Genomic DNA, 57,671 nt, shown 5'->3' on the forward strand with positions numbered 1-57,671 from the left:
GCAGGAGATCGGCAGTTCGAAATCGCAGACTCGAAATGCTGATGCTGTAGAGAACCATCTCAACTTTTGCATGATGGCGACAACGCTGACATGGGTTTATGCGGCTCGACTGCAAAAGGCGCCCGATCGCAAATATAAAGTTCGCGGCCGTTCCGGATTTGCATTTTCAGATGTCCGAAGAATTATAGCCGAGGCCGCATTGAGTGAGGATTTTCAATCGATTTGCCCGTTACCGAGGCAAAAGACGCAAAAATCTTTTGTCAGAACACTGCTACGCATGGTCGCGTAGGGGAACCGGGATCGGCGATGTGATAATTTCCAGGAAACTTTAGTCTTGTGATATATTACCGTTTATGTGACGTTCTGATTCCACCACAGCAATAGTGTTAAGCTGAGGCCATTCTTTATTGAATCGGGAAGTGACAAATATGAGACATGCCAAGAGGAATGTCTCACAAAGTGTGATTTGCGAGATCGAGGTGCAGGAGGTTTAGAGTATGATTTTCGTTTTCCCGACAAAATGCTGCATATGACTGAATGTACAGGCATATTTAGACTCTATCCGGAATTTCGCACGAATCCAGGTGTCAATCTTGAGGCTGTTCTGTTCGATCACAGTATTGAGGCGAATCCAATATTTATAGTCACTCGGTTTTTCGAGTATCAGGGCAATCCCGGCTTTCTTGCCGGTCTGAACACTGTAATATAAGGATTGTCCAATGGCCTCTGCCCATTTTGAGCCGAACTCGGATCTTTTGATTCATCTAACCCAATTTTCAACCTGGAGCTTCGGAACTCTCTGGAAATGTTTGTCGTTGTTAGTGACAAGGATCATATTTTGGCTTCTGGCGTGGGCGGCAATCATCATGTCCATTGAACCGATAACTTCCCCTTTGGTTTGGAGGTATGCCCTGATTTTGCCGTAATGCTCCGCAGATTCTTTGGTCCATGGGATTATGGTTAAGTGTCGGACAAAATCGTCAATCACCGCTCTGTTTACCTTTTTTGATGAAGAATGCTCAACTCCATAAACAAGCTCGGCGTAGGTCACAACAGAGATGCAAAGCTGTTCCATTTCAACTTGTCTGAAGTGTTCAAGAACCTGTAACGGACGTTCTCTAATGATATAGCTACAAATATCAGTATCGAGCATGTAACGAATCATTTGAAAATGTCCCTTTCTTCTGCTTCGGGTTGTTCCCGATCCTGCATGAAATCAGGAGTAGGTTTGTTGCCGGAAAGAAAAAAATCATCCCACGAATCAGGCTTTTCAGACAAAATAACCTTTGATCCTTCTCGATGAATGAAGACCTCTTTACCTTTGAATCTAAACTCTTTCGGCAACCTTACCGCTTGGCTTCGGCCATTCTGAAAAATCTTTGCTGTTTCCATCAGGTCCTCCATTGATTCAGTGTTAACTTGATAAAGAAAATATAATATATATCAAGATATATATCAAGTTATCATGATAGAATTTTCCATGCTGGAGTTTTCGGGGACAAGAACAAGTTGCATAGCGTCATGTTTTGATTCACTATTTTGTATTTTTTGAGAAACATTATCTTTTTTCCTCTGCCAGGACCGACCAAGTTTAAGCAAACTTGATCATTACGTTAAATTCGGTCCACATTCTTTCAATAATACTGCTCTCTCTGTTCTCTGTTACTGATTTTTCTATCCGCTTATCTTTGCTTTCATCATGGAAGAGATAGTAGACATAATGAAAATCATCAGTCATCGTATGGATAATCGATTGCCCAATACCCTGTTTGACTGTGGAGCCATTCGGGCTTTGTTTATATTCAATGGCAACCAGGTATGGGTCTGTTATGATGAAATCTGGATAATTCCTAGAACCAAATGTCATCTTTCGCTGTTTCCCGAATTTCCCTTCCTGTCCTTCCCAATAAAAGGATTTATGCGCTTTCCCTATGTAATCCTTGTAACCTTCTGTCTGGAACCAATACTCAAGATAATTCAAGATGAGTGGTCGAATTTCTGTTTGTATTTGGACCTCGCTCTTTCCAGTTGTCCTTTTTCTGAACTGCGGATGCTTCACAATATAATTGTGAAGACCATTTAGGAACCTGGTTACCTTAACTGTCTTTTTTCGCATGAGTCTTACCTTGGTTCAAGGTGCAGGATGTCAAGACGTTTTTACCGTTACCGATGGTCAAGTTGTGCCCATAGACGGCAAAACTGTTCGTCGTTCTTACAAAAAGTCGATTGGCAAAAAAGCTGTTCATATGGTTAGCGCTTGGGCGGCAAAAAACAGTTTGGTGCTTGAAGTCCTGACCACTGAAGCATTATTTCCAGCAAGACAAACCAGACGCTGCATCAACCAAATCTTATCGGGACAGGGTCAAAGACTGATTGTATGTTTTGCAAATGGTGCGTGTGACGCACCCTACCTGTCCCTGGTCGCACTTGGCCCATTTGGTTCTTCCATGAAAAATGAAATGAGGTTCATTGCAATATACTTCGGTGGTACTCCGGATGGTAGGGTGCGTCACACACACCACGCCATGTCATATCAATAGCCTGCTCTTCATTGAATAATGGTAATTACCAGGTAGGCGGAGTACCCCACATAAGAAGCCAGAAGTATTGCGCCTTCGAAACGGTTAATACGTCCGGGTCCGCGAAAACCATATCCAAAGAGAAACAGCGACAGGGTCAAAACGGCCATTACCAGCATATCACGGCTGAAAACCTCAGGCTCGACAGCGGTTGGATGAATTGCACCGGCAATACCTACCACAGCCAGCGTATTGAACAGATTGGAGCCAAGCACATTCCCCAATGCCAAGTCATGCTCTCCTTTTCTGGTGGCAATGATAGACGATGCCAGTTCAGGCAAAGAAGTACCAATTGCAACAATGGTCAAGCCAATGATGAGGTCGCTGACACCATATCCATGGGCGATTTCCACAGCTCCCCAAACCAGGAGGCGGGAGCTGAAAATCAGGCACACCATCCCGACCAGCAGCCAGAAAATGGCACGATTGAGCGGTATGGATCGGATTTCCAACTCCTGTTCCATTTCACTCTGTAATGCATCCGGTTTGTTTTGCATGCCCTGCCAGATAGTCCAAATCATTAATCCGCCAAATAGGACAAGCAGCACCACAGCATCGAACCGTGTAATCCAGCCATCCAGGATCAGCCATGCTTCCAGAGCAGTCACAACTGCAAGGATGGGCAGCTCTTTGCGCAGGACCTGCGAATGCACTGCAATTGGGCTGATGAGTGCAGTGAGGCCAAGGATCAAGGCGATGTTGGTAATATTTGAGCCATAGGCATTGCCAAGCGCAATGCCTGGATTTCCCTGTGAAGCGGCCAGGGCTGACACTACCATTTCCGGTGCAGATGTACCGAAACCGATAATCACCATACCGATTAACAGAGCCGGCATACCAAAATGACGAGCTGTGGATGCAGCTCCTTCGACAAATCGATCAGCACTCCATACCAGCAGCGCCAACCCTATAAATACAGCTAAAAACGGCAAAATCATTTCTCTGCCCCTTGTTGTTTAAAAACTGAATCTCCGATGCGGGCAAACAGGTTGAGGGCCGAAGAAAAAAGACATGATCCAATTATTCCCCACGGCCCTGACTTCTGCGTTCATCCCAAATGCACCGCTTCTGTGGAGAGTAAAAAGCCCATTGCCAGAACGCAGCCGCCTATTCCGCACCAAAAATCTCCCCAACTCCAATGTCCTTTACTCCACACATCAAGAGCTTCTTTGACAATGGTGACCAACAGGCCTGAAAATAACAATGGCTGCCAATACACACCAAACAGCGTCAGCATAAAGCCCCAAAAAAAATGAAGTTGAAGATCCCACCTGAAAAAGTTGACGATCAATTCTCCGTAATACTGATATCTTTCAAGTATTGTCATATAGAATACCATATTCATACTGTAGGCTAGACGCTCAATGGGCTGTTAAAAAAGCCGAGGTCTTTACATGAACAAGATGCATTCCGCAAGGTAAAGGCCAAGGAAAAAATGCATTGTTTTTCCCTCAGTCCTTATTACCTGGCAGCTGCAGATGAAAGAGGTCTCCCTCTCTATGGATAACCACGTACAATCCAGTCACATCTTTCATTTCGGCAAATTGAGTGCGCAGGAGACACCCTCGTTTCCATTCCACACCTTGAGTTACCCAATCGGCAAGAACGTTGCACATGGACCAAACAGGTGTCCCTTGCTTAACATACTGAAATCAGATAATATAGCCATCTTTTTCAAATCACATCCACGGTTGGGCCAACAAACCTGAGCTGATGTGGAACGAATATTTGTAATACATACTATGCATTGTTGTCAGATATTCCTTGTCAAGGCTGAAAAATTTTATCGAAATCATCACACAGGTTAGAATAATGGAACATAGAAATTGGGAATGCCCCAAATGCAACTCAAGGCAGTTTGAGACAGATCAGTTTTCAGCCACAGGCGGATTTTGGACCAAGATTTTTGATATTCAAAGCAAAAAATTTACCACGATCACCTGCTCTCGCTGCACTTACACGGAAATTTATAAAACCAAGAGCAGTGCTCTGAGTAATGTACTGGATTTCTTTACAGGATAATCTTTTCACTCTGCCTTTGGCAGCCGGTTAGCCCCTTCCTGCGATCTGGTCCTCTTTTTTCCAGGACTCCCCCTGGGAATCTCTCCGTGGTCTGGCGCACGTGTGGCTGGTGAGCACAGATAATTGACAGCTGCCCAGCCACACGAATCTCTACCAAGCGATTGCAATAATGCTTTCATTTTTTATTTCTTAACCAGCGGTTTAGTTTTAATCTTGACACAGACAGGCTAAACCAATACTCTTACTTACCGGTTTAATTAGTAATACTTGGTGGTGGGTAAACAGCTCCCCTGTAGAGGGTTCGCTTTTACCGATATTTCAAATGCATAAAAAGGTAACATTCACGTTACAGAAAGGTGAAAAAATGAAAAAACTACTCCTGATCGCAATGATAGGCATGTATATCTTTGCCGGGAATGCCTGGGCAGGTGAACACAGATTAGGGTTTGGTATCAACTATTGGACCACACTGGATGATATTGATGTGGATGATGTGGACGAAGATGGTTTTTCCTATATTCCCAGCTATCAATACTGGTGGAGTGAATATCTTGGCGTTGAAGCAAACCTGGAAATACTGCCTGACTGGTTTGACGAAACAGCCTATGCTCCGCAGGCTTACATTCTCTTTGGCAAAGCCATCTACGTCGGTGCGGGTATAGGTATGGTTTACTACGATGGCGACTTCAACGATGAACCATTTTTCGCTTTACGGGCAGGCCTCAATCTGGAAGTCTTGCCAAACACCTACCTGGATATTTCAGCAAATTATCGTTTCAACGATGATACGGATCTGAAAGACAGCGACAAAGATATCGACACGGATACGGTTTTCCTGGGAGCCGCTGTTCGCTTTGCCTTCTAATCTGTATTACGTCAAATCAGACACCCGGAAGCCCGGCAGATTCTTGCCGGGCTTTTGCATGTTTGCAACGATCTTTTTCCATGTGAATTCAATCACCAGCCTTATAGGCGGCTAAAAACACCTGCACAGCACTCCTGCTGGCCTGCCTGACCTTCTCTGCAGAAAAATCCGGAGCGACACCGATGGGGCCTCCCCAGTTGACTTCAGCCTCGTACAGGGCTAAAAGTTGCTGGGCAGCAGTCCAACAATACTCCACCTGCAAATATCCTGCTTCTGTGGCTGCGGCAAGGTAGTTGTTAATCATTGACACAGCCTGCTTGTTTCCCAACTCCCAGAATTGCCTGGCATCAGCTTCATCATTCATGGTTGCGGCAATCAAGCGTTTAAAGGCACACGCTTCAGGGGAAGCTATCATGCTGATGTAATATTCGCCCAGCTTTGTCAGTACATTCTCAGGGTCATCCCGGGTTTTATTCTCCAATTCCATGAATGCAGGTACCACATCACTACATAATCGATTAATGATAACCTCCACAAGCAACTCGGCTTTTGAAGGAAAATAACCGTACAGTGTTGGTTTGGAACAACCAGCCTGAGTGGAGATTTCACTCATCGACGCCCGTTCATATCCCATCTCTAAAAATATCTGTTCCGCAGTTTCCAATATAGATTTACGCCGCTCTTCGGTGCGTACTCGCAAAAGGGAGTCCTCCTTTCTTTGTTGGTTTGTTCCATCTTGTTCTGTAACTACTCACAGGGAAGACCGATAACCTTGAAAGTTTTTCGTATTTGTAACGGGTTACAGGGAACCTGAGATTTTCGCAAGCAGGCTGGTGCAACGTATTGAATCATACGTAAGCCAAGCTGATCGTGGAAAGATCAGGTGCACTGCGAGCAGTTACCTTGTGTTAACAAATTGCGACATAAATTTTCAAAGAAAAAATACAACCAATCACAGGCTGTATCATCATCCGGCTTCAAAATCTCTGACATGAGGGCTTTTGTTCGAATGCAGGTAAACGAGGAACGAGTGAATACCGGCTAACCAAATACTGACCGTGTTATAGCACGTACCTAACAGCCTGCAGATAAGGTAACGCAGATTGATTCTGATATTCTTTTACAAGAGTGTGCCCAATGCATGCACACAATCCAGCTGCGTTACCCCTTATGACAAAACATTTATCCTTGTTCGACTCCACACCCTCCACTACAAATCAGCATAAGGCTGCGGAAGCTCTGCGCCTCCATCTGAAAAGACAACAGACATGTCCTCCATTCACTGCAGGTGATGTTACTGCTGGTATGGAAAACGAATTGCAGGTTGCAGTGAGCGGTACAAGAAATCATGTGGATCTGCCGATTTCCCTCGAGGCGTCGAACTATTACAACAATCTACTGCTCAGGGCGCAAAGGGGTGAATTACCGGAGCACAACCTGCGGGAAATCAAGGATTTTTTAGATGATCACGAGATACAGGTGTGGGAAAATTCCTGGGTACGATTTCCCAAGGTATTGCTTGGAATCTATACCAGGTCCATTCTCCAACACGATTTTTCAGCTGATAAAAACCACCCTGAAGCAGGCTCCAGGGGAGATCTCCAACGTTTTCTCTTCTTGCACCAGGGAGAAGAGTGGCTGCGAATTCCTGTCAGTTATCTGTTAAAACTTTCCCTTGGCGAAGCTGTCAGTCAGCCGAATCATGATTATCCTTTTTTTCATGCCATCGGCCAACGGCTCATGCGTCATTTTATAAGCGACAACATTTCGCCTGAGATCACCTCCTTCACCCTGAGCCGAGGCACAAAAGATACACTACCGGGAAGCGCCCTTGCCCAGGAAGGCAGCAGAAGATTTTTCTTCATCCAGTTGCTTCTCCAATATGCTGAAAAACGATTCCAGCTTGATCGTTTCGGGCAACAGGTTCATCTGTATTTTGCCCCCAATCCACCAGAGCGGCAGAAACAACTCAATGCCATCATTCCTGATGGTGTGTACCGTGAACTGTTTCTCAATCCCTGCCTGTCAGGTTGGCCCAGGGGAGAAGAAAAACGTGCCTACATGGCCCTCTGTCACCGGACACTTTCCCGAAGTCAACTCAACACCATTGCCAAACTGAAAGAGGCAGGTATACTCTGCAACAACCTTATTATCCTTCCCAATACTTCTTCAACAGCCCTGGCCAACAATGGCAGCCATATTACCCTGGCAAGCAAAAGCCTGACTGCCAGCTATGCCCGGGCAGCTGAATTCCCTCCACAGTGCAGTGAAAAATATTTTGGGGACCTGATCATCAAGCTGGTGGAACACTTTCTGCCTCTTTTTGTCGGCACCTATTCTGCTGCGCCACGTCGCATAGGTTTTGCAGATTTTCATCCTGAAAAAGTACTGGGATTCTTACCCCATGAGCTGGAATCTTCCCATCTGCGCATGATCTGGCGACGGTGGAAGAAAAAGGCTTCCCTCCAGTTCTTTGGTCATAATTTTACTCCCATGGGCCCTCTCTGGCTGGATACCCTGCTGGCACGCTGCTGCAGACTGCAAGGCGATTACCTCCCAGATGTCAGGCTGCTCGATTATCTGGTAGCGCTACAGAGTCAGGAAACAGCGCCAGGCCTGAACGGGGTTATGCATAATCAGGAACTGCTGAAACAGAACCTGGCAGAACTTGGTATTTTTGACCCGCGTATGGCCATGTACCTGCCTTTCCGCATGCGGGATCTCAACGCGTACGGATTTCATGGATTTGAAGGCAGGCATTATTCATTGTTTCCCGATATGCATACTTTCCTGGCCAGAGCTGCCAACATGCAGGCCATAGTTACAGCCATTGCCACCAACCTGGTTCTAGAGGGAAAGGTTACCCACCAGGATATACCGGACGACCCTTTCACAGAAAGCGAACGGCGTCAGATTTTTTTCATAAGCGCCATTGGCGTGCCAACCCTGTATGTACGGGCAAACACTGGCAACAAGGTACTTCAAAACATCCTTATCCACGCAGGATCGCGCACCAGGTCGAGCAGAAGATACAAGGGATATATCCGCGTTCCACTGGATGCCTACCGACGAGCCAGCCTGGCATACCTGCGCCAAAATGGGTCATGGTTTCTTAACCATCAAAAAATTCGTGAAGAATTTTCTTACCTTGAGTCCATTTTCAACGGAAGCGAGCCATCTGCAGCGCAACGCCTGACTGTCTCGATTACCGGCTGCCACAATTTACGTTCGGCACCAATGAAAGAAGAAGCAGCCCTCTTTAACCGATGCGCCGAACAGTACTATAGAGGCGCCTTGTGCAGCCATCACATGCAGGAAGGACTGGAAACGTTTGTTGAAAATGCCAGGCAACTGGAAAATACCGGGAGAAGTGACCTGGTTAAACTCAAAGAAATCATCATTGGCCAGAGCCGAGCAGACCGTTTCATTGCCGCAACAGGTAAACACGTATTGCGCGGCACTGCTTCGGAAAAACAGCTTCATCAGCTCCTGCTTCTGTTTCTGCTCATCATTGAGCAGGATCTGGAACAAGGAGAAGCATAGAACCAGAGGATATCGTGCAAGCCCATCAATATATAATCCGTGAAACCGGGGAAATCGTAACCGAAAATCTCATAGGAGACCGCTCCATTCAACTCCTGTACAGCAACATCCGCGAACATGCGCCTGCAATGTTCAGGGCATTGACTTCAAAACAGATGTCCGGATTTCTCGGCATGATGCATTTTGACCTGCAGAGAACGTTTGCTCAAAACAGAAAACATCAGCTCCTTCACAAGATGCATATTAACCTGGAGGAATGCGTTGCAACAGCGGATGAATTGAATACGCCACGCAAAATATTTGAAAGACAAATCCGCTACTGGGACGTACGCCCAATGGATACTGCCCCTGAAGCCGTTGTATCTTCCGCTGATGCCAAAGTGTTGCTGGGCTCTCTCACGGAGACGCCTGACCTGTTTATCAAGGAAAAATTTTTCAGTGTGGATGAACTACTGGGGTCTCCTTCCTGGTATCAGTACTTTAAAGATGCTGATTTTGCCGTCTTTCGACTGACGCCAGACAAGTACCACTACAACCACGTACCGGTGCGGGGCAAAGTCCTGGATCACTATACCCTTTCGGGAGGTTACCACTCCTGTAATCCGCAGGCCATTATCAGCGTTGCCTCCCTGTACACCAAAAACCGACGTACCGTGACCATCCTGGATACAGACATCCCCGGAGGGGCGAACATCGGCAAGGTAGCCATGATTGAGTTAGTTGCCTTGATGATCGGAGACCTGGTGCAATGTTACAGCGAATATAGGTACGACAATCCACAGCCGGTTGCCAAGGGGATGATTCTAGAAAAAGGTGCACCGAAAAGCTTATACCGTCCAGGCAGCTCAACGGATATCCTCCTTTTCGAATCAGGCAGGATACAATTCAGTGAAGATCTCCTAGCAAACAGCAGACGCACTGATGTGGCAAGCCGGTTTTCTTCCGGGTTCAAGCAGCCCCTGGTGGAAACGGATATCAAGGTACGTTCGACCATAGCGGCAGCCCTATAATACCCGGGATTCTAACGGTTTCTCCGACACACGACCTAATAATCTGAAATTATATACAATACCCTCACATGCAGTACAATATGTACGTGAGAATTCCAGGCTAACCCCGATCATAATAACGGTCTCATCATGAACATGCTTTTTCTCAGTTCCATTTTTTTGCTCTTTGCGCTTTTTATATATCTGGGATGTGCTTATCTCCCTGGAGAACGCTGGCAGATGCTGGCCATTATTCCCTATAAAAAAAGAGAAGATGCATCCTGGGAAGGTATTAACCTTACCTACTACGGCTTCCTGGTAGCCACAGCCTCCATTTTTGCCTTGCTGCTCTCACTGATCCTGCTCAAAGCTGCCGGCGCTTTCCTTCCCGGTGTACTTGCTGTGGTGGGGTTACTGTTTGCCCTGTGTATACCCGCAGCCCGATTTATGGCCCGCATTGTTGAAAAAAAGCAATACACCTTTACCATAGGCGGGGCATTTTTCTGCGGCCTGCTTGCAACTCCGGTCATAGTTATGCTGGTAAATCAGGTCCTGGTAAAAACAGGTCATCCGGCCCTGCACATGTCAGTACTCCTGGCTGCCGTCAGCATCGGTTATATTCTGGGTGAAGGCCTGGGCCGGCTCGGTTGCGTCAGTTTCGGGTGCTGCTATGGTAAACCGTTAAAAACCTGTGCGCCTCTGACTAGAAAAGTATATTCCCATCTATCTTTTATCTTTACCGGTACAACCAAAAAAGCTGTGTATGAAGGCGGCCTTGAAGGGGAAAAACTGATCCCTGTGCAAGCCATTACATGCATCCTGTATACAATAACCGCCCTTATATCCACAGGGTGTTTTTTACATCAGCAATACAGCCTGGCCTTTGTACTGGCTCTTTTTGTATCCCAGATCTGGCGTATCTACTCTGAGACACTCCGGGCAGACTTTCGTGGCTTCGGTAAAATATCAGCGTATCAGAAGATGAGCCTGGCATCCATTCCCATCGCCGTCTGCCTGACATTGCTTCCAGATGCACAAACCAGTGCCCCTGACATAGGCCAGGGAATCGCCATCCTCAAAGAACCTGTCCCCATGATTTTTCTCCAGGTGCTATGGGTCATACTCTTTTTTCGCTTCGGCAAAAGCATGGTAACAAGGTCGACCCTACAGTTCGATATCGTACACAAGCACATTTAATGGTACCAGCAGGTGCGCCATCTTAGGGTCACGGTTCCGCATAAATAGGCTATAACTTGCCGCCCATCTCTTGAAACATGTGAAGCACTGAAAACCGCTTACAATCATGGGGCATGTCAACATTTTCACACATCAGTGAACAGTTACGTAAATCGCCCATGGTGCTTTTCTCAAAAGCATCATGGGCGATTCAGCCGACACTCCACTTTTCTTCTCCTCCAACAACGTATAGGGGGAGTAGCTAAGATTGACAACTTCCCTGTATTTGTAAATGGTTACAGGGTGCCTGAGATTTTCGCAATCAGGCTGGCGCAGCGTATTGGCTCATACGTAAGCCAGGCTGGGCGCGGAACGATCAGGTACACAGCGAGCAGTTACCTTCTCCTTAAAAAACACAAACCAAGTTCCAATCTAAAACAAACACTTCCATGACGTCCCAAAAACACAGGGTTGGTATTCAGTCCATAAGATAAACGAACCCGAATTTTCCACAAACACATTGTGTTGCCTGAACGGATGACAATACACGGGCTCTATCCTTTCCTCTTCTCACCGTAGAATCAACGCGCTGCATGCAAGCGATTACCATGATCGCCGGGGTGACGAGAAAGAAGTTAGGTATTCATTTAAGCAGGCCAGGAAAAAACGTGCTCTAAAAAGGAGAAACCATATGTCTCAGCTCTATTTTCGATCAATCTGGATATCTGATATCCATCTGGGCACAAGAAATCTGCAGAGCAGGCAGTTACTCAATTTTCTACAGCGTACCGAGTCTGAATATCTGTATCTGGTGGGAGATATTGTCGACCTTTTACAGGCCCAGAAAAAATGGCATTGGCCTCAAATCAATGACCGCATTATTCAGGCTGTATTCGAAAAAGCCGCTGGTGGGACAAAAGTCTATTACATACCAGGAAATCATGACCATGTACTCCGTAAATTTAGCGGTAACGTGATCAATCATATTCATATTGAAAACGAAGTTGTCCACGAAACAGCTAACGGCCAGCGTTATCTCATACTCCATGGCGACAAGTTTGATCCGGTTATCCAGAACAGTCCCTGGCTGGCAAACATTGGAGCCACTGCATACAACATGCTCCTGGTTGTCAACCGCTGGCTCAACCTGGGGCGTCGTGCAGTGGGAAAAGATTACAAATCTATCTCAGCCTGGCTGAAGCACCAGGTCAAGATTGTGGTCAATTACATGGGCAAGTATGAAGAGGTCGTAGCCCTGGAAATTGCCAAACATGAAGTAGATGGATTGATCTGCGGACACATTCACAAAGCGGGTATTCGGGAAATTGGCAGTGCCCTGTACAACAACTCCGGTGATTGGGTAGAGAGCTGTACAGCCTTGGCCGAAAATATGGAAGGTCGCCTGGGAATCATTGAATGGCAAAATGAGAATCCTCTCGAAGAGTATATCTTTACGGAAGAATATGAAACTGTGTATCGCAACAGATGCCTGGCATCCTCAAATTAATGGAGTGGTAACGACCCTGACGCAGACCGTGGAAACCCTTCGTGCCTGGGGACACAGTGTGCAGACATTGACACCGGACAAATTTGCAACGGTCCCCTGTCCCACCTATCCGGAGATCCGCCTGAGTCTGGTCCTGAAACGGACCATATATGCCTCCTTGAAACAGTTCCAGCCCAATGCAGTGCATATAGCGACAGAAGGTCCCATTGGCTGGACAACCAGGGCGGCCTGCCGCAAGGCTGGAATCCCGTTCACCACATCATACCACACCAGGTTCCCGGAATATGTCCGTCTGCGGCTCCCGGTTCCGCTTCGTCTCTCGTATTCCCTGATCAAACGTTTCCATGGAGCAGCCCGACAAACCATGGTTGCGCCCACTTTGATTGACGAATTGCACGACAAATCATTCAGGAACCTGGTTCCCTGGTCACGTGGGGTAAATATACAACTGTTCAGACCCAGGGAAAAAAAAATACTCTCAGGAGATGGACCGATTTTTTTGTATGTGGGAAGGGTCGCTGTGGAAAAAAATCTGCCCGCATTTCTTGACCTGGATTTACCGGGAACCAAATATGTCATTGGAGATGGTCCTGCACTGGCAGAGTATCGCAAGAAATACCCTGCAGTATGTTTTACAGGCGCTAAAAAAGGCGAGGATCTGGCCAGGCATGTTGCCGCAGCCAATGTCTTTGTCTTCCCAAGTCTGACTGACACGTTTGGTGTTGTACTGCTGGAAGCCATGGCTTCAGGCGTTCCGGTGGCGGCATTTCCGGTAACCGGCCCCAAATACCTGGTAAAGAACGGCATCAACGGATGGCTCAGCAACGACCTGCAGGAAGCAGCCACCAAAGCCCTGGAAGTTGATGCAACGACCTGTAGAAAAAGTGCGGAAGATTTTTCCTGGGATGCCTGCACCACGCAATTCTATAATAACCTCATCATACAATAACAAGGCTGATCACAGATACTATAGTACGCCGGGCCTTGGATTTCCTGTATTGCCAAAGCCCGGTTCTGGCCCTGAATCCGAATTAGTGAAGTTCTTCAACCAGCTGAATAACTGTTTCCGGTGTCCCTGGAGCACCGTGCACCGCCTCATAGCGGACAAACTGCTTGTCGTTCTGCCGAAACCAGTAAGATGCATGCCAGAATGAGGCGAAGAGACCTTCCTTACGAATTTCCACTTCACATGCAGGTACCGCACCCTGATTAACTTCCACGGTACCGCACTTCTTTTTTTCTGCAGTCAACGAGACGACCTCAAGGGTATCCGGACGGATCATCCAGAATGAAGAGACAGCAGGCTCGCCCTCGGCCACAGCCCGCAAACTGTATGAAAGCGGCTGATACCAGGGGCGTTCATCCAGTGTTTCCGTACTTTCTTCTTTTTGGCCTTTTCCATTGCGCTCTACAATCAGTTTGTCTCCATGTCGGCGAGCAATAACCCTGGAGCCGTCATTCCCTTTGAATTCCCAGCTCAGTGTTGAGCCATCAGGCGCGCAGGTGGTCTGAAAAAATTTTCCAGGTTCCCTGGAGGTTATCACGACCTGATCTCCCAGGTGTTTCAGCTGCCACACATATTCGTGTACAGTATCACCTGTCTGCTCCCGATACACAAAACTGCCTGCCTGGGAAAGCAATCCGGCAAACACTGTTCCAGCTGCCACCATCCCCAGCACGGCTGCGAATAGATACACAGTTGTTTTAATGATTGTTTTCATAACAGTTCACTCGCAAGCATGGAAAGTTCTGATCGCTCTCCTTTTTCCAAATTGACATGGGCGTACAGGGATTGCCCCTGCATTTTTTCAATAAGATAGCTCAATCCGTTGGACTGACTGTCCAGGTATGGGTGATCAATCTGATAAATATCTCCTGTAAACACGATTTTTGCGTTCTCGCCAGCTCTGGTAATAATGGTCTTGACTTCATGGGGCGTCAGGTTTTGGGCTTCATCCACAATCATGAAAATCTTGACCAGGCTCCGCCCACGAATGTATGCCAACGGTTCGATAATCAATTTCTTTTCTTCCAGCATACGATCAAGTCGGTTATTCATGTCAGAATTTTCAGGAAACTGATTACGAATAACCGAGAGATTATCATAGAGCGGCTGCATGTAGGGGTTAAGTTTGGACTGGATATCGCCGGGAAGATACCCGATATCCTTATTGGATAACGGCACAATTGGCCGGGCCAGCATTATTTGCCGATACAGGTTTCGCTGCTCCAGTGCTGCCGCAAGGGCAAGCAAGGTCTTACCGGTGCCTGCTTTTCCTGTGAGCGATGCCAGGGGCACATCCATGCGGTTCAAGGCATGCACGGCAAAACACTGTTCAGCATTCCTTGGAGTTATTCCGTACACGGTATTTTTTTGAACAGTATGCACGCTTCTGTCGTGGCCGTCATAGTATGCCAGGGCTGACTGCCTGCCATTTCGTATAATCATATACTCATTGGCAGTGGGCTGTGGTTCCAATGCAAACTGATCAACGGATACCCCTTCTTCCTGACTGCGATATAACCGCTCAATCAGTTCCGATCCCTGGCCATTCAGGTCAACAATCCTCCTGCCCGAGTACAGATGGTTCACATCTTTCACGTGGTCAGTGGTATAGTCCTCGGCCATCAACCCCACTGCCTTTGCCTTCATGCGCAGGTTGATATCCTTGGTGACCAGAATATACTTTCGTTCAGGGTGCTCTTTGGAAAGATGATAACCGATATTTAAAATCTGATGATCAGGTTTGCTTGCCGCCGGAAAATGATTCTGCAGATCGGGGTGAAGTGGAAACTCTAGCTTTATGGATACACGTCCTTTATTTGCTCCAATCTCGACACCCCCATTGAACAGTTTGTTGGCACTGAGAGAATCAAGTAACCGGGCAAATTCGCGTGCATGATAATTCAGCATCTGGTTTCCCTTTTTGAACTGGTCCAATTCCTCCAGCACAGTTATAGGAATGACGATATCATGTTCTTGAAAGTGCGTAATACAGGATGAATCATGAAGTATGACGTTGGTATCGAGGATAAAAGTTTTCTTTTGTAGCTGGTTCATATGGGGTTTGGTCCTTGACGCCTGTTGATTGGCCGGAGAACGGAAAACGTTCAACACATTGTATGGTTTGATCAGTGCCCACCTCCACGGAGAGGCAGAGTGCATCAATCACAACAGGCGCTGTACAGACAGATGCAAAATGTCGGCTGAGCGCAGAAATGATCACCTCCTTTTCAGCAGTATTCGTTATCCTGTTGGTGAGAAGAATCTGAAATCTGTATTGATGAAACACATAGGGATTACCCCATACTTCAAGATTATGCCTCTCCTCCGGGGTTAAAATAGCTGCTTTCTTCTGAGCATACTCACTGGGACTCAAGGGTGCTGTAAATCGATCTGAAAGGCGCGTTATAGAGGCGGCCAGGGCTATCAACTCAGAAGAATGCGACGTGGGTTCCAGCTGGAATCGGTCATTTCGTACAGAAAGACACAATTCTGGAATCACCAGAGGAGGCTGCCTGCTCACTAACCCCTGGACAAAGGTACGCAACTCTTTTTCGCTTTTTCCCTCTGCAAGCCGAAAAAACGGTTTAACCACAGCCCTGAATCCATATTTTCTCGGCTGCCTGGTGAGTTCCCACAAGCGGGCCTTTTCTATACCCTGTATAACAGGCTGTTCAACTTCTTTCTTACGGACAATATCGTTTCCCAGCCAGAGACACCCCGCATTCCAGAGTTCGGTTTCTGAAGAAGGAGCCAGCATTAAAGAATAACGCATACACGTACCATTGTCAGGTCTGATAATATTTTTTTAGCATTTAGCCCGGGTTTCCCACAACATCTTTTGCAGTGGAGAACAGTGCACTTTGCAGTGAAATCCGACAAGTAACATACCTGCAACCGGTTAAACGGTTCTTGGGGTGACTGATGGAAAATACGGGATGGATATTGCCTGAATACTGCAAATCAACTGAATAAATAATGGCGCAATTCTATTAATGAAACGTTACAGCCGTATTAGAAAATTATCAATATGTTGAATCAATGACTACCCAGCCAATAAAGCGTCAATGCAGCGACTCGCTGAAAAAGCGGACAAAACTGAAATTTTCGAGTATTCGCAACAGATTGCAGGGAGCATGAGCCTTTTTACAGGCAGGCTGAACGTATTGGACCATGCGTAAACCAGACAGATCTCGGAAAGATCAGATACGCTGTGGGCAGTTTCATGTCAATAATTCAAAATATTGACTTATTCCATTGTAAAAACAGTGAGCATGTAATGTCAGGATTATCATGAATCACTCGCTAAAAAAAGTGTAATTGCACTGCCCATCATTATCAAATCATAATCACAGATTAACCCCATCATAATCGGCTATCTGTAGAGTCTCCCCAAACTGGACAACAGAAGTTCTACATACAGTTATCAGGTTTTACCAGTTTTTCCATATCTCGATGAACTGTCACAGAACAACATCATATGCGAGAGTACCCTCGATATACAAGGAGGCAACATGACGAAAGTGGTGTGCGTAGTTATCGACGGATTACGGCAGGAGGCATTGCAATGCGCCCATGCTCACTGCCTGGACAACATGATTTCCAAAGGAACATACGCAAATACGCTATATCATTACGGACCGGATCTAACCTTACCGGCATTTGCCACTCTCTTCACCTCCATGCCTGTTTCCGAGCATGGCATCCTCACCAACAGCAGTGCTGTCGGACTTTCCCCACATACCTCATCCATTACCAGCCTTTCCCGTTACCATAATAAAACGACCTCAATATTTTTCTCCAAAGAGCAGATCCGTTCCCTGTTTCCACAGGATAGCCTGCATACAAGTCTGTTCATAAACTCAGGGGGGATAAAAAACGTCGATAACCAACTGGCTGATCAGGCAGCCCGGCATATTCAGAAAGAGAAGCCCGATGTCTGCTGGCTATATCTTCAGGGAACAGATATTGCAGGTACTCATTTCGGTTACCTTTCTGAACCATATCTGGAAAGTGTCGAGCGAGCAGACCAATCCATAGGTCTGCTCATGGAACAAATGGCAGTGGTTGGCCTGCAAAACGAATACGTGCTCATGGTTTTGGCCAGTCACAGTGGATCCTGGAATCATCAATCCACGTTTATGCCCTCCAATGAACCCCTACCCTGGATCGTCTGCGGTCCCGGCATTGCTGAAGGATGCTGTATTGAGAGAAAGCTTTCTCTCATGGATCTTACCCCTACTCTTGCCCAGATACTTGGTTTTGAATCACATCCCTGCTGGCAGGGAAGAATTGTTCAAGAACTCTTTTCCTCCCAGGATGAAGAGGTTAACCGCCAAGAGAAAAGAGGTCATGTTCACCTGTTTACCCAGCGTAAGATTCCTACTGCCGCCTAAGCTGCAGTCTTACGCAACTATGGAGATTGAAGCCATGATACGAATTGCCACCATACACCATAACTGCTGTACGGAGTCTGGGCAGAATCTTGCCGATATGGCCCGGGATACCAGTCAGCACAGCCCTGACATCCTATGCTTCCAAAACACCGCCTCATCTCCAAATGTGGATCACTATGATGTAATCCGCAAATTTTCCACATCCGTGGCCATGAATTATGCCTTCACCCAGATATCTGTCGAGCCTTCGGACACGACATCGGCAGATTCCGTTCCAATCGGCCTTTGCATCCTGACTGGAGGCGGAACGTGGATGTTAAACAGTGGCAGCCTTTCGGTTACGGAAAACGAGAAAAAAATTCGCCTGGCCCAGTTTGGTGTTATCAGGAAGGATGGTGATTCTGTATTGGTCATCAACGGACATTTCCATGGATCGCTGCCGAACCAGAAGAATCAGCTTCTCTATCTGCTGCGCCTGCCCCTGCTCAGGCAGCAATTTGGAGCCATTGCCCTTTGTACAAATCTGGATACCGATCTTTGTTCAGAGCTTATTCGGGGATCAGCCAATATTCTGAAATTACACAGACACACCATACAAAAGCCATGCAGCCAACATAATGTCCCTGTAATTCTTACCTCAAAGGAACATTCGCCAACAACGGTTGAAGTTGCCACCGAAGAGTCATTGTTCAATCACCGGGGTATGTACCATTACCACACCGCGTCAGCTGGAACCATGACCGCGTTTTCAATGCAAAGAATCACTCAAAAACGCAGACGCTATACCCCCCTCTCCTTTCGGGAAAGGTGGCTCGGTTCACGGGACGGCGACCGTCTGTTTGCCCTGACCTGATTTTTTATCCCTGTACTCCTGACCATTTTCTCTACTGTCGTCACATATGCCAGAATCGGTGACAATGAAGCATCGGTGTCTGCTCTGACACCAAGAGCCGGGCGGATTGACATCAAGGCTGATACACCATAAAAAAAGGCACCCCATGGAATAGGGGTGCCTGAGTTTTTTGCAAGCGTGATTTTTTTGCAGGCAGGCGCAGACTCCGTTAGCCTACCTATGCATGAGTTCGCGATCGTTCTAAAAAAAACTGCCCAGGATTATTCAGAAACGATACATAATCCCGGCGTTTACGCTTAATCCGTCCTGATCGAAGTCTTCTGAATATGTCCCGTAAAAGCCATCATCATACTCAATGGTTCCATTGGTTGCCCGGTACATACCTTCAATAAAACCACGAATGTGCTCACCGCCAAATGACCAGCCGAGCAGCCCGTACAGTCCCCATTCACCATCTATATTGTCAAGTTCGTGATCAAAATCGTAGTAGGAGGCACCTGCACCGACATAAATCTCCGCAGGAAAGGTATAGCGGAAACCAAGATCAAATACATTGGCCTCAATGCCGCCAAAACGAATTTCATCGTCATTGTCCAGGGTGCGAAAATGTACGTCATCTCCTTCACCGTAATAGGTGTACCCCAGATCAAGAGCCCATTGGGAACCAATGCTTCCACGTATCCCCAAACCGTAGGTTGGCCCAGAATCACCTGCATCCCACCAGCTGCCCAGGGCCTGAAGTGATCCATCCAGGGCATAGGCACTACTCAATATCATACAGGAACAGACCACTGCACATGTACTGAACACACAACAACGAAACACTTTTCTCATATTCATCCCCTTATACGTTCAAACTGAATTCAAAATCTCGACACAATATGTAATTGATCAATTATACGTATCTTTACAAGAAAACGCCTGAGTGATCTTCAGAGTTTCCTGCCAGACAAAATATTCATGCCAATCCCGTGCCAATACCTAACGATGCATCCCGTTAAGCATGGATGAATATTACAAAAAGCTCCCTTGAAAAACATCGGTCGCAGGCCCTCAATGCCTGCAAAACACAAAAGCCGGGGAATAGTCCCCGGCTTGATTATCTGAAAATACCTTAATCTGAGAAAAAAGAGCAATTCTTCGCCAGATTACTCGCACTGATTTACAGAGCCGTTTCACCTTTTTCGTGAAGTTTAAAACCAAGCTGGGTCAATCCGCTGCAAAGATCGTGGCAAGCCGCTTCAACAATATCATGCTGTTCCTGCGGGGTACCGCTTGTCATGGTCATCATGATATCAATGGCCGGATATTCACCCAAGGTTGTTGCCAGTGACTTGGTATAAACGTCCGGGTAATCATTAACCACTTTGGTGAGAACCGGTTCCATCAGGGACTCATCATTACAATACACAGTAATGACCTTGGTCGTTGAAGTGCCGTCTCCAAACCACTCCTCAAACTCATCCCGCAAGGATTGACTGACAATGGTGCGCAATTCAGAGGGAACACCGGGAAGGCTTATTATGGTGGTTTCCCCATGCACCAGTTTCACCCCGGGAGCCGTGCCTCCAGCATTGAAAAGCGGTTCAGCGCCCTCAGGCAGCCAGGCCATCTTTTCTCTGGCATCATTAAGACCCGGAATAGATATAATGCCTTTTTCGTAAAAGTAATCATACTGCTGGGCAACCATGTTTTTGGCTTCTTCATGAAGTACCAGCTCCCGACCTGTTCCCTGGGCTACCGCAGCCAGGGTCAGATCATCAGCCGTGGGCCCGAGCCCCCCGGAGGTAAACAGAATGGGAACCTCACGCTCCACTGCCTGTTGTATGGTTTCTGCTATGTCTTCCAGGGTGTCGGGTAATACCGTCACCCGGTTGACTACACCGCCACGCTCATGGATGAGGTTACACAGCCATGAGGTGTTGGTATCCTGTATATCCCCAATCAGTATTTCGTTGCCAACAACAAGTATTTCAACGCTAGAGGGATTTGTCATTTTTTCTCCGTCCGTATCAGGCTATACATAAAGTATTGTTACTTCTCAATCACTGACCAGAATCTTCCAACCACTGAAAATTCCTGATCTCATTTATAGGTTCCACACTGCCAAGGCGACCTTGCCGCACAATGGCGGGACAAAGGTGGACTATTGAGGGAAGGCAGCAGCCCTCAATACAACCATTTATTGTAACGACTCACAGGGGAGACGGACAAGCTTAGACATCCCCCATATTTACAACCGGTCACAGAGCGCCTGAGGTTTTCGTAAGCAGGCTGGTGCAGCGTATTGAGTCATACGTAAGCCAGGCTGATCGCGGAAAGATCAGGTGCGCTGTGAGCAGTTTCCATTTATTTTTTAAACTCAATCACCGATCGACCATTTTTCTCAAAGTTAATACCAGGATCACACAGCAGCAACTTGTCTCCATCAATGGAAAAGTTGTTCACGAGATATTCTTTCACATGTGATGCCCTGGTGTCACCGAGTTCCCGTAACTGCTTTCGAATGATTTCATCCTGCATTGCAGCATATATCTTATCACTTTTCACAGTTCCGTCACCTAACTCCGTCAAGGCGACTCTGGGACAGATACTGTACTCATTATCACCCTGCTTTTCCAGCTTCTTGCCAATTTTGTCTAAAATCTCTTTGTGTGCATCTGTCAACTCTAATTGTTGTGCTTCAAAAGAAAGAGCAGGCAAGTCCGTGTTCAGTAGAGAACTTCCGAACTCTACGCCCATATAGACCAAAGCCCCTGTCGGTCCAAGTACCGTATACGCAAGATACGGCACAACCGCCACAGTAATGGCCTTGCCCACCGCCGTAACCAGGATATCTGTAATGCCGACATTCAAATCTGAAAGGTTGCCGGAAAGAGGAATATCCAGCTCAATGTTATTGTCGCCATCACGTAACAATGTCAAAGCTAAATCCAATGGCACAGGGAGCTGATTGTTCAGTTCCGCAGCCAATTCATCATCCACAGTTCGTGTTTGCAACTCCTTGAGCAGGACGGTGTTATCCAGTCGGATACGATCTCCCTTCAATTTCAAGACAGACTTCAAATCAGCCCTGCCGGTATCAAAATAGGTACCTATGGCCTGCACAACATAAGGGGAGACACTGGGAAGCGGATAGTTACGCAAGGTCAGCGTCTGCTCAACCGACATTGGCACCGCCATGGGCCGGGAAATTCCGTTGACCTTTAATGACGCATGTTTATCAAAAGTTCCTTTTAAAACATACTCCACGGTCTGTTCCGGCGTATTCAAATCAAGCCCTTTCACCTCTGCCATATCTAGTTGAAACAGAGTTTTAAAAGGTATTTTCATAGTTGAATCGGTAAAACTGAAACCCGACTCTCCGTCAACCGTTATCAGATCTATTTTTACAGGTATGCCTGTGCCCGAAGGTTGCTTATCTTCCTCAGAAACTGTTGGAGTCGTTGGTTTTTCCTCTTCGGCCTGCTGAACACCTGCCTGCGCATCGCCCCCATCTTCAGGCAAACGAAGAACCCGGGCATACAGGCTATGAACATTGATCTTCTCACACTCAACGCCCTTCTCCCCTGACCAATGCACCGGGCTGGTTGTAATATTTCCCAGGGTAGCAAGGGGATCTGCGGCCTCTTTAAGATCCTGCAGGAACTGCCCATCTTCCACCTGAATGGACTGCGCAGTCATAGCTTTCTGTTCATCCAGGTCCAATTCTTTGACTTCGAGTTTTCCTACTGCAGCGAGCAAGGTGTCACCGGCACCGTCATGCACCTGAATGTTTCCTGCCTGTATCGCTTCCACCTGCAGCGTCTTCAAATCATCACTGGTGATTTTTCCACTGGCAATGGAATCAATAGATACCCCCACAGGAACGGCCTGTGAAACGGGAATATCCACCCCTCGAACATGAAGGCCACCGGCTTCCACCCCTTTGGATTCTGTTCCAGCTATCTCTTTTACACCAATTTCTGCGACCTTGACCACCGGTTCCATGGCCATTTCCAGGAGCAAATTTTCTCCCTGCACAGTTGTTTTCCCCACAAGCAGAGGTTGCGCAGCCAGAGTCACCTCAAGGTCATTATCCATCTTCAGGCTCTGCTGGGATACGTGTATCTGGGAAGCTGGTAAATCCAGATTGAATTTCTCGCCTCCCAAGGTTCCTTTCAACTGCAGGGTACTGTTGCCATTTTTCAGGTGATAGCCGGTGTGTCCCTGCAGACTGAAGCTGGCAAGGTCCGTCTGCATCGAGTCCATGTCCAGACCCGTCTCCTGCAGGCCAAGAAGCCCGTCAAAAGTAACATGGAGTTCCTGGCCAAGTTCAACCATGGTTTTCCCCTCAAGGAGGCCTTCTTGCTGAGAAAAATTCATGGTTTCCGGGAGATTGACCGCAATGTGTGAAGCAGTCAGCTTTCCATCGGTTGCAATCAACGTATTGGCTGCGGTTCCGCCGGCATACGAAACAGCACCGTCATACACCAGCGTCGCTGCTGTCTCCCAGCCCATATTGCCGACTTTCCCATCAGCAATCAGGATATGCCCCTGATACTCGCTCTTCATACCGGCATCTTCAGCCATGCTATAAGAAAACTGACCGTCAATGGTCACCTCGCCATCAAATGGATTCAAAAACGGCTGAAGAAGATTATCCAGATTATCCAGGACAAAACGATCGAGCCGTATTGATCCTTCCAGGGCCAAAGCAGGAACTATTTTACATTTTTGCAGATCGATTTCCACCGGGGAGTCATTCAGGGTACCCTTGAGATACAGGGTGCCCCCGTCAGTGGTATCGGCAGTGGTAAAATTTCGTATTCTACCTTCTTCAATGAATAATCGTACATCAAGATTCGGCTGTTTATAATGAAGGGTCACATTGGAGATATCCACCTCTTCGGCTGCAACAATCCAGCTGTTGCCATTCTCCAGAGATTGTTCGGCCTCAAGTGTTTCCTCATTCCGGTCAGGCGTATCTGCTGTCGCAGGAATATTTACCGAAGCTATGCGAAGGTTGCCGTCTTCGCCCTGCTCAATATCCAGGACCAGGTCAGCCAGTCGTGCCTTCTGTACAGTTGCGCTGCGCTTAAAGAGCATCCCAAGACCAATATCGACATGAACAGTGGAATCAGCAAAAACAACAGTTCCTCCCCGCTGTACATCAGCATCGTGAAGAGTCAATGACCCGATGAAGGGATTAAAACCAATCCTGCCTATCTCAGCCTTGTCCGCCCCATTTTCTAGTAACCATTTCTGCACATACAGCTTGACGCCATAGGGTGCCAAAAAAATAAGAGCTGCAAAAAAAAGTACTACCAGAAAACCGGCTCTGAAAATTTTGCGCCCGAAACTTCGGCGAGGGATTGATGTATCAGAAGGTTTGGGAGAGGACATGATTTCAAGTACCTATGTCAAAGGGATGGGAAACGAAAAGTGTCAGGGAAGTGTAAACAAGATTTGTCCTTTGCTCAAGTCTCTTACTCTTCTCAGAAAGAATACTTGCAAAGTTTACAGACTCTTTCTAGTGTTACGATATATTTTTTAGTAACACTAACCAAGGAGATTTGCCATGAAAAGAGCCGGTATTCAGGTCCGGGCGGTCTGTCCAAGTTGCGCAGGGGCGAGCATAGGTCACATGACCATTGACGAAATGATAGAACGAAGCCTGGACCAGCCATGTAACCTGGCCTGCCCTGTATGCGGGATGTTTCACTTGAGCAGAGAAGAAGTCAAGCAGATAGAAAATTCAAAAATAACGGAAACAAAACAATATTTAGAACTACGCAAACAAGTGGAAGCAATTGGTGGCTAAGGGGCATTTTGCATAATTAATCAATGCATTATTTGCAGTTATATAACATATTCACTATGTATGTATATCACTCACAGGGGAACCGGGGCCGCGGAAAAAAATCATCCAAGGTCTGTATAAACTCAAAGCTAAGTGACCGAGAGGAAATAACAATGCAACGCACAATGCACCTTACTGTCCGTATCCTGCTGTTCTGCTGCATTCTACTGTTTACGGCACACGCCAAGGCTGAAACGGGTACGGTCTATGTTACCATTGCCCCTCAAAAATGGCTTATGGATCGTCTTGGGGGGGATTTAATCCAGACAAAGGTTCTCATCGCTGCCAACCAGAACGCGCACACCTTTGAACCAACACCAAATCAAATTGCCGACCTTCTCTCGTCACAACTCTACCTGTACCTCGACCTGCCCTTTGAGCAGCATGTCGTTTCCATTCTCAAAAAAAATCCACGTAACGTACAACTGGTCAATATGGCGAAGGATATTCAGCCAGTGCAGGCCGAGCACCACCATGATGCTGCACATACCCATGGTGAGGTTGACGAGCATCATGACCATGACCAGGAAGGCATGGATCCGCACATCTGGTTGAATCCGCAGAACCTTATACGCATGGCACGGGCAGGGGCGGAAGCACTTCAGAAAATTGATCCCGCCAATGCTTCCACCTATCAAAGCCACCTCCAGGAGGTGGTTTCACAACTCGAAGCATTGCACAGGGACCTGGAAACCCTTCTCACACCCTACAAAGGTAAAACCTTTTACGTGTTCCACCCTGCATTCGGCTATTTTGCCCAGGCTTACGGCTTGCACCAAAAAGCCGTTGAGGTTGAAGGGAAACGTCCTACCCCCAAACAACTGGGGACACTGATTGAAAATGCTAAAAAGGACAACGTGCATGTTATTTTCGTGCAACCACAATTTGATCCCAGAAGCGCTGCAGTGGTAGCACAGGCCATTGATGGACGGGTTCTCCCACTCAACCCCCTGGCAGAGCAGGTGGCTGAGAACCTGAAACATATGGGTGAGGCCATTGCGGAAGCACTGCAGGCAAAGTAAACGGACTGGATTTCAGAAATCCCACATGATATACTTTTATAGAGGCGTAATAATGGCTACATCCGGATTAAGACGATGCACGACACCGACACTTCAAGCACCAGAAAATATAGTACTGCATTGAAAGACGCACTGCTGATGATTGTTGTCTTTGGTATCATCGTCATCTTATCCATTCAGTTCGATCTCTATGAATATTTGCTCCTGAAGTTGAAAGACTGGGAGGAATATGAAGCAGATGAGATCATACTTACTCTGTCCCTGTTCTCCTTTCTGCTGGCAGTATTTTCACTGCGCCGCTGGGGAGAGCAAAAATCCTATCTGCAGCAACGTGCTGCAGACGCCTTCCTGCTGGAGGAAGCCAACCTGCAGCTTGCCAGGAAAGCCAAAGAACTGGAGGAACACAAATCCAGAAGTGATAGACTTGCTCAAATGGTGAACTATCTCCAGGTCTGTCAGAGCAGAGAAGAAGCATACGATTTCATCAGGGAAACCGCCGGCAAAATATTTTTGAACAGTTCCGGTGCGCTCTACATTATGAAAAGATCACGGAACCAGCTCTTTCGGGTCTCCCAATGGGGGGCCAGACAATACGTGGAATTCTTTTCCCCTGAGGAATGCTGGGGACTCCGCATCGGCAAACAGTTTATCAGCCACCCTGACAAGGACAGCCCTTCATGCAGCCACTACCATGACAGGCAAGGATTTGCCACCTGCATTCCACTCTCTGCCCATGGTGAAATCACCGGTCTGGTGCACATTTGTTTTAAAGATGCCTGGGAAACCGAAGATGCCAACAAGCTCCCTGACTACATTCAACAATCGCTGGCACTGTTCTCAGAGCAGGTCAGTCTGGCGTTGTCCAACCTTGATCTTGCTGAAAAGCTGAAGCATCTGGCGGTCCATGATCCCCTCACTGGCCTGCACAACCGCTTGTATGTGCAGGAAGCCTTTGAACGGGAAATCAATCGTGCAACCCGTAGTAATTCTCAACTTGGCGTCATACTCTTTGACCTGGACCATTTCAAAAACATCAACGACACCTTCGGCCATGCAGCCGGAGATCTCCTGCTGAAAGAAATCGGCCGATTATTGACACAGTTCTTCAGGGCCGAGGACTTCTGTTGCCGTTTCGGCGGGGAAGAATTTCTTATACTGTGCTCGGAAATTAAACCAGAAGAGTTCAGCAAGCGCTGCGAGACCCTGCGAAAAGCCATAGAAGACATGAGAGTGCAATACCAGGGAAAGGCTCTCAAGAAAATCACTGCTTCCTTCGGTATTGCCACATTTCCCGAAAACGGCAACACCTTCTCCCTGCTCACAGGAGCTGCCGACAAAGCTCTCTACAGGGCAAAACATGAAGGCCGCAACCGGGTGTGTTTCGCCTGACCTGTCGCGACCACAAACAAAAAAACTTCTCCTGCTACGTGTAAACCATAGCGCACCCAGTATGAGTTACATACCACTTTAAAATTTTTGCTCAAATCGATATAAACCTAGCCTCCGAGGCATGCGATAAATTTCAGGGTCGCGTTAAGAGGTGAAGAAAATTCAAGCTAAAACACCAGGCAAAGACTCAACGCATTGCCAAACTCCCGCACATGCTTACAAGTATCCACAGGAAACAAGAATAATTCCCAAACAGCAAAAGAGTTGTTTCCTCTCTTTTGCGTGCATTCATTTTGGGAGGCCATAATAAATGACGACCAATAAAGACTTTCTTCGCGGACAACGCCATTTTCTAAGGGGTGAATACGCCCGAAGTATCCTGGGATTCGGTTCAGCCCTGGAAAGCGGCATGGATCCTGGCAAGGTCCACTTGCCCATGGGATTGGCATATCTGAAAAACTCAGATTTTGCCGAAGCTCTCATTTCCTTCAGCTATGCCCTTGAAGAAGATCCGACCAATGACCATATCCTGTTTTTACGAGGTATGGCACACTTCAATCGTGGTGACCTTCGTGAAGCTATGGAGGATTTCAGTACAGCTCTGCGCTTTAATCCCCATCGCAGTGTGGTCTATGTCGCACGCAGCCTGCTCCATCAAGCGTTAAAAAAGAAAAGTGAAGCAGAACTTGATATGCAGGTTGCTGTCAACCTGGGCGGTGTAGAGGCAGAACTCTTTATCCGAGAGTATTGCCTGAGCCAGGAACTGCAAAAACTGGCTACCTCACTCTTTGAAGTATATGATGCACCGTGGGGTCAGGATACCGGCGTGACGCACTGACGACTCCTTTCTCCGTTTTTCTACGCAAGGCTCTTTCGAGGAGCCTTGCGCTATGAAAGCCCCCGTAAAAATAGACCTGTAACTGATCACAGACTCCACGGAGTCTCCCGCTGGTCGCTTAGCTCCTTGCACGGTCGCGGTTTATCGCATAGATAGCCTAACGGAGTCTACGCTTACCTGCGAAAAACCGCGCTTGCACAAATCTGAAGCACCTGCGACCAGTTACGACTCAGAAACAATTGAAATATGAGTATTGTTAACCCCGTGATCAGTTACATAAACCTGCATCTGCTCCCATTATAGCAGTCTCCACACGCACCTCCATTCCCTCTTGAGCAGAAAATGAATACACAGTTGCTTCCAGACCTCATGGAACGAACAGACTAACCACTTCTTAACCCATTACAATCACCACTTTAACATAGACGAGTTACCAACCTGTGATATTTGTCAGACAGCCCCGTCTATGCAAAACATGCACGGTTCTGCACAATATCCACCTTCAACCACATTGGAACTCATATGAAAAAAAGCATTCGATCCCTGGCACTCTCGCTTACCACTTTCATGCTCGCAGCATCTCCCCTCTGTGCTGCAAATGTACAGCAGTTAACCTCTGTCAACGAGCCTCTGGATACTGTAAACCTGGAAAACAGCACCACCTTGCATCTCTCAGTGGGAATTGGATCAGGAGCATTTCGACTTGCATCTGACCCAGAAGGCGTCTTCTACACCATTACCGATCGCGGCCCTAATATTGATGCGAAGGTTACCGAAGACCTTCTTGGTAAAAAGTACGATTTTAAAAGCGGTAAAATCTTTCCAACACCAAATTTTGCTCCCACCATCTATCGCTGCAAACTTGTTGACGACATTGCTGTGGTTGAGCAGAAGATTCAGTTAAAAACAACTGATGGCATGCCAATATCAGGCATTTCCAACCCAGAAACAGAAGTGGCGTATTCCCTGGCTGGAAATCGCCTCCAGGATGACCCAGCAGGCGTTGACGCAGAAGCGATTATCAAACTTGCTGACGGAACGTTCTGGATCGGTGAAGAGTATGGTCCTTCTCTGCTGCATATTGCGGCTGACGGACGTGTAATAAACAGACTGGTTCCCAAAGGAGTTGCAGCCTCACTGCAAGATGCGGGCTATCCGGTTGTTGAAGCTTTACCGGAAATCATCCGTCACCGCCCACTCAACCGGGGGATCGAATCCATAGCGGTTTCTCCAGACGAAAAGTTCCTCTACTTTGCCCTGCAAAGCCCTTTGGCCCTGCCGGATAAAGCCGCATACAAAGCTGGTAAAAATGTTCGGCTTTTTACACTTGATCGTGAAAAAGAACAGGTTGTTGCGGAGTACGTTTACCAACTGGACGATCCTGACACCTTTGTCGTTGATAACAGCAAAAAGAAACAGAAACAGAATGCTGTAAAAGTATCTGAGATGACTGCAGTGGGAATGGATACCCTCGTTGTTCTGGAAAGGATCTCAAAAACAACCAAATTCTATAAAGTGGATCTTTCCCAGGCCACATCCATTCTTAACAGCAAATGGGACAGCGTTGCCACCAGCCCGTCGCTGGAACAACAGACGGAGATACAAGAAGGAACATTGCACAAACATTTGCTCCTTAACAGTGATGACAACAAAGGCATAATGAAAAAGATAGAAGGTCTTGCCTGGTTTGGAGGTAACCAATGGCTCATGGTCAATGACAATGATTTTGGCATTGCCGGTGATGCAACCAAGATGGTGAAAGTGTCCATGGAGATAGAATAACCTGCATGTTGCAGAGCGATCCAGAATACCGGAATCATCCAGTTGACCCGCTATTTTTTTCAACCAGTCAACTGTTCGAATTTGTAAGATATGATCAGAATTACGCTCATTTCACGTAAAATTTGATTTGACAGCCAAAGCTTTTCGCCTCTATGCTTATACTATAAACGATCACAGACAAGCACAGCGCACCAATCTAACTATAAAAAAACAAACAGTTAGAAGAAAAGCCAGTTGCAGTGACACTTTACAGAGACACCTGTAAGTTCTTCGTCTGTGACAAATTGCATAGAAAAGTAAAAGCCAAACCTGCCGAGAGGCAGGGACGGAAAGCTACGGGTCTTAAGAGATAGCCGAGCTACCTTACAACAAGGTGGTTCGGCTTTTTTTATGTTCTATAAGGCACTGACTGATCACGGGCATGCAGCGCCTCGCTTTCATATACAGTGCATTACGAGTAATTACATATCTAAAGGAGGAGAAACAAACAGAGAATAATATACATGGAGAGGGTGGTCTGACATATTACGAAGTGCAGTGAGGAGGGGCTTATGCGAAACTATTTTTTATCAACATATTTTACTCTTCTGTTTTCCGGAGTACTACTTTTCTTTGCGGGAGGTTCCCCTGCTGCATATGGTGCAGTTGGTAAATATACTCCAGATACAGAGATCCTGGCAGAATTCGATGCACTCCAGCTATACATAGGAAACCTTTCCAACGCAGAGTTGAAAAAAGGTCTTAAAAACAGTCTAAGCAAGCAACTCAACGCAGCTGAAGCAGCATACCAGAGGGGAAAAGGTTGCACAGCTGTAAATATTCTTGGGGCGTACCTGAATCACTCGGCCGCCATCATGAAAGGCCAAAAAGGGAAATATGCTGCCGTTGCCGAGGACCTTCGCAACCGAGGGACGATTCTCCAAAACAATGTACTGCTCAACATTTCAGAAAGTATGCAGTGTCGTGGATTTGAGGACTTCAATCAGGAACCTGCCATTCACATAGCCGCTTCTGACAATACCCGGTTTGATGCTGCAGTCTCATTCGGTCTGCCGTTTTTAACGAGTGAAACCGGGGATGGAGAAACCTGGACGAAAATGCATATCCCAGGGTTGCAATCCGAGGCTGGAGAGGTCGGATTGCCTGCAGTTCCTGCATGGAATACCCTTGTTGCCGTACCGCAGGGGGCATCGGTTCATGTAAAGACACTTCCTCCTGTCATCCGCAATGAAATCCTGGTAAATCTCTACCCTTTTCAGGATGAGGTTGCCGATCATGTTGATCTGAAATATTTTAAGCCCCCTTTTGCAAAAGACCAGAAAGTCTATCAGACAAATGCCTTTTTCCCTGCAGAGCCATGCACAATAGCTCTTATCGGTAACATACGAGGACTCAATATTGCCCAACTGACATGTACCAGCGCGCAATATAATCCAGTAAGCAAAGTTCTTCGGTTATATGATGAAGTTGATTTTGAGGTTACCTTTGATGGAGGCGATGGGGCTTTTATTACAAGCCGAAATCTGAGTCCATTTGAACCAACAAGTGAAAGCAGCAAAGAAAGCGTTATCAACAAGGCTGTCATACAAAAATATGTTCTTCCCGTGGACATTTCACACCTGACTGTTTACGGAGAAGAACTGCTGATTCTGACCCATCCGGATTTTCGTGATGCTGCAGATGATCTTGCCCAATGGAAAGAAGACAAAGGCATTATTACTTCGGTATTTGAAGTCGGACAAGGCACACCTTATGATACCGGTGCAAAGATTGATGATCTCATTGAATACCGTTACGAAAATTGTGCTGTACGCCCTTCTTACGTGCTACTCCTTGGGGATTCTGAATTCGTTCCACCGGCACGGACAGACTATGACTCAGATCCTACCTGCAGCACATGCGGAGATTCTACAACCGGCTCTGATTACGGATATGCGATGTATCCCGAGTTTTTTTTCGATATTCTTCCAGACTTTGGAGTTGGCAGAATTCCGGTGGACACGCTGGCCGAAGCCCAGACCGTTGTCGATAAAATTATCAACTATGAATCAGATCCGCCTTTCATAGACTGGTTCGATGGAGCCCCCTATTACACGACGGCTGCCAATGCCGCCGAGTTTCAAGGATACCTGATGAATGCGGACGGAAGTCCTTTCGGAGGCCTTGATGGTCGGGCTCAACGTTCTTTCACAGAGGTTTCTGAATTTGTGCGGGCTCATATGATGCTGTGGGGCCATACTGTAGAACGTATATATGACGCCACAGAAGACACAGGTGGGTACTGTCTTGATGAAGAAGACCCATGTACCATCCAGCAACCTTATACAGGTATTGCCACTCCAAACCGTTATCGCAATGGTACCCTGCTGCCAACTGATATTCGAGCGTCAAGCGGATATGCCTGGGACGGAGATACTGATGCTGTCGTTGATGCCTTTAACGAGGGGCGCTTTCTTATCCTGCATCGTGACCATGGCGCATCCAATGGATGGGGAACTCCAAGTTTCAGGACATGGGATTTCGGGGATCTGAGTAACGACGAGTTGCTGCCCGTTGTATACAGTGTGAACTGTTCCAGCGGTTTCTGGGACAGAGAAACAGACCATGGATCATCTTCTGAATCCTTTATGGAACTTCTCCTCATGGAGGAAGATGGCGGAATGGTCAGCGGCCTTGGCGATAACCGCAATAGCCCGACATGGGCCAACAGTGCTCTGACAAGAGGTTTCTATGATGCGACCTGGCCAACGGTTGCACCTGAATTTGGCGACAATGAGAGAATTTACCGTCTAGGTGATATTCTTAACCATGGAAAAGTATATCTTCTTTCCCAGGTTGGAGTCGCGCAAACAGCCGGAAGCATAAGCCTGGAGAAGACACTGGGCGAATTTGTCATGTGGCATGTTTACGGTGATCCTACCTTGGAGATGTGGACCAAAAATCCATACAAAATGATTCTGGGTCTCGATCATTGGGCATATCTCGGCTACGAACACCTTGAGGTCGGCTATGCAGTCAACGGTGCTGTTATAACAGCCTACCAGATTACCAAGGAAGGAACGGTACCCATTGGCCGTGCAGTTGTTGAAGAAGAGGTTGCGGAAATCCCATTTTTCCGTGCCCCTGTAGAAGGCATTCCCATCATGCTTTCCGCCAGCTACAAAAATGCTGTCAGCGTCCTGCTGACCCCTCCCGAAGCTTCCCCGGATCTCAGAATTAACCAGCTGATAAATACACCGGCCGGGGTCGCCACCATGTTTCATCCAGGTGAAGATATTTCCAGCCGCCTGGCAATCGAAGTGGAAAACCTTGGACAAGGGAACGCTCCAGGTACAATCATGGTCAATCCGGATGGAAGTATATCAACACAAGATGGGTATATGATTGACCTGATGTTATCCACTGACGAGATTGTGCCAATGGGATGGGCCTCACCACCGTCCACCATATTTTCAGAAGATGCTCTTCTGCAGGGCGGACGTGTCAGTCGAACTCCTGATGTGGCAGGCGGCAGCACCCTGTTACTGTCTACTGCCCCGCCGGTTATGAGTGATATCGGCGGCATAATCCCATCACAAATACAAACAGGCAGCTATTTCTTATGTGGACGTATTGATCCGGGAGAAATGGTGGAAGAAACAGATGAAAGCAACAACGTCACTTGCATGGAGGTACAAGTACAGCCCATGATTATGAAAGGGATTGCACAAAAACAGTAGCATTATACAGCTACCGATACGCTCTTGCCAAAACAGCCAATACAGCCCGACAACACTGCGGGCTGTATTGACTCAAATACGGGGAGTTTCTAGTTTATCTATTTCCCTTATGGGTCGTTACTGTTTATCTTGTTTTTTTCAATACATCTTTCATCACATAAAAAAGATCAGTATTATCCATAGCCCCGCTGAGTTTCTCACTGCCTGGCCCCTGACTGTAGATAATGGTGTCCACCGCAGTATGATTTCCACTGGTCCAGCCTTCCTCTACAATATCTCCAGCTTTAGAAAGACTTCCATAAGGTCCATTTACCGCAAATCCACCGGTCTCGTGATCTGCCACAACGATAAGCAGGGTTTGCTCTTTTCTTCTCTGGCTTGCATTGATCCAGTCCAGAACCACTTTCACAGCTTCATCAAACCCCAAAGATTCAGCAATTTGCCCTTTAACATCCTGGGCATGGTCCTCCCAGTCAACCTGCGACCCTTCAATCATCAGAAACATTCCGTTTCTATCATGCTCCAGAATATCCAAAGCAGCGTCTGTCATTTCAGCAAGGGTGGGCTCGCCTTCCGGGTACGTTTCTGTGGCATCAACACGGAACATTTCAGGGGTTTTACCTCCACCGATACCATTCTGTTCAAACATACCAAGTACTTTGGCCACTGTTCCCCTTTTTCCCAGTGAGGGTGCAATCGCCTCCAGTTCAGATTTGTCTGAAACAAATGAATAGTCATATGTTCCCTGAGCCTGATCTATAATGTACTGCCGTCCGTCGGTCACCCCTGGAAAATTACCACTATAGGCATCACAGATACTGTTGGCATGATAAATCCCGCCCCCCATAATGACATCTACTTTTGTTTCCATGATATATTACCGGGCTATTTCCAACCCACAATTTCGGCTGTAGGTATGGGCTCCAAAGGCTGCCGGAGTGGCGTGAGAAATTTGAGAAGTAGCAACCAGACCAGTAGCAAGGCCTCTTTTTTTGGCTATTTCCAGAATGGTTGGCAGCTCATTGGTGCAGCTGTAATTTGCATCACCATGGCAGGAAATTTCACCATTATTAAATTTCTCACCCATGGCCCAGGCAGAAGCAGCGGCAGCAGAGTCCGTAACCAGGCTGTTCGCAGAATGGGTGCGCTGATATCCCATGTTGTCCAGAGTTTCCTGGTGAAGAGGTGCCCCGTTGGGACCATTTTTAAAAACCCGTGCCGCCACGACATTAGACAGGCCCTGACCGTCAGGAACCATGAATATGATATTTCTGGCTTTACTGGCATGGTGGTGTCCACGTTTCCAGAATGAAGCCTGTGCAGCTGTAGCGGCCACGGTACAGCTGATGGCCAGCGCAATTCCGGTAGACAAAACTTTTTTGCTGTTCATTCAATGATCTCCCTTTTTTAGCGACGTGAGGGCAAAAGCGCTGAACAGTCATGGTTCACCTGCTAACACACCTACAAACCATTATATTTTCAGGTTCCGCCCATTGGTTGGCACCGGGAGATCTACCTGTTTGGTATTGGAAAAAGATCTTGAAATGTTTAAAAAAGCATAAGGATCACGTAAGAATTCAGTTTGCGTATTCTGCCAAGACGGTTGCCGCCATCACGGCTACTCCAACTGTTTCTCCACACTGTTTACCTTGTCAGCCATGGTCTGCTCCCTGTCGGTTCGGGTTCCCAGCTTGATGGTTGTGGTAATTCGGGGAGCCCCCATGGCATGAACAGCCTCATGGCATTTTTTCACAGCAGCCATCACGTCATCCCACTCCCCTTCAATATTGGTTCCATACGCATGAAGGCTGGTTTGCAATCCTGTCTCTTCCAAAACTTTATGACAGACAACCACATACTTGGAAACAGAAACACCAACCCCCAAAGGGACAAGACATAAATCCAAAATTACATGCATGGCATACTCCTCGTTGAGTTATGGCCTGTCCACAAATAGTCTTTTTGCCCATTTTTTGCGTTATGCTCAAAATTTTATCCTCAAAGGTAAGCGTAGACTCCGATATCAAGTATATGTCTGTGATAAAATTTATCGTATGACTCGGAGTCAACGCTTACCTAAACTTGAACAAAAATTCTCATTTATGGACAGACACTGGTTATGCAACCCCACGAAACGCCAGCATAAGACATCTGACAATTCCGTTTCATACAGATCATTATTTTCAATAATCACAGCATCCAGGTACGTTGTACTCAGCCTTAGCAGAAAAGTTTCTATCCTTTCAGATCTTGCACCATCCTGTTCCATATAGCGATCAAAATGATCTACCTGGCCATTCCTGGATCTTTTGGCGATTCGCTTTATGCAGATCTCATCATCAATGTCCAAAATAATGGTTCTCGCACCCGTCACAGGTACAATGGATTGCAATGTTTTTTCAAGAAAAAATGAAAGCCGTATCTCTTTGTTTTTTGCTCCCCCCAAACTACGGCTTGACAAATTTGCTCTTTTCGTTAACTCTTGCAAAGAATCCGGTTAACGAAAATAAAATCTGCAACGCTGGAAGGATGATGAAAGCACGACTTTTACAGTATTTACGGGCAACAGACACCTATCTCTCCGGAGAAGAACTGAGTGTTGAGCTCGGTGTTTCCAGAGTTACTGTATGGAAACATATACAGGCCCTGCAGGAGCTTGGCTACGATATCCAGGCTGGCCCCAAAGGCTATCTGTACAGGGGGGGCAATGACTTTCTCTACCCCTGGGAGTTCGGAGAGCGGGAAAGCCTGATTCACCATTTTCCATCTATAGGCTCCACCATGGAGAAGGCCAGGGAACTGGGCCGTACAGGAGCACCTGATCAAACCCTGGTCATAAGTGAAAAACAGACTAAAGGCAGGGGAAGAATGGACCGGGTCTGGGCATCTGCAAAAGGTGGCCTCTATTTTACCCTGCTTCTCAGACCGCTGCTTCCAGCTGTATCCGGATTTCTTGTAAATTTTATCACATCTGTGGCCCTTACCCGGGCAATTCGAGAGGAAACCGGTATCGAGGCTCAGGTCAAATGGCCCAACGACATTCTGGTGGATGAAAAAAAACTCTCCGGCATGCTCTCTGAAATGGAAACCAGAGGTGAAATGGTATCCTTCATCTGTATCGGCATCGGCCTTAACGTCAATAACGATCCCCAGCACAGAGAGCCGGGAGCGGTCTCACTCAAAAAACTACTGGGCCATGAGGTGAATCGTCGGCAACTGTTACTGCGCTTTCTCGACAATATTTCAGAAAGCATGGCAAATCCGGACTATGACAATGCTGTTGCCAACTGGAAACAATATACAATGACCATAGGAAGACAGGTACGCATTGTCACCACCCAAAACACACACTACGGCAAAGCTCTGGACGTGGACGAGACCGGAGCCCTGCTTCTGGAACAACCAGACCACACTGTAAAGAAAGTATATTACGGCGATTGTTTTCATAACTAGGGCCTGTTCATAAATGAGGATTTTTGTTCAAGTTTAGGTAAGCGTAGACTCCGAGGCATGCGATAAATTTTACCACAGACATATATTTGATATCGGAGTCTACGCTTACCTTCGAGGATAAAATTTTGAGCATAACGCAGAAATTGGGCAAAAAGACTATTTATGGACAGGCATTACTGACAGGAGATACCCATGCCTATTCCAATCGAACAAAAGAGCGAATTGAACGTATCCCACCAGCTGTTGATGATGGTGTACAGCGGTATGATGGCGGCGCTTATTTCTGTGGGCGCCTATATTGCCGTCCCGGTTGGTCCGGTTCCCATTATTCTGCAGAATATGTTTGTGATGCTTGCCGGTCTTCTTCTTGGCAGCCGCTGGGGGCTGGCCAGTGTGGGAGTATATCTGCTGGCAGGGATCTGCGGATTACCGGTTTTCTCCGGCGGCGGCGCAGGACTTGGCCACCTTCTCGGGCCCACCGGAGGCTACCTGGTCAGCTACCTGCCCGCAGTATTTCTGATTGGATTCATATCAGAGAAATCCGGACATATTCTCCTGCGGCTGCTCGCTCTGCTTCTCGGCAGCACCCTTGTCTATCTATTTGGAGTAGGCTGGTTACAAGTTGCCACGGGGATGACTGTTCAAAAGGCCATCGCCCTGGGAATGCTGCCATTTCTTGTTGGGGATGCGATAAAAATTGCGGCAGCATTGGCTGTTTCAAAAGCCCTTTTACCAATTATACAAGCAAAAGCGGCAAGGTAAGCTAATCCGTGACTGCAATAATTGAGATACAAGACCTCTGTCATTTTTTTACCGATGGTACCTGTGGCCTGGATCACATCAATCTGCGCATTGAACAGGGCAGTTTTGTAGTGATCGGGGGATGTAACGGATCAGGTAAAACCACTCTACTGCGACATTTCAACGGCCTTCTCCTGCCCACATCGGGTCAGGTGATAATTGACGGCATTCCTGTGGAAAGAGATTTACAGGCAATACGACAGAAGGTCGGCATGGTTTTCCAGGACAGCGACAACCAAATCGTGGGGGAGACGGTTCACGATGACGTGGCATTTGGTCCCGAGAACCTGGGACTTGAACGCCAGGAAATCGGCCGCCGTGTTGAAGAAGCCCTGCAAATAGTGTCCCTCTCAAAGCAACGGGATCTTCATCCGCACCTCCTCTCAGGAGGCCAGAAAAGAAGGTTGACCATTGCTTCCGTCCTGGCTATGCAACCACAGGTTCTGGTTTTTGACGAACCTTTTTCCAACCTTGATTACCCAAGCACCAAACAGGTTCTGCAACACATTGTTTCCCTACAGGACAAGGGGCATACCATAGTCCTGACCACCCATGAACTGGAAAAGGTCATCGCCCACTGTCAGCGGCTAATCATCATGCACCAGGGAAGAGTGGCCAGGGATGCCACCCCCGCATCACTCTTCAATGAGCTGGAACAATTCGGAATCCGCGAGCCCTGCTGCAGCCGGCATGGCATCCCCCAGGAATCATGGCTCAGCTGACCAGTTTTTCCTATAGGCATGGCGCCTCCCTTCTGCATCAGCTTGATACCCGGTTCAAGCTGTTGTTTATGGTACTTCTCAGCCTGGCCGCCATCGATACCTCTTTTCTCTGGCTTTCCTTTGTAACGCTAAGTGTCATCCTTCTGCTTAGAGATGCCGGGGTAAACCTGCGACAGACAGCAAAGGAATTGAGATTCTTCTCTTTCTTTCTCCTCTTCGTTTTAGCCTCCAGAAGTCTGACAACAGATGGCACCACACTCTTTTCCTGGTGGATTTTTGCACCTACCATGCAGGGCCTGGAAGAAGGAGTACGGTTTTGCTGGCGAATCCTGCTGGTAATCCTGCTGAGCCTTGGGTTCATAGTATCCAGCAGGACCGGCGAAATCAAGGCCTCCATTGAGTTCTACCTTGCCAAGGTGCCGTTTATTCCGGAAAAAAAGGTCTCCACCATGCTCAGCCTGCTTCTCAGATTTATTCCTCTTATTTTTACTCGAATACAGCAGACCATCGATGCCCAGAAGGCACGGTGCATTGAGGCACGTAAAAATCCCTATTACAGGTTGGTAAAACTCACCCTGCCGACAATGAGGCGAATTTTTCGTGACGGTGAACTGCTAGCCGTGGCCATGACATCCAGATGCTACAACGACAATCGAACGGGTTTAACGCTACAGTCATCAACGTTGGATTACATCGCCTGGCTGGTCGTGGGTACCGTAGTCATCTTACGCTGGTTCATCTGAATACAACCCGTAACTGATCACAGACACTCCACCTAGTCTACCGCTGGTCGCTTATCTCTTTGGATGATCAGTATTTCACGCATAGATAAGCTACAGCCAATATTATGCTTGACTACATAGCTGATAAGCATATTTAATACCTGCCAAATATAGAGCCCTATGGAAATTTCTTCCTAAAATGTTGGGAAAAAACCAAAATTATTCAAAAGATGGTCATATGGAGATCAGTGAATGTCGTTTGTTGATAAAATAGTGGACAGCAGAACCTCTGTCGATGGAATATATGTGGAAAACTTTGACGGATTGCGCGCTGTAGCTGCTTTAATGGTTATGTGTATGCATGCCAAAACCATTCCGACTTTAGCTGGTGGAGCACCTGGTGTCTGGATATTTTTTGCTCTGAGTGGGTATCTTTTGTATTCTGGTTTTATTAAATATTCTGAGTCAATTTCTGTGAAATATATCTTTTCGTATTTGACCCGCAGAATTTTCAGAATATTCCCTCTCTACATATTTTTTGCATATGTCTACGCTTTTCTCTTCAAGGGATGGACGTATGATCAGCAAAAATCCTTTTTTCTTGTTCAGTTCTTCTTTCTTAAAGACATGTTGCATCTCTGGACTGTCAGGACAGAGATGGTGCTGTATCTGCTTCTGCCTCTTATCATGTTACTCTTATTTTTTATTAAAAATAAGACGTTAAAATGGGTGATTCTTATTCTCCTGGCTTTGGCCAATATAATACTTTTTAAAAATTACCAGATATCCATACTGGGGACACGAAATCACCTTGCTATATTTCTGCTGGGTATGGCGGCAGTACATCTCAATGTGTACATTCCCCGACGTCTCGCCCCATGGTTTGCCTATGGGGCCCTTGCACTCATCCTGCTTCTCAGTACTTTTTCACCATGGACCGCACCCCTTCGAGAAATACTGGGAGTAGTGGAGAGGCCTTTGATGTATAAATATGTCTGGGTATTTTACCCTTTGTGCCTCCTCCTTCTTCTCTCGCTGAGTCGTTTCAAGAGCAGGTTTTGGTCCAACAGATGGCTGCGGCTCATTGGTGTCTGCGGTTACGGCTTTTACCTCTGGCACCCCATGGTAATTGAACTGGTCCGAGGATGGGGATTGGACAGTTTTTTTTGGTACCAGGTCGCCTGTTATTCGCTGAATACTATACTTTCCATAACCACCTATATTTTGATAGAAAAGCCAGGAATAGCTTTTGGCAGACTGCTTTCCCGCTGGGTACAAAGGGATAAATCAATATTGTTTGGCTTGCGGCCCTGGGCTGTCTGCCTCCTTGTAATAGTACTTTTCTGTTCGTATCGGCAGGATTTTCTTCTCGAGAAAAGAAACCACATTGAACTGACCATTTACTCACCAAGTGATACGGTAACAAAGTTTTTCTTTGCAGACGAGACAGGCTTCAGAGAAGAAAAATCAGCGGCGGTCCATATCAAGGGCGGAGCATGGCAGACTGTAAGAACTTCTTTCCCTGAATTTTCTTTTAATAAAATCAGATTCGACCCAGGTGGAGAAGCAGGCATATACCGAGTTAAAAATATCACAATGCACTATCCCAATAATGACAAAGAAGTCGTGTTCGATTTGAATGCATTTTCTGTCGGACAACAGATTGACATGCTTCATGTCGATAAAAACACATTAATCATTGAGACAAGCAAAAAGTCAGATGATCCAATACTATACTACGAGGGGCACATCCCTTCTAACCTCATGAATTCGCGTAATATTATCAGCTTTATATTTATCATGGGGTTTGCTGGAATATTCGCAGGGTGTATTGTAATGGATAAAATTTTCGCTTGGGATCTGGGCAGAAGAAGTGGTGAGTTAACTTGCAGCTAACAACGGAGATTGTACAATCTCCCAAAAGGCTGTCCGGCAATCCGGCAATAGGCATTTTAGAAAAATAAACGCAGCCACATAGTTAATATGACCAGTAGTATTTTTCTGAAGCAACAGCGAGCTGAGAAAAAAGGGCGTTCCCGGACAGCCTCCAGATAGAGAGTTCTCCCCTTACCAGATTACTCCTTGTGGTACTGCTTGAATTCCTCTGCCGGTTCTCTATCGGAATATATGTAGAGAGAATTCCCGATGGGATCTACTACTGAAAACCCTCTGTCTCCCCAAGGGTGATCTTCCAGCGGCATGGCAACCTGCAGGCCAGCTGTGGTTAACCTGTTGTGTTCCGTATCAACATCATCAACTTTAAAATTAAGAGTAATACCCGCCCCAGCATATGTCGGCATATTCTCCTGCGGTTGCATGAACTGAATGGTGGGGCCTTGTTCACCAATTCTCAAATTGACATACCAACCACAATCAAAAATAACTTTTGCTGCAAAATATTGACTATAAAACTCGCGACAGGCATCAACCTCATTTGTGCAAAAGCATGTAGACAGCTCATTCGTTTTCATTGCATCTCCTTGTACAATCATTTTTTGTTTCTTTTCAATGCAGGTCAGTTATCCCCGTGGCCATAAAAAGCTATTGTGCAAGAATTCATTGTTTATAGATCTCATCAGCCCTCAGGTACGTATTTTTACAATTCAAAACGTCTATCAGTTGAGACCAGGCAATAAAGCCTTTGAGTATCGCAGGTCTTTTGGGACTAATGAGAACCTTGCCAACCCCTTTTTCCATTAAAAATGATGGCGATGCAAAATATTTTGCTGATGCAAGAATAATTAAATGAACTTTTGGACAATCACGGTTAATTTCAGAAAATAATTCTTGAATATAATCTTCTTCCTTCTCAAATTCATAACATTGCTGTGACCCGAGTCCTTGTTGCGATTTTGCTTCTACAATTACAATATCTTTATCAGAAAAAAGACATAGGTCAAAGGTTCGCTTTTGCGGCAAGGCATCCTTTCCGTTTTGTATTCTTTCTTTATTAACCTCCTTTATTCTTCTATTATTTTGATACAATACATCTCTGTATAAACACACTTCATATCCAACCTCCCAACACAGAGATTCGTTCAAATGTATTTCATTGACAAACCCAGGTACTAGCGAAGTAACGCCATTCAAAAAACGTATAAATTTGGTTATTTTTTCAGTTTCATTCAGCTCATGAAACAGTTCAGAGCAAAAATACCTTTCTTCCCTGCTTATTGATTCCCATTTTTCGTTTCCCAAATATTGAATAGTCAAATTATACCCTTTAAACAGAAGGACAGGAGTAATCTAAGGACAAAAGCGTGGTGAGGCGAAAGGGTTAGCTTTGGACGGTCACGTGTAGCTGGTCACTGAATTAAAAATACTGGTTTTTCAACAAATTACATCCACGTTGACCTGTTGGTGTACACACACTTTTTTCATTTATTGTTGGACACGCTCGTTAATACTTCGTCTTTCTTTCGCTCTACATTTACCCTGCCGTATAGAATTTTGTCCAACACACCAGTAGAATGCATGCGAAAATCACCCAAATAACGGTTGCCAGCGATAATGTCCAGGCTAAATTATACTTCAAGCTCAAAGTATAAACTGCAATCAAATACGCCGCATAAGGGATGAGAGAATACAGGCCAAATAAAGCGGTGACTCTTAAATCACCCATTACTCTTTCAGTTCCCACGATATAGTGTGCAATGAGTGCAAACGTTGGAAATAATGGAACTAACCCCGACACAAAAAAGCTTCGACTTTTAGAAAGCAAAGCAATCAGTAACACGGCAATCGCACCTAGCAAGCATTTTAAAAACAAGGAAATCATCTAATTATCTTCCTTTTAATACTCAAAGCCCATTTTCTTATGAAAATGTACCATAGCTTAATCTATTATTGGCAGTGCTCTCGCATTAGTATTCTTTGCAATATAGCTTTGTTTTGTTGGCTTCATATGTAATCCCAGCAGAACTGCCGGCCATCACCATTCCTCATAATCCACTGTTATTACACACAAATCAAAAGAATCTCTGATATCTGGCAGCCGTTACTCCAATGAGAAACGACTTGTATATATCTGTACAGATGACATGTGTTTCAATGTCAGCATAGCAAGGTGAACACAAACTCAATCCGTCCACTTTTTATTTTACAAGATTTAGCTTCACCGCAACCTCTCCCCCTGATTTGTCAAAACCTCCTGAAGGCTCAACGTGTAAAAGTTTATGTGAATTGACCCATAGTTTGCCATCAAGGCTTGCCCAATATTTGTACAAATAGATATCTTCTTTGAGGCTTACCATGACTTCTGAAGAGGCTTCTTCAGTAAAGATATTCCCTGTCACAGCGAATTTTATGGGAAACTTGGTACTTGCTGGAATAAAGACGATATGATCCTCGGCAGCATTGCCAGGCTCACCGATTGTAACGACAGGCTTTGTTTCAATAAGAGAAGCTGACGGAGTATTCATTGATGCGCAGCCGGATAATACTAAAAACGAAAAGCTGAAACAAAGGAAGCTGATTAAACGCATGGTATCACCTTGTAAAAGAGTTCAGTGAGTGTTTGTCCATAAATAACCTTTTCGCTCGATAGCTTTGTTATTTTCAAAACTTGATCATCGGAGGTAAGCGACCAGCGGTGAGAGTTCGTGGAGTACCTGGGATCAGTTACCTGTGGGAAATATTGAGTATGCTTTACTCACAATCGAAAACCCTCATTTCTGGACAGACACGAGTTTCAGTTACAAAATGCCAGTTCAGGCCAGGTCTTTTACCTCGCGGGAGGCTATATCAACCCATTTTTTATGAAATTTTTTATATTGTTTTGGATACAATCTGGCATTCTTCAGAATTTCTTCGAATATAGATTTGGCTTTCTCGTTTTGGCCCTGTTTTTTCAACAATACGGCATATCGGCATTTTGCCTCTTCATCAGCAGCATCGATAAATGCTTCGTATGCGGCTAACGCCCCAACAATATTCCCTGTATTTTCAAGCAATTTTGCTTTTGCAAACTGCAGGTCCTTTGAAAGTTTATTACCTGAAACTTTGATTATTTCATTGAGATAGCCTGATGCTTTTTCATTCTGGTTCAGATAGAGGTGCGAGTAGAAAAGACCTTCGAGAATATATTGGTCGTTTTTATGGGCACCGACACGGCATTCTTCAAGCAGGGAAATTGATTCATGATATTGCTGGTTTTCGAAGTATGCCCCTGCTAAATTGATTTTATTTTGAATAGTATCTGCAATATCGAGATTTCTCTGCAGTTGTTTAATTCTTTTCCTGGGGCTGGCGTATCTCACTTTTTGTATTTTTGCACTTTGTTGTGCTTCTGGCAGGTATTCGACAAAAAAATAAACGATTGAACCTACAAGCGGAAAAAATATGATTAAAAATATCCAACCATACCTCCCTGTTCTGCCAGCGTGAACAGCAAAGTAGATTTGTATTATCAGCTCAAAAACTCCTAAAATATGCATTACATGCTCCTGTTCGTGCCTAACGGGTACGTGACCCCATGATTGCAACCTGTTCCCTATGTCTCAGATGTGGGCAGGTACCAATTTTTTATTAGCGCTTAACCAAATATCCGATAAAAAGCAAATTTTTATTACCATCCCATAGACAAAAGCCCTTTGGGTATGATGTAATAAACTATCGCATTATTTCATACATATCTGACTCAATATCAACGAGTTGAGCATAACCCGGCCCGGAATTCCCACTCGTATAGTATACTGCAGTGGATGCGAGGCACCAGAGATGCAGCCGCCTCAAACCAGTGGAACCGCAAGTGGTCACAGTTTTCGCGGTCATGACTGCCCGTACAGGCTGGCTAACCTGAGTCTACATTTACCAGCAAGTGTTCGTAAACAAAACAGATTCTCCAAAATCTGCTCGCCCCGCAGGTGACCTTTTTAAAGGAAGGACTGAACCAAATATGGCCCGATTCATAAAGAGTAATGAACCAAGCGCCGGGAAGGCGCCAGGATCGCTTGTATTTATCGGAAATCAGAAGCTTGACCAAAGTATCATAAAGATATCGGCATTTGACGCGCATGAACTGAATGAGTACACAATTGAGGACGTGGATGAATGTACCAGATACCTGACACCTGATTCCGTTACCTGGGTGTCGGTGTATGGGCTTCACGATACAGACAACATCAAACGCCTCGGTGAATTATTCTCCATTCACCCTCTTGTGCTCGAAGATATTCTCAACACCGGGCAACGGCCAAAATTCGAGGAATATGATGAGTATATCTTTCTGGTTTTGAAAATCCTCAGATTTGACACCGAATCAATGTTAGTTCAGGGCGACCAGCTGTCTATCGTACTGGGAGATAACTATCTTATCTCATTTCACGAACAACCGGTTGACATTTTTCAGCCGGTACGTGAGAGAATACGTAAACATCGAGGCAGAATCAGACAGGGTAAATCCGACTATCTGGCCTATGCCCTTTTAGATACAGTGGTTGATAATTACATTATCTGCATAGAGAAGATTGGCTGCAATGTTGAAGAGCTGGAGGAGGCGGTACTTGAAGATCCCTCACCCGACATTCTCAGCCAGATCACAAACTATAAAAGGGAAGTGAACTATCTACGAAAAACCATCAGGCCTGCCCGGGAACTGATAATCAGCCTGGCCCACTGCGACAATGAGATACTCAGGGAATCGACGACACCATACCTCAAAGATCTCAAGGATCTCATTTCTCATGCTGTCGAAGCAACTGATAATTACCGAGAAATGCTTTCTGATCAACTGGGCATCTACAACACGGCGATAGGAAACAGGCTCAATGAAATCATGAAGATCCTGACCATATTTGCCGCGATTTTTATTCCACTTACCTTTATAGCCGGGATATATGGTACCAATTTTGAAAATGTTCCGGAGTTGAAATACAAATACAGTTATTATTTCTTTTGGGGGATCATGGCCACAGTTGCCATATTGATGATACGTTTTTTCAAGAAAAAAGGATGGATGTAACGTAACTACTCATAGATCAAGCGACTAAACTTGGAGACTTTCCTGCATTTGTAACTACTTACAGGGTACCTGAGTTTTTCGCAGGCAAGCTGATTGCGGAAAAATCAAGTACGCTGTGAGCAGTTAGGGTCGCGGAAAATAATACATATCCAAAAATTGCGTAGGATATCGGTTTGGTAACGTCGTCGCGTCAATGGTTCCATACTGGCCGTATTGAGCCATTGACGCGACGACGTTACCGAGTTGAGAGACAAGCAAGATTGGATAATGTATTTTTTCCGTGACCCTTACTTCTCATTAACTTCTGATTGAGGTTTCCATATGCGTATCCTTCTACTTGAAGACTCCGGCCCCATCCTGCACCTCATTCGTGCCCGTCTGCTCAATGCAGGATTTGAAGTCGAAACTGCAACCAATGGTCACCAGGGCTTTCAAATGGCCACCTCCAATGCATATGATGCCATTGTCAGTGATCTGCAGATGCCCCACTGGGATGGCTTTAAATTCATCGATGCCATTCAGGTCATCTGCCCGCAATTACCCATAATCCTGGTTACCGCGACCCATGAAGACGAAGCAACCTTTTCCCGTTTGAAAAGCTACCCCAATGTACAGGCCATACTTCGCAAACCTGTTGATTTTAATTTATTGTTCAACCATTTACAGACAATAAGCCCGCAAACTCATACCAGCGTGAATAAAATGGCGCGGATCGTGTGCACCATAGGCCCAAGTTGTGATACCACTGCGCCTCTGGGCAAAATGATACTTGCTGGCATGGATGTGGCTCGTTTGAATTTCTCCCATGGCAGCCATGAACAACACCATAAAGCTCTCTGTGCTATCAGGCAGGCAGAAAAAATATGGGATAAGCCCATCGCCGTTCTACAGGATCTCAGCGGACCGAAAATTCGGACAGGTGACATGCGGAATGGGGCGATCATTCTGACAAAGGGTGAACAGGTGATTATCCAGGCAGAACCTCTTATAGGCAATGGGGAGAGGATCTCCACCGTTGTTCCATCCATCCTCAAAGATTTGCGTAAAGGAGACCCTGTTCTACTGGATGACGGTCTTCTTGAATTGCGTGTCCTGAAATCGGGGGCAGAAGAAGTCGTGTGCGAAATTTTGGTAGGCGGTGTGCTCAAATCAAACAAAGGCATCAATCTGCCTTCCACACATCTCAGCCTGACAAGTATTACTGAAAAAGACTGGCAGGATCTGGATTGGGCACTGGAACACTCCATTGATTATGTAGCCCTTTCTTTTGTGCGCAGTGCCAGTGATATCCACAAAGTGCAGGATTATATCCGGGATGCAGGGAAGAAGCCTTTAAAGGTCGTTGCTAAGATAGAAAAACCGGAAGCTGTGCAAAATATCCACGAAATCATCCAGGCCAGCGATGCGATAATGATTGCCAGAGGCGATATGGGAGTGGAACTGCCGGCTGCGAAAGTACCCCGCATTCAGGAACGAATCATCCGTCTGTGCAGAGAACAAAATACCCCGGTGATCATTGCCACCCAGATGCTGGATTCCATGACCACCAACTCCAGGCCCTCCCGTGCTGAAGTTACTGACGTCAGCATGGCTATCAAGCAAGGTACGGATGCCGTCATGCTCAGCCAGGAAACTGCAACAGGCATAGACCCGGTCAATGTGGTACGGACCATGTCGTCCATCATCTGCGAAGAAGAACGGTATACGGAAACCTCGACCATACAGCTTAACGAACTGCAGCAGGACAGCTCTGTCAATCCGGCACTGTCTGCCATTGCCGGTCTTATGAATATCTCTGTGGCCCTTTTACTTGATCCTGATGGAATTCTTTACCCTTCCCTCTCTAAATGGAACAGACGGGTTCCCACACTACTGGTTACCAAATCTCTGCGCATCGCACGCCTTTCATGTCTCTACAACAATATTTTCCCGCTCATCATACGAGAAGAGCTGGACCGTGTGGACATGGTACATGCCTCTCTAAGCAAAGCCAAGGAATGGGGCTATATCAGGGTGGGCGATCAGGTTGCCTTTGTGGAAGGATTCCGGGTCACCAGAACGGGGTTTCATCAGATAGGTGCAGTGCAGGTGGTAACAGTACAATAATCGTAATCACTCACAGGGGAAACGAATAAACTTGAAACTCCCCTGTATTTGTAACTGGTTACAAATAATCGGACGATTTATTCTCCCAGATAGGCTTTGACAATGCTCTCATCCTTACGGAGTTGCTCTGCTTCCCCTTTCACCACAATGGAGCCTGTTTCCAGTACATACCCGTAATTGGCGAATTTGAGCGCAGCCTTGGCGTTCTGTTCCACCAGGAGAATGGTTACCCCCTCGGCATTGAGCCGTTTGATAATTTTCATGATGGACTGCACCATGGTGGGAGCAAGTCCCATGGATGGTTCATCCAGAAGCAGCACCTTGGTATCCGCCATCAGAGCACGTCCCATGGCAAGCATCTGTTGCTCTCCACCCGACAGCAGAGCTGCATCCCTCTGTCTGCGTTCATACAGTACAGGGAACATCTCAAAGACATGATCCATGCGTCTCCGACGTTCTGTGTCATCATTCAAGGTAAAGGATCCCAATTCCAGGTTCTCCTTTATGGTCATGCCTTTGAATACACGCCGACCTTCAGGGACATGAATGAGCCCCATGGCAACGATATCGTGGGGCGGCATTCTGGTTATATCCTGCCCCATAAAAGTGATGCTTCCCCTGGCTGCCCTGTTGAGGCCGGAAATGGTGCGCAGTGTCGTACTCTTGCCAGCGCCGTTGGCACCAAGCAAGGTTACGATTTCCCCAGCCTGAACGGAAAAGGAAATGCCTCGCAGGGCATGAATTTTTCCATAATAGGTTTCTACATCTTGTATTTCCAGAATGGTTTCGCTCATTCCTCTTCCTCATCCTCACGACCGAGGTATGCCTCTATTACCCTGGGATCGTTCTGAATATCTTCTGCTTGTCCCTCGGCTATCTTCTGTCCGTAGTCAATGACCGTTATCTTTTCCGAAATCTGCATGACCAATCCCATGTCATGCTCAATGAGGAGAATGGTGATCCCCAATTCATCGCGAATACGACGGATCAAGCGTATCAGCTCTTTCTTTTCAGTATGATTGAGACCAGCTGCAGGCTCATCAAGTAACAGGAGCCGGGGTTTGGTGGCAAGGGCTCTGGCCCATTCCACCCGCCGCTGATCACCGTAGGGCAGGTTTGAAGCAATCCAGTCTGTCTTATCCTGAATACCTACAAATTCAAGACATTGTTCGCAGAATTCTCGAATTTCCCTTTCTTCCTTTCTCTGTCCAGGGGTATGTAAAATGGCTGAAAGGGCACCGGCTGAGCTGCGGCAATGCATGCCGCTCATCACATTTTCCAGCACAGTCATGGACTTGAACAGTCGCAGATTCTGAAAGGTTCTGGCCATGCCCCTGCGGGTAATGCGATGGGGTTTGAGCCGCATGATGGAACGATCGTTAAAAACTATCTTTCCGCTATCCGGCCGATAAAAACCGGTCAGACAGTTGAAAATAGAGGTTTTCCCCGCACCATTGGGGCCGATAAGGCTGGCAATGCTCCCTTGAGCAACAGAAAAACTAAGTCCCTGAATAACATGCAGCCCGGAAAAACTCAGCACAAGGTCTTTAACCTGAAGTAATGAAGTATTCGTACTCATGACAATACGGCTCAGCTCCGTTTTGCAGGCCAGATTCCTTCAGGCCGATAAAGAATAATGACCAGCATGACTACGGCAAAGACCAGCATGCGCATGGAGCCGATCTCGCGAAAGACCTCTGGAAAAAGAACAAGGGCAAAAGCGCCGATAATAACACCGGGAATTTTTCCCATCCCGCCTAAAACAACCCCAACCAGGATGAGCACAGACTGCTGAAACATAAAGGTTTCCGGTGAGATTGCCGTCATCTTGGCAGCAAAAAAACACCCAGCGACGCCTCCGAACACAGCGCCGATCACATAGGCATAGAGTTTTGCCCCGACACGGTTAATTCCCATGGCCTCAGCAGCGTCTTCATCTTCCCGTACATACTGCCAGGCCCGTCCGAGACGCGAATGCTGCAGCCTGTAACTGCAGAAGCAGGCCAGCACGGCAAGAGCCAGAAAAACATAATAGAAATGAATGGCCTGGTTGAGATGCAGTCCAAACAGATGCGGGCGTTCAATGCCAATCAGTCCACCTGCACCACCGGTTATCTCCAGGTTACGGGCACAGATGCGAACAATTTCTCCAAAACCAAGGGTGACGATGGCCAGATAATCACTGCGAAGTCGAAGGGTCGGACCACCGATGATGATACCGGCAGCCATGGAACAAACCACAGCCACTGGAATGGTCAACCAGAAATTCACCCCGAACTGGGAGGTCAGAATACCAGTGGTGTATGCTCCCACAGCGAAAAAGGCGGCATAGCCCAGATCAAGTAGACCTGCATAGCCGACCACAATGTTAAGTCCGAGACACAGGACCACATAAAACCAGGCATTGGACAGCACTTCGAGCATGTAATTATTAGCCGCAAGGGGCAACACCATGGCCACGACAGCCAAAACGGCAAGAACGATGATGCGATTTCGCTGCGGCGCCAGCCAGCGGGCCACGCTCTGTACAATGGGTTTTGATCCCCTGGGGGATTGAGTTTGCTCAGCCATGGCGTCTACATCCTCTCTATTTCTGTTTTTCCCAGTAACCCTGTTGGCTTAAAAACCAGCAACAGGATGAGGATACCGAAGGAAAAAACATCCTTCCACTCTGAACCGACAAAGGGTATCTGGGTTCCGAACGCCTCCAGCAGGCCCAGGGCAAGTCCACCCAGCATGGCTCCACGGATGGAACCGATACCACCAATAACAGCGGCAGTAAAAGCCTTCAGCCCAATGACGAATCCCATGAAAAAATGGATGGACCCATAATAGACGCCGGCCATCACACCAGCAGCACCTGCCAGCGCCGAACCAATGAAAAAGGTCAGGGCAATAACGCGGTTGACATTGATCCCCATTAATCGACAGGCATCCTGGTCAATGGCTATGGCCCGCATGGCCTTGCCATACATGGTGCGATTAATGAAGAAAAACAGGGTCAGCATCAGCAGGGCGGCAGAGACCACCAGTACTATCTGGGTATAGGTGATGAAGACATTTCCCATCTCCAGGCCTTCAAAGCCAAGATCTGTATTAAAGGCTTCATAATCGCCGTCAGTGAGCGCCATCACCCCATTGGATAACACCATGGACACGGCCAGGGCTGTAATGAGAATGGAGAGCCTGGGTGCTGACAGCATGGGACGATAGGCAACTCGCTGAATAAGTACACCCAGCAGCCCGATAGTCAGCATACTGAGGACCATGGAACAAAGAATACCTGTCCAGCTTTCCCCAAGAAGCCCGCTTACCAGAGAAAGGAAAAGAAAGCCCACAAAAGCGCCGCACATGTAGAGGTCTCCATGTGCAAAATTGAGCAGCTTGATGATACCGTACACCATGGTATATCCCAAAGCCACAAGCGCGTAAAAAGAGCCAAGTATCAAGCCATTGGCTAACTGTTGAAAAAAAATGTCAAGAGAGGACATTGGATGTAATCACTGCAGGGGAGAGAGAACACTCGCCCGGCCCCATATGGAGGCCGGGCAGATTCTCAGTTCAAAGGATAGGCAGCTTAAGCAATGTCTGTCCGAAAATGAGCATCCTGAAGCAAGGCACAGCCTGAATAAACTTTTCAACATAGCCCAGCATCGCTCCAAAAAAACATTTTCGGATGGTCACTACTCAGCCAACACCCACTTACCACCTTTGGCAATCAGAACAACAAAGTTACTATGCCCCAGGGTGTTCTGTTCAGTAAAAGAAACCGGTCCGGAAATACCTTTAAAATCCTTGGTTTCAGACAACGCTTTGATCACAGCAGCTTTTTCTGTGCTTCCTGCCCGCGTAATGGCATCAGCCATAAGCATCATGGAATCATAGGCCAGGGTTGAGTAGGCATCCGGAGCCTGGTTGTATTTGTTCTTGTAGGCATCGGTAAAAGCTTTGGCAGTTGGCAGGTAATCAACGCTGGGATTGGAAAAACAATACACGCCTTCAGTAGCCTTACCACCTATCTCAAGCAGTTTTGGAGAATTGGAGCCATCCCCCACAGCAATCAGGCCGCGATAGCCGGAACGACGAAGCTGTTTGATAACCAGGCCGCCATCGGCATAGTATGCAGTCCAGAAGATGGCATCAGGTGCCTTGGATTTAATGCGGGTCACCAGGGAAGAATGATCCTGCTCCCCTTTATTGACCACCTCGTAGGCAACAACTTCCTTGCCATCGCCTGCCCATTTTTCACGGGTTAACTTGGCCAGGTCTTCAGAATATCCGTCGCCCTGATGGATGACGGCCAGTCTTTTTGCACCCTTGGCAGCAAATAATTCAACAGCAGTGTTTACCTGGTCATAGCCTGTGGAGTTGACCAGAAAGGCATTGCCCTGGTTGGCGTCGATGAGTTTGGTTGAATTGGCTGCGGCAATTGCAAAGGGCAGTCCCGCGTCACCATAAATTTTCAGGGTGGGTAAAGTTGCACCGGAGCAATATCCGCCGACAATGGCGGTCACATCGGAGGAAACCAGTTTACTGGCTGCTGCAGTTGCCTGCTGGGGATCACAGGCATCGTCACCGGTCATGGTGGTAACCTGCATACCAAGAACGCCGCCTGCCTGATTAATCTCATCAACTGCAAGGAGGATGGCATTTTCCATATCTTTACCAGCGGTAGCTTCAGACCCGGTGGTTGGTACCATGATACCAATCTTCAAATCAGCGGCCCATGCGGATTGCCCCAAAAAGAGTAATCCGGCCAAGGCACTGCCCAACGCAGCAGTCAATATCCTTTTTTTCACAGCGACCTCCTTATTGACGATATTGTTTGTTGGTAACTACTCCCAGTGTACCTGAATTTTCTACGATCAGCCTGGATTACGTATGTCACAACATACTATTGCCAGCCTGCCGGCATCCATCCCAGATATCCTGCAACCAGTTACAAATACAGGGGGATTGTCAAACGCAACTGCCTCCGCCAAGAGCATTACGTTTGTTATTACAACGCAGACATACATTCTGTTAACAGGGGCACAGCCCCCGGTATTGCTGAGATAACAGCACATGAGACACTAACTTCCACTATTTCGTCAAGGAAAATCAGGCGTTGAAAAATATTGCCAGGAAAAAGCCGAAAGCCACAACCCTTGCATGAAAAGTTGCTCAAATATCTTCTTAAACAAAAATAGGGAGTTAGCGTTCAGCAACTGTTTCCGCACAAAAACAGAACAAGTTTGTAAGACTTTCCATTGACACTAATGGTCTAACCATTATAATGTTATAAAAAATCATATCTGTCAAAACAACAATGAACACTCTGTTTCACAAAGCAAAACAAAACCGGGTATATGAGGATGTGGTCAACCAGATCCAGACGGCCATACTTAATGGCGACATAGAGCCTGGAAGCAGGCTGCCAGCCGAGAGAACCCTATGCGAAATGTTTCAAACAAGCCGGGGAACCCTGCGCGAAGCCCTGCGTATCCTTGAACAGAAAAGCCTTATTGAAATCAGGCTGGGGGCCAGTGGTGGAGCATACGTCAAAAATGCCAACAGTGAACTCATGGCAGAAAATCTTGCCATGCTGATCCAGTCTGACTCAGTATCCCTGGAACATCTGGCAGAGTTCAGGGAAACCCTTGAAAGTACTGTCAGCAGACTGGCTGCGGAACGAGCATCGGCAGTGGATTGTGAAGAACTGCAGATTTTGCTGGATCAGGCAAAGCATTACAGGGATAAAGGTATATCTTCATGGAATGACTTTGTCAGGGTGGATGAACAAATACACATGACCATTGCCCGCATCTCAGGGAACCCTCTCTATAATTTCATCCTCCGTTCCATTCATGACAACATCCACCGGTATTATGATCGTTTTCTGGAAGTCAGCAATATTGAACTTGAAGAAAATTACCAGGATCTGGTCAACATCACTGCTGCCATAGCAGACCACGACAAAAACCGGGCTGAACGACTTGCCAGAGAACACGTAAGACGTTTTTCAGCATATATGGAGACAAAGAAAAGAGATCATATTTCCATGCTATAAACCGCTCAACACCGGCAGCTTTATGGCAGGATATGTACGCACCCATAACTTTCACAGGAGCACATGGCATGGCTGGACAAGATTACGAACTGTACACCCAGGCGATAGAGCTTGCCGAAAGATGGCAGAACAAGGCAAATGAACTGCTCACCAAAGATGAAAAAAAACTCCAGAAGCAGCTCAAGCGTCTTCTGACTCACCCTCAGGATAAAGTCCTGTTCAGCAAGCTCATTGACCAGAGTTTTCGCTCCCATATACCCAGGCGGGTTGCTGACCAGATTACTGACCTGCTCTCTAAAGAGGGTGTTCCATCCTTTCTCTCCCCCGTGGAAAAGGCCTTTATCAGAATCTTCCAACAGGCTGGCAGACAGCTTGCCTCTGTTGCCGTTCCAACAATGATCAGCCAGATGCGCCAGGGATCAAGCCGGGCCATCATTCCGGGAGAATCAGATAAGCTCAAGGCCCATCTGGAAAAACGAAAACAGGAAAAAGTGCGAATGAACATCAATCACCTTGGAGAAGCTGTCCTGGGTGAGGATGAGGCGGAGAAACGGCTGGAAACCTATGTGAAGGATATGCGCGATCCTGCCATCGAGTGCATTTCCATCAAGATATCTACCATCTACTCTCAGATCAGTTCCCTGGCAATGCCAGACACCATACAGGAACTGAAGAAACGGTTAACCTCCATATACACCGAAGCACAACACAATTGTTTTACCCGTGCAGACGGCTCCCGGGTTCCCAAATTTGTCAACCTGGACATGGAAGAATACCGTGACCTGGAGATAACCTACCATGCCTTTGTGGAAACACTGGATCAACCGGAGCTGCTGCAATACTCGGGCGGTATTGTCCTTCAGGCCTACCTGCCGGACAGTTTTGCCATGCAGCAGAAATTAACACAATGGGCACGGGCACGCCTGACAAAGGGCGGAGCTCCGGTGCAATTGCGTATTGTCAAAGGCGCCAACATGGAAATGGAAAAACTGGAATCAGCCCTGTTCAACTGGCCGCTGGCACCCTATGACAACAAACTGGAGGTGGATGCCAACTACAAACGCATGGTCACCTTCGGTATGAAAGAGGAAAATATCAAGGCTGTGCGCCTCGGTATTGCCTCACACAACCTCTTTGAGTTGGCCTACGCCTACACCCTGGCCAGAGCCAATGGGGTTACCGATTATTTTCACTTTGAAATGCTTGAAGGCATGGCTGACCATGTGCGCCGTGCCCTGCAGGAAATCTCAGGGGAGGTACTGCTCTATGCGCCGGTGGCATCCAGGGATGAGTTTATTAATGCCATCGCCTACCTGATACGGCGATTGGATGAAAACACAGCTCCAGAAAATTTCCTCCGCTATTCACCGGACCTGCATGTGGGATCCAATGAGTGGGATTACCTGAAACAGCAGTTCCTTGACTCCTGTCTATACCAGGCCCGGGCACAAGATCATCCCAACAGAATACAGGATAGAGAGAACGAAACATTCATACCAGAAGAGGTCTCCGCGTATCACACAGGCCGCTTTGTCAATGAACCTGATACTGACTGGTCCCTGCCTGCCAACAGGAACTGGGCTGAAAATATACGCGCCACATGGTGTAAACAGCAGAAAGATGAGCCTTTCAAGATTCCCCTTGTCATTGGCGGAAAGCAAATCTTCACAGACAGGGATACCAGAGATGTAATTGATCCAAACAGGGTCCAGGAAAAGATCTTGGTTGCCAGTCATGCCCAGGCCAATGCACAAGATGCCGAAACAGCCATACAGGTTGCGCGCCAGGACCCAGACGGTTGGCGGCAGATGAGCTATGGTGAACGCCACAGGATACTGGCCGGCGTGGCCATGGAGATTCGCCATGCCCGTGGTGACCTCATTGGTGCGGCAGCCGCTGACACAGGCAAAGTTTTCAGCGAAGCGGATGTGGAAGTCTCAGAGGCCATTGACTTTGCGGAATATTATCCATTCACAGCTTCAAAATTTGCTGATCTGGAGCACATGGAAGCAAAGGGAAAAGGTGTGGGCCTGGTAATTTCTCCCTGGAATTTTCCCATAGCTATTCCCTGTGGCGGCATTGTCACTGCTCTTGCAGCCGGAAATACGGTAATCTTTAAACCTGCTTCCGATGCTGTCATGACTGCCTGGATGCTCTGTCAGTGCTTCTGGAGGGCCGGTGTGTCAAAAAATGTACTTCAATTTATTCCCTGTTCCGGAGCCAAGGTAGGTCCTCTGTTGACCGGTTCCCCGGATATTGATTGTATCATTCTGACAGGAGGAACAGATACAGGGCTGCAGATTCTCAAGCAGACACCCGGTGTTTATCTGGCTGCAGAGACAGGTGGAAAAAATGCGACCATTGTCACAGACATGGCTGATCGCGACCAGGCCATCAAGAACGTCATCCATTCTGCATTCAGCAACTGTGGCCAGAAATGCAGCGCCACCAGCCTGCTCATTCTTGAAAAAACCATTTATGACGATCCCCATTTCAGGCAGCAGCTCGTTGACGCGAGCCGCAGCATGAAAGTTGGTTCAGCCTGGGATTTTGGCAGCAAACTCGGTCCGCTAATCAAAGCCCCGGCCAATGATCTGAAACAGGCCCTGACAACATTGGAGCCTGGTGAAGAGTGGGCTCTTGAACCCCGAATGGTTGATGACAATCCCGCCATATGGGCTCCGTGCATCAAATATGGAGTACAGCCGGGCAGCTACACCCATATGACCGAATTCTTCGGCCCTTTACTGGGTGTTATGCGAGCGGAAAACCTGGAACACGCCATCCAGCTGGTAAATCAGACCGGCTATGGCCTTACAAGCGGCATCGAAACGCTGGATGAACGCGAACAGGAAGTATGGAAAGAGCATATTTTTGCAGGCAACCTGTATATTAACCGGGGCACCACCGGGGCCATCGTCCTGCGTCAGCCCTTTGGCGGTATGGGCAAGTCGGCCCTGGGGCCGGGCATCAAGGCCGGCAGCCCGGACTACGTTGCGCAGTTCATGGACTTCACTGAAACCGGATACCCGGCCACCGGAGCCCTTAAAAAGGATTCCAGACTGATACAACTCGCCCAGGAATGGAAAAAACTACTCCAGTGGAACAAACTCCAGGAGCACAAGGAAGATATTCACAAACTCATCAGTACCATTTACAGCTATACCTCCAATATGGACAATTTCTTTGGCCTGGAGCAGGATTTCTTCCACCTTCGCGGCCAGGATAACATCCTGCGCTATCTACCAATCACACCAATGGTAATACGCGCACACCACTCGGACAGCCTGTTTGAAATTTTGGCAAGGCTGGCAGCGGCCGCCATTGCCGG

49 protein-coding genes, 3 pseudogenes and 1 riboswitch (1 of these 53 running past the window's edge) are annotated in these 57,671 nt (G+C 46.9%); of the genes and pseudogenes, 26 read left to right on the top strand and 26 right to left on the bottom strand.

What is annotated here, in order from left to right:
• Positions 1–289: pseudogene (locus G493_RS33725) on the top strand (IS701 family transposase); the annotation flags it as partial.
• Between the two features lie 471 nt (positions 290–760).
• Here G493_RS33725 and vapC read toward each other — a convergent pair.
• The 3 genes from vapC to G493_RS0116675 all read right to left on the bottom strand — a co-directional run bounded on the left by vapC (position 761) and on the right by G493_RS0116675 (position 2,116).
• The gene (gene vapC / locus G493_RS0116665) at positions 761–1,165 is read right to left on the bottom strand and encodes a type II toxin-antitoxin system tRNA(fMet)-specific endonuclease VapC (RefSeq protein WP_028581313.1); all 405 of its coding nucleotides are present in this window, start codon (positions 1,163–1,165) and stop codon (positions 761–763) included.
• A complete protein-coding gene (vapB, locus tag G493_RS0116670; RefSeq protein ID WP_028581314.1) occupies positions 1,162–1,392 on the bottom strand; it encodes a type II toxin-antitoxin system antitoxin VapB in 231 nt (76 codons plus the stop codon). Before vapB ends, vapC begins: the two co-directional genes overlap by 4 nt.
• A gap of 199 nt (positions 1,393–1,591) precedes the next feature.
• Complete coding sequence (locus G493_RS0116675) at positions 1,592–2,116, bottom strand: hypothetical protein (protein ID WP_028581315.1); 525 nt, start codon at positions 2,114–2,116, stop codon at positions 1,592–1,594.
• A gap of 31 nt (positions 2,117–2,147) precedes the next feature.
• Between G493_RS0116675 and G493_RS34395 the strand changes: the two are divergent.
• Positions 2,148–2,285 (top strand): annotated as a pseudogene (locus G493_RS34395) (ISAs1 family transposase); the annotation flags it as partial.
• A 263-nt stretch (positions 2,286–2,548) separates the two neighbouring features.
• Here the strand turns inward: G493_RS34395 and G493_RS0116685 are convergent.
• Together G493_RS0116685 and G493_RS0116690 are read right to left on the bottom strand one after the other, a co-directional pair.
• Positions 2,549–3,517, bottom strand: a complete 969-nt coding sequence (locus G493_RS0116685) for a calcium/sodium antiporter (protein ID WP_028581317.1) — start codon at positions 3,515–3,517, stop codon at positions 2,549–2,551.
• A gap of 110 nt (positions 3,518–3,627) precedes the next feature.
• Positions 3,628–3,906 carry a hypothetical protein gene (locus tag G493_RS0116690; RefSeq protein ID WP_028581318.1) on the bottom strand — a complete coding sequence of 93 codons (279 nt, stop codon included), beginning with the start codon at positions 3,904–3,906 and terminating at the stop codon, positions 3,628–3,630.
• Positions 3,907–4,391: 485 nt separating this feature from the next.
• Here G493_RS0116690 and G493_RS0116700 point away from each other — a divergent pair, with 485 nt between their 5' ends.
• Together G493_RS0116700 and G493_RS0116705 are read left to right on the top strand one after the other, a co-directional pair.
• The gene (locus G493_RS0116700; protein WP_028581319.1) at positions 4,392–4,601 is read left to right on the top strand and encodes a zinc ribbon domain-containing protein; all 210 of its coding nucleotides are present in this window, start codon (positions 4,392–4,394) and stop codon (positions 4,599–4,601) included.
• A 364-nt stretch (positions 4,602–4,965) separates the two neighbouring features.
• Entirely contained in the window at positions 4,966–5,466 is a 501-nt protein-coding gene (locus tag G493_RS0116705; protein ID WP_232363783.1) for a porin family protein, read from the top strand.
• Between the two features lie 88 nt (positions 5,467–5,554).
• Here G493_RS0116705 and G493_RS0116710 read toward each other — a convergent pair whose 3' ends face one another.
• The gene (locus G493_RS0116710; protein WP_028581321.1) at positions 5,555–6,166 is read right to left on the bottom strand and encodes a TetR/AcrR family transcriptional regulator; all 612 of its coding nucleotides are present in this window, start codon (positions 6,164–6,166) and stop codon (positions 5,555–5,557) included.
• A gap of 470 nt (positions 6,167–6,636) precedes the next feature.
• On the opposite strand from G493_RS0116710, the gene G493_RS29745 reads away from it, so the two are divergent.
• The 5 genes from G493_RS29745 (at position 6,637) to G493_RS0116735 (ending at position 13,630) form a co-directional block, all read left to right on the top strand.
• Positions 6,637–9,009, top strand: a complete 2,373-nt coding sequence (locus tag G493_RS29745; protein WP_153306557.1) for a hypothetical protein — start codon at positions 6,637–6,639, stop codon at positions 9,007–9,009.
• A 14-nt stretch (positions 9,010–9,023) separates the two neighbouring features.
• Positions 9,024–10,019, top strand: coding sequence for a phosphatidylserine decarboxylase (locus G493_RS0116720; protein WP_232363784.1), 996 nt, complete (start codon positions 9,024–9,026; stop codon positions 10,017–10,019).
• 129 nt (positions 10,020–10,148) lie between these two features.
• A complete protein-coding gene (locus tag G493_RS0116725; RefSeq protein ID WP_035274894.1) occupies positions 10,149–11,195 on the top strand; it encodes a prolipoprotein diacylglyceryl transferase family protein in 1,047 nt (348 codons plus the stop codon).
• Positions 11,196–11,865: 670 nt separating this feature from the next.
• Entirely contained in the window at positions 11,866–12,681 is an 816-nt protein-coding gene (locus G493_RS0116730) for a UDP-2,3-diacylglucosamine diphosphatase (protein WP_028581324.1), read from the top strand.
• Positions 12,638–13,630 (top strand): glycosyltransferase family 4 protein, encoded by a 993-nt coding sequence (locus tag G493_RS0116735; RefSeq protein ID WP_028581325.1) that lies wholly within the window; start codon positions 12,638–12,640, stop codon positions 13,628–13,630. The genes G493_RS0116730 and G493_RS0116735 overlap by 44 nt, the downstream gene beginning before the upstream one ends.
• Positions 13,631–13,712: 82 nt before the next feature.
• On the opposite strand, the gene G493_RS0116740 is transcribed toward G493_RS0116735, so the two are convergent.
• From G493_RS0116740 to G493_RS32400, 3 genes are read right to left on the bottom strand one after another with little or no spacing between them, the layout of a single operon-like run.
• Positions 13,713–14,402, bottom strand: coding sequence for a hypothetical protein (locus G493_RS0116740; RefSeq protein WP_028581326.1), 690 nt, complete (start codon positions 14,400–14,402; stop codon positions 13,713–13,715).
• A complete protein-coding gene (locus tag G493_RS0116745; RefSeq protein WP_028581327.1) occupies positions 14,399–15,742 on the bottom strand; it encodes a PhoH family protein in 1,344 nt (447 codons plus the stop codon). Before G493_RS0116745 ends, G493_RS0116740 begins: the two co-directional genes overlap by 4 nt.
• The gene (locus G493_RS32400) at positions 15,687–16,460 is read right to left on the bottom strand and encodes a DUF1045 domain-containing protein (RefSeq protein WP_084813622.1); all 774 of its coding nucleotides are present in this window, start codon (positions 16,458–16,460) and stop codon (positions 15,687–15,689) included. Before G493_RS32400 ends, G493_RS0116745 begins: the two co-directional genes overlap by 56 nt.
• A gap of 739 nt (positions 16,461–17,199) precedes the next feature.
• Between G493_RS32400 and G493_RS0116755 the strand changes: the two genes are divergently transcribed.
• Positions 17,200–18,081 (top strand): alkaline phosphatase family protein, encoded by an 882-nt coding sequence (locus G493_RS0116755; protein ID WP_028581329.1) that lies wholly within the window; start codon positions 17,200–17,202, stop codon positions 18,079–18,081.
• Positions 18,082–18,115: 34 nt separating this feature from the next.
• A complete protein-coding gene (locus G493_RS0116760) occupies positions 18,116–18,934 on the top strand; it encodes a hypothetical protein (RefSeq protein ID WP_153306558.1) in 819 nt (272 codons plus the stop codon).
• Between the two features lie 264 nt (positions 18,935–19,198).
• Here G493_RS0116760 and G493_RS0116765 read toward each other — a convergent pair whose 3' ends face one another.
• The 3 genes from G493_RS0116765 to G493_RS0116775 form a co-directional block, all read right to left on the bottom strand.
• Positions 19,199–19,768 carry a porin family protein gene (locus tag G493_RS0116765; RefSeq protein WP_028581331.1) on the bottom strand — a complete coding sequence of 190 codons (570 nt, stop codon included), beginning with the start codon at positions 19,766–19,768 and terminating at the stop codon, positions 19,199–19,201.
• A 328-nt stretch (positions 19,769–20,096) separates the two neighbouring features.
• On the bottom strand, positions 20,097–20,930 hold the full coding sequence (locus tag G493_RS0116770; RefSeq protein ID WP_028581332.1) for a competence/damage-inducible protein A: 834 nt from the start codon (positions 20,928–20,930) through the stop codon (positions 20,097–20,099).
• Positions 20,931–21,283: 353 nt separating this feature from the next.
• A complete protein-coding gene (locus tag G493_RS0116775) occupies positions 21,284–24,319 on the bottom strand; it encodes a DUF748 domain-containing protein (protein WP_028581333.1) in 3,036 nt (1,011 codons plus the stop codon).
• A gap of 175 nt (positions 24,320–24,494) precedes the next feature.
• Here G493_RS0116775 and G493_RS0116780 point away from each other — a divergent pair, with 175 nt between their 5' ends.
• From G493_RS0116780 to G493_RS32405, 6 genes are all read left to right on the top strand, one after another.
• Positions 24,495–24,737 (top strand): hypothetical protein, encoded by a 243-nt coding sequence (locus G493_RS0116780; protein WP_028581334.1) that lies wholly within the window; start codon positions 24,495–24,497, stop codon positions 24,735–24,737.
• 152 nt (positions 24,738–24,889) lie between these two features.
• Positions 24,890–25,798 (top strand): metal ABC transporter solute-binding protein, Zn/Mn family, encoded by a 909-nt coding sequence (locus G493_RS0116785; RefSeq protein WP_028581335.1) that lies wholly within the window; start codon positions 24,890–24,892, stop codon positions 25,796–25,798.
• A gap of 75 nt (positions 25,799–25,873) precedes the next feature.
• On the top strand, positions 25,874–27,187 hold the full coding sequence (locus G493_RS29755; protein ID WP_051309411.1) for a GGDEF domain-containing protein: 1,314 nt from the start codon (positions 25,874–25,876) through the stop codon (positions 27,185–27,187).
• A gap of 310 nt (positions 27,188–27,497) precedes the next feature.
• Positions 27,498–28,025 carry a tetratricopeptide repeat protein gene (locus tag G493_RS0116795; protein ID WP_028581336.1) on the top strand — a complete coding sequence of 176 codons (528 nt, stop codon included), beginning with the start codon at positions 27,498–27,500 and terminating at the stop codon, positions 28,023–28,025.
• A 522-nt stretch (positions 28,026–28,547) separates the two neighbouring features.
• Complete coding sequence (locus G493_RS0116800) at positions 28,548–29,807, top strand: esterase-like activity of phytase family protein (RefSeq protein ID WP_028581337.1); 1,260 nt, start codon at positions 28,548–28,550, stop codon at positions 29,805–29,807.
• 292 nt (positions 29,808–30,099) lie between these two features.
• Positions 30,100–30,173: riboswitch (cyclic di-GMP riboswitch) on the top strand.
• Between the two features lie 185 nt (positions 30,174–30,358).
• Positions 30,359–33,526, top strand: coding sequence for a C25 family cysteine peptidase (locus G493_RS32405; protein ID WP_028581338.1), 3,168 nt, complete (start codon positions 30,359–30,361; stop codon positions 33,524–33,526).
• Positions 33,527–33,650: 124 nt separating this feature from the next.
• Here the strand turns inward: G493_RS32405 and G493_RS34400 are convergent, their stop codons facing one another.
• The 4 genes and pseudogenes from G493_RS34400 to G493_RS0116825 all read right to left on the bottom strand — a co-directional run bounded on the left by G493_RS34400 (position 33,651) and on the right by G493_RS0116825 (position 35,987).
• Positions 33,651–33,800 carry an alkaline phosphatase gene (locus G493_RS34400; protein ID WP_269746324.1) on the bottom strand — a complete coding sequence of 50 codons (150 nt, stop codon included), beginning with the start codon at positions 33,798–33,800 and terminating at the stop codon, positions 33,651–33,653.
• A 39-nt stretch (positions 33,801–33,839) separates the two neighbouring features.
• Positions 33,840–34,916 (bottom strand): annotated as a pseudogene (locus G493_RS34405) (alkaline phosphatase); the annotation flags it as partial.
• Between the two features lie 228 nt (positions 34,917–35,144).
• On the bottom strand, positions 35,145–35,444 hold the full coding sequence (locus G493_RS0116820) for an MTH1187 family thiamine-binding protein (protein WP_028581341.1): 300 nt from the start codon (positions 35,442–35,444) through the stop codon (positions 35,145–35,147).
• Between the two features lie 147 nt (positions 35,445–35,591).
• A complete protein-coding gene (locus G493_RS0116825; RefSeq protein WP_153306559.1) occupies positions 35,592–35,987 on the bottom strand; it encodes a hypothetical protein in 396 nt (131 codons plus the stop codon).
• A gap of 71 nt (positions 35,988–36,058) precedes the next feature.
• Here G493_RS0116825 and G493_RS0116830 point away from each other — a divergent pair, with 71 nt between their 5' ends.
• From G493_RS0116830 to G493_RS0116850, 5 genes are all read left to right on the top strand, one after another.
• Positions 36,059–36,979: a biotin--[acetyl-CoA-carboxylase] ligase gene (locus G493_RS0116830; protein WP_035274898.1), complete on the top strand. Its 921-nt coding sequence runs from the start codon at positions 36,059–36,061 to the stop codon at positions 36,977–36,979.
• Between the two features lie 192 nt (positions 36,980–37,171).
• Positions 37,172–37,741 carry a biotin transporter BioY gene (locus tag G493_RS0116835; RefSeq protein WP_028581344.1) on the top strand — a complete coding sequence of 190 codons (570 nt, stop codon included), beginning with the start codon at positions 37,172–37,174 and terminating at the stop codon, positions 37,739–37,741.
• A gap of 8 nt (positions 37,742–37,749) precedes the next feature.
• Positions 37,750–38,502 (top strand): energy-coupling factor ABC transporter ATP-binding protein, encoded by a 753-nt coding sequence (locus tag G493_RS0116840; RefSeq protein ID WP_035274901.1) that lies wholly within the window; start codon positions 37,750–37,752, stop codon positions 38,500–38,502.
• Complete coding sequence (locus tag G493_RS0116845; RefSeq protein ID WP_028581346.1) at positions 38,490–39,245, top strand: energy-coupling factor transporter transmembrane component T family protein; 756 nt, start codon at positions 38,490–38,492, stop codon at positions 39,243–39,245. Before G493_RS0116840 ends, G493_RS0116845 begins: the two co-directional genes overlap by 13 nt.
• 231 nt (positions 39,246–39,476) lie before the next feature.
• Complete coding sequence (locus tag G493_RS0116850; RefSeq protein WP_028581347.1) at positions 39,477–41,120, top strand: acyltransferase family protein; 1,644 nt, start codon at positions 39,477–39,479, stop codon at positions 41,118–41,120.
• A 179-nt stretch (positions 41,121–41,299) separates the two neighbouring features.
• Here the strand turns inward: G493_RS0116850 and G493_RS0116855 are convergent, their stop codons facing one another.
• The 5 genes from G493_RS0116855 to G493_RS0116875 form a co-directional block, all read right to left on the bottom strand.
• Positions 41,300–41,695, bottom strand: a complete 396-nt coding sequence (locus G493_RS0116855; protein WP_028581348.1) for a VOC family protein — start codon at positions 41,693–41,695, stop codon at positions 41,300–41,302.
• Between the two features lie 85 nt (positions 41,696–41,780).
• Complete coding sequence (locus G493_RS0116860; protein ID WP_028581349.1) at positions 41,781–42,437, bottom strand: hypothetical protein; 657 nt, start codon at positions 42,435–42,437, stop codon at positions 41,781–41,783.
• A 217-nt stretch (positions 42,438–42,654) separates the two neighbouring features.
• A complete protein-coding gene (locus G493_RS0116865; RefSeq protein ID WP_028581350.1) occupies positions 42,655–43,002 on the bottom strand; it encodes a GlpM family protein in 348 nt (115 codons plus the stop codon).
• Positions 43,003–43,318: 316 nt separating this feature from the next.
• Positions 43,319–43,708 carry a hypothetical protein gene (locus tag G493_RS0116870; protein WP_028581351.1) on the bottom strand — a complete coding sequence of 130 codons (390 nt, stop codon included), beginning with the start codon at positions 43,706–43,708 and terminating at the stop codon, positions 43,319–43,321.
• 225 nt (positions 43,709–43,933) lie between these two features.
• Complete coding sequence (locus G493_RS0116875) at positions 43,934–44,659, bottom strand: tetratricopeptide repeat protein (RefSeq protein WP_028581352.1); 726 nt, start codon at positions 44,657–44,659, stop codon at positions 43,934–43,936.
• 461 nt (positions 44,660–45,120) lie between these two features.
• On the opposite strand from G493_RS0116875, the gene corA reads away from it, so the two are divergent.
• Both corA and pyk read left to right on the top strand, forming a co-directional pair.
• On the top strand, positions 45,121–46,185 hold the full coding sequence (gene corA / locus G493_RS0116880; protein WP_028581353.1) for a magnesium/cobalt transporter CorA: 1,065 nt from the start codon (positions 45,121–45,123) through the stop codon (positions 46,183–46,185).
• Between the two features lie 321 nt (positions 46,186–46,506).
• Positions 46,507–48,291 carry a pyruvate kinase gene (pyk, locus tag G493_RS29765; RefSeq protein ID WP_028581354.1) on the top strand — a complete coding sequence of 595 codons (1,785 nt, stop codon included), beginning with the start codon at positions 46,507–46,509 and terminating at the stop codon, positions 48,289–48,291.
• 77 nt (positions 48,292–48,368) lie between these two features.
• On the opposite strand, the gene G493_RS0116890 is transcribed toward pyk, so the two are convergent.
• From G493_RS0116890 to G493_RS0116915, 5 genes are all read right to left on the bottom strand, one after another.
• Positions 48,369–49,085: an ABC transporter ATP-binding protein gene (locus G493_RS0116890; RefSeq protein ID WP_028581355.1), complete on the bottom strand. Its 717-nt coding sequence runs from the start codon at positions 49,083–49,085 to the stop codon at positions 48,369–48,371.
• The gene (locus G493_RS0116895; RefSeq protein ID WP_035274905.1) at positions 49,082–49,870 is read right to left on the bottom strand and encodes an ABC transporter ATP-binding protein; all 789 of its coding nucleotides are present in this window, start codon (positions 49,868–49,870) and stop codon (positions 49,082–49,084) included. Before G493_RS0116895 ends, G493_RS0116890 begins: the two co-directional genes overlap by 4 nt.
• 11 nt (positions 49,871–49,881) lie before the next feature.
• Positions 49,882–50,862, bottom strand: a complete 981-nt coding sequence (locus tag G493_RS0116900; protein ID WP_051309412.1) for a branched-chain amino acid ABC transporter permease — start codon at positions 50,860–50,862, stop codon at positions 49,882–49,884.
• Between the two features lie 5 nt (positions 50,863–50,867).
• Positions 50,868–51,782: a branched-chain amino acid ABC transporter permease gene (locus G493_RS0116905; RefSeq protein WP_028581358.1), complete on the bottom strand. Its 915-nt coding sequence runs from the start codon at positions 51,780–51,782 to the stop codon at positions 50,868–50,870.
• 192 nt (positions 51,783–51,974) lie between these two features.
• Positions 51,975–53,090 carry a branched-chain amino acid ABC transporter substrate-binding protein gene (locus G493_RS0116915; RefSeq protein ID WP_051309415.1) on the bottom strand — a complete coding sequence of 372 codons (1,116 nt, stop codon included), beginning with the start codon at positions 53,088–53,090 and terminating at the stop codon, positions 51,975–51,977.
• A 509-nt stretch (positions 53,091–53,599) separates the two neighbouring features.
• Between G493_RS0116915 and G493_RS0116925 the strand changes: the two genes are divergently transcribed.
• Positions 53,600–54,340 carry a FadR/GntR family transcriptional regulator gene (locus G493_RS0116925; protein ID WP_205623704.1) on the top strand — a complete coding sequence of 247 codons (741 nt, stop codon included), beginning with the start codon at positions 53,600–53,602 and terminating at the stop codon, positions 54,338–54,340.
• Between the two features lie 68 nt (positions 54,341–54,408).
• Positions 54,409–57,671, top strand: partial view of a bifunctional proline dehydrogenase/L-glutamate gamma-semialdehyde dehydrogenase gene (locus G493_RS0116930; protein WP_028581362.1) — the 5' portion only. 340 nt of this gene lie beyond the right edge of the window; only the first 3,263 of its 3,603 coding nucleotides appear in the window; it begins with the start codon at positions 54,409–54,411; its stop codon lies beyond the right edge, outside the window.

Origin of the sequence: Desulfogranum japonicum DSM 18378, assembly GCF_000429945.1 — a bacterium.
In the GTDB taxonomy this organism is placed as follows: Bacteria; Desulfobacterota; Desulfobulbia; order Desulfobulbales; family Desulfobulbaceae; genus Desulfogranum; species Desulfogranum japonicum.

What these genes read in the sequence shown, in the direction of transcription:
- G493_RS0116795 (WP_028581336.1), top strand. Translation starts at nt 27,498, where the DNA reads ATGACGACCAATAAAGACTTTCTTCGCGGACAACGCCATTTTCTAAGG.
- G493_RS29745 (WP_153306557.1), top strand. Translation starts at nt 6,637, where the DNA reads ATGACAAAACATTTATCCTTGTTCGACTCCACACCCTCCACTACAAAT.
- G493_RS0116780 (WP_028581334.1), top strand. Translation starts at nt 24,495, where the DNA reads ATGAAAAGAGCCGGTATTCAGGTCCGGGCGGTCTGTCCAAGTTGCGCA.
- G493_RS0116740 (WP_028581326.1), bottom strand. Translation starts at nt 14,402, where the DNA reads ATGAAAACAATCATTAAAACAACTGTGTATCTATTCGCAGCCGTGCTG.
- G493_RS29755 (WP_051309411.1), top strand. Translation starts at nt 25,874, where the DNA reads ATGCACGACACCGACACTTCAAGCACCAGAAAATATAGTACTGCATTG.
- G493_RS0116735 (WP_028581325.1), top strand. Translation starts at nt 12,638, where the DNA reads ATGAAACTGTGTATCGCAACAGATGCCTGGCATCCTCAAATTAATGGA.
- G493_RS0116685 (WP_028581317.1), bottom strand. Translation starts at nt 3,517, where the DNA reads ATGATTTTGCCGTTTTTAGCTGTATTTATAGGGTTGGCGCTGCTGGTA.
- G493_RS0116785 (WP_028581335.1), top strand. Translation starts at nt 24,890, where the DNA reads ATGCAACGCACAATGCACCTTACTGTCCGTATCCTGCTGTTCTGCTGC.
- G493_RS0116775 (WP_028581333.1), bottom strand. Translation starts at nt 24,319, where the DNA reads ATGTCCTCTCCCAAACCTTCTGATACATCAATCCCTCGCCGAAGTTTC.
- G493_RS0116870 (WP_028581351.1), bottom strand. Translation starts at nt 43,708, where the DNA reads ATGCGTTTAATCAGCTTCCTTTGTTTCAGCTTTTCGTTTTTAGTATTA.
- G493_RS0116730 (WP_028581324.1), top strand. Translation starts at nt 11,866, where the DNA reads ATGTCTCAGCTCTATTTTCGATCAATCTGGATATCTGATATCCATCTG.
- G493_RS0116820 (WP_028581341.1), bottom strand. Translation starts at nt 35,444, where the DNA reads ATGCATGTAATTTTGGATTTATGTCTTGTCCCTTTGGGGGTTGGTGTT.
- G493_RS0116755 (WP_028581329.1), top strand. Translation starts at nt 17,200, where the DNA reads ATGACGAAAGTGGTGTGCGTAGTTATCGACGGATTACGGCAGGAGGCA.
- vapB (WP_028581314.1), bottom strand. Translation starts at nt 1,392, where the DNA reads ATGGAAACAGCAAAGATTTTTCAGAATGGCCGAAGCCAAGCGGTAAGG.
- G493_RS0116830 (WP_035274898.1), top strand. Translation starts at nt 36,059, where the DNA reads ATGAAAGCACGACTTTTACAGTATTTACGGGCAACAGACACCTATCTC.
- G493_RS0116865 (WP_028581350.1), bottom strand. Translation starts at nt 43,002, where the DNA reads ATGATTTCCTTGTTTTTAAAATGCTTGCTAGGTGCGATTGCCGTGTTA.
- G493_RS0116845 (WP_028581346.1), top strand. Translation starts at nt 38,490, where the DNA reads ATGGCTCAGCTGACCAGTTTTTCCTATAGGCATGGCGCCTCCCTTCTG.
- G493_RS0116905 (WP_028581358.1), bottom strand. Translation starts at nt 51,782, where the DNA reads ATGTCCTCTCTTGACATTTTTTTTCAACAGTTAGCCAATGGCTTGATA.
- G493_RS32405 (WP_028581338.1), top strand. Translation starts at nt 30,359, where the DNA reads ATGCGAAACTATTTTTTATCAACATATTTTACTCTTCTGTTTTCCGGA.
- G493_RS0116765 (WP_028581331.1), bottom strand. Translation starts at nt 19,768, where the DNA reads ATGAGAAAAGTGTTTCGTTGTTGTGTGTTCAGTACATGTGCAGTGGTC.
- G493_RS0116675 (WP_028581315.1), bottom strand. Translation starts at nt 2,116, where the DNA reads ATGCGAAAAAAGACAGTTAAGGTAACCAGGTTCCTAAATGGTCTTCAC.
- G493_RS0116700 (WP_028581319.1), top strand. Translation starts at nt 4,392, where the DNA reads ATGGAACATAGAAATTGGGAATGCCCCAAATGCAACTCAAGGCAGTTT.
- G493_RS0116725 (WP_035274894.1), top strand. Translation starts at nt 10,149, where the DNA reads ATGAACATGCTTTTTCTCAGTTCCATTTTTTTGCTCTTTGCGCTTTTT.
- G493_RS0116835 (WP_028581344.1), top strand. Translation starts at nt 37,172, where the DNA reads ATGCCTATTCCAATCGAACAAAAGAGCGAATTGAACGTATCCCACCAG.
- G493_RS0116895 (WP_035274905.1), bottom strand. Translation starts at nt 49,870, where the DNA reads ATGAGTACGAATACTTCATTACTTCAGGTTAAAGACCTTGTGCTGAGT.
- G493_RS0116705 (WP_232363783.1), top strand. Translation starts at nt 4,966, where the DNA reads ATGAAAAAACTACTCCTGATCGCAATGATAGGCATGTATATCTTTGCC.
- G493_RS0116850 (WP_028581347.1), top strand. Translation starts at nt 39,477, where the DNA reads ATGTCGTTTGTTGATAAAATAGTGGACAGCAGAACCTCTGTCGATGGA.
- pyk (WP_028581354.1), top strand. Translation starts at nt 46,507, where the DNA reads ATGCGTATCCTTCTACTTGAAGACTCCGGCCCCATCCTGCACCTCATT.
- vapC (WP_028581313.1), bottom strand. Translation starts at nt 1,165, where the DNA reads ATGATTCGTTACATGCTCGATACTGATATTTGTAGCTATATCATTAGA.
- G493_RS32400 (WP_084813622.1), bottom strand. Translation starts at nt 16,460, where the DNA reads ATGCGTTATTCTTTAATGCTGGCTCCTTCTTCAGAAACCGAACTCTGG.
- G493_RS0116690 (WP_028581318.1), bottom strand. Translation starts at nt 3,906, where the DNA reads ATGACAATACTTGAAAGATATCAGTATTACGGAGAATTGATCGTCAAC.
- G493_RS0116760 (WP_153306558.1), top strand. Translation starts at nt 18,116, where the DNA reads ATGATACGAATTGCCACCATACACCATAACTGCTGTACGGAGTCTGGG.
- G493_RS0116855 (WP_028581348.1), bottom strand. Translation starts at nt 41,695, where the DNA reads ATGAAAACGAATGAGCTGTCTACATGCTTTTGCACAAATGAGGTTGAT.
- G493_RS0116875 (WP_028581352.1), bottom strand. Translation starts at nt 44,659, where the DNA reads ATGCATATTTTAGGAGTTTTTGAGCTGATAATACAAATCTACTTTGCT.
- G493_RS0116900 (WP_051309412.1), bottom strand. Translation starts at nt 50,862, where the DNA reads ATGGCTGAGCAAACTCAATCCCCCAGGGGATCAAAACCCATTGTACAG.
- G493_RS0116800 (WP_028581337.1), top strand. Translation starts at nt 28,548, where the DNA reads ATGAAAAAAAGCATTCGATCCCTGGCACTCTCGCTTACCACTTTCATG.
- G493_RS0116770 (WP_028581332.1), bottom strand. Translation starts at nt 20,930, where the DNA reads ATGACAAATCCCTCTAGCGTTGAAATACTTGTTGTTGGCAACGAAATA.
- G493_RS0116745 (WP_028581327.1), bottom strand. Translation starts at nt 15,742, where the DNA reads ATGAACCAGCTACAAAAGAAAACTTTTATCCTCGATACCAACGTCATA.
- G493_RS0116925 (WP_205623704.1), top strand. Translation starts at nt 53,600, where the DNA reads ATGAACACTCTGTTTCACAAAGCAAAACAAAACCGGGTATATGAGGAT.
- G493_RS0116890 (WP_028581355.1), bottom strand. Translation starts at nt 49,085, where the DNA reads ATGAGCGAAACCATTCTGGAAATACAAGATGTAGAAACCTATTATGGA.
- corA (WP_028581353.1), top strand. Translation starts at nt 45,121, where the DNA reads ATGGCCCGATTCATAAAGAGTAATGAACCAAGCGCCGGGAAGGCGCCA.